This window comes from Frankia nepalensis, assembly GCF_016786325.1.
GTDB classification, from domain to species: Bacteria; Actinomycetota; Actinomycetes; order Frankiales; family Frankiaceae; genus Pseudofrankia; species Pseudofrankia nepalensis.
This window is the reverse complement of record NZ_JADWYU010000082.1, coordinates 12,428-70,098: the sequence shown is the minus strand read 5'-3', so window position 1 is coordinate 70,098 and position 57,671 is coordinate 12,428. Positions and strand designations below refer to the sequence as shown.

44 protein-coding genes are annotated in these 57,671 nt (G+C 73.6%); 28 read left to right on the top strand and 16 right to left on the bottom strand.

What is annotated here, in order from left to right:
* Window positions 1-103 precede the first annotated feature (103 nt).
* Complete coding sequence (locus tag I6A81_RS03665) at window positions 104-361, top strand: hypothetical protein (RefSeq protein WP_238430992.1); 258 nt, start codon at window positions 104-106, stop codon at window positions 359-361.
* A gap of 850 nt (window positions 362-1,211) precedes the next feature.
* Here I6A81_RS03665 and I6A81_RS03660 read toward each other — a convergent pair.
* The 3 genes from I6A81_RS03660 to pdxH all read right to left on the bottom strand — a co-directional run bounded on the left by I6A81_RS03660 (window position 1,212) and on the right by pdxH (window position 3,853).
* Window positions 1,212-1,982: a L,D-transpeptidase gene (locus tag I6A81_RS03660; protein ID WP_203007513.1), complete on the bottom strand. Its 771-nt coding sequence runs from the start codon at window positions 1,980-1,982 to the stop codon at window positions 1,212-1,214.
* Between the two features lies 1 nt (window position 1,983).
* The gene (locus tag I6A81_RS03655) at window positions 1,984-2,757 is read right to left on the bottom strand and encodes a hypothetical protein (RefSeq protein ID WP_203007514.1); all 774 of its coding nucleotides are present in this window, start codon (window positions 2,755-2,757) and stop codon (window positions 1,984-1,986) included.
* A 367-nt stretch (window positions 2,758-3,124) separates the two neighbouring features.
* Entirely contained in the window at window positions 3,125-3,853 is a 729-nt protein-coding gene (gene pdxH, locus I6A81_RS03650; RefSeq protein ID WP_203007516.1) for a pyridoxamine 5'-phosphate oxidase, read from the bottom strand.
* A gap of 494 nt (window positions 3,854-4,347) precedes the next feature.
* Between pdxH and I6A81_RS03645 the strand changes: the two genes are divergently transcribed.
* Entirely contained in the window at window positions 4,348-5,445 is a 1,098-nt protein-coding gene (locus I6A81_RS03645) for a citrate synthase 2 (RefSeq protein WP_203010095.1), read from the top strand.
* Window positions 5,429-6,562 (top strand): phosphoserine transaminase, encoded by a 1,134-nt coding sequence (serC, locus tag I6A81_RS03640; protein ID WP_203010094.1) that lies wholly within the window; start codon window positions 5,429-5,431, stop codon window positions 6,560-6,562. The genes I6A81_RS03645 and serC overlap by 17 nt, the downstream gene beginning before the upstream one ends.
* A 58-nt stretch (window positions 6,563-6,620) precedes the next feature.
* On the opposite strand, the gene I6A81_RS03635 is transcribed toward serC, so the two are convergent.
* Both I6A81_RS03635 and I6A81_RS03630 read right to left on the bottom strand, forming a co-directional pair.
* On the bottom strand, window positions 6,621-7,268 hold the full coding sequence (locus I6A81_RS03635; protein WP_203006146.1) for a response regulator: 648 nt from the start codon (window positions 7,266-7,268) through the stop codon (window positions 6,621-6,623).
* 107 nt (window positions 7,269-7,375) lie between these two features.
* Complete coding sequence (locus tag I6A81_RS03630) at window positions 7,376-8,266, bottom strand: MOSC domain-containing protein (protein WP_203006147.1); 891 nt, start codon at window positions 8,264-8,266, stop codon at window positions 7,376-7,378.
* A gap of 369 nt (window positions 8,267-8,635) precedes the next feature.
* Between I6A81_RS03630 and I6A81_RS03625 the strand changes: the two genes are divergently transcribed.
* The 4 genes from I6A81_RS03625 to I6A81_RS03610 all read left to right on the top strand — a co-directional run bounded on the left by I6A81_RS03625 (window position 8,636) and on the right by I6A81_RS03610 (window position 13,189).
* The gene (locus I6A81_RS03625; RefSeq protein ID WP_203006148.1) at window positions 8,636-9,412 is read left to right on the top strand and encodes a hypothetical protein; all 777 of its coding nucleotides are present in this window, start codon (window positions 8,636-8,638) and stop codon (window positions 9,410-9,412) included.
* A 222-nt stretch (window positions 9,413-9,634) separates the two neighbouring features.
* Window positions 9,635-10,390 (top strand): YcnI family copper-binding membrane protein, encoded by a 756-nt coding sequence (locus tag I6A81_RS03620; protein ID WP_407661243.1) that lies wholly within the window; start codon window positions 9,635-9,637, stop codon window positions 10,388-10,390.
* 124 nt (window positions 10,391-10,514) lie between these two features.
* Entirely contained in the window at window positions 10,515-12,632 is a 2,118-nt protein-coding gene (locus I6A81_RS03615) for a copper resistance CopC/CopD family protein (RefSeq protein ID WP_203006150.1), read from the top strand.
* Between the two features lie 200 nt (window positions 12,633-12,832).
* Window positions 12,833-13,189 carry a hypothetical protein gene (locus I6A81_RS03610; RefSeq protein ID WP_203006151.1) on the top strand — a complete coding sequence of 119 codons (357 nt, stop codon included), beginning with the start codon at window positions 12,833-12,835 and terminating at the stop codon, window positions 13,187-13,189.
* 91 nt (window positions 13,190-13,280) lie between these two features.
* On the opposite strand, the gene I6A81_RS03605 is transcribed toward I6A81_RS03610, so the two are convergent.
* Window positions 13,281-13,634: a type II toxin-antitoxin system VapB family antitoxin gene (locus I6A81_RS03605; RefSeq protein WP_203006152.1), complete on the bottom strand. Its 354-nt coding sequence runs from the start codon at window positions 13,632-13,634 to the stop codon at window positions 13,281-13,283.
* A gap of 460 nt (window positions 13,635-14,094) precedes the next feature.
* Between I6A81_RS03605 and I6A81_RS03600 the strand changes: the two genes are divergently transcribed.
* The 5 genes from I6A81_RS03600 to I6A81_RS03580 all read left to right on the top strand — a co-directional run bounded on the left by I6A81_RS03600 (window position 14,095) and on the right by I6A81_RS03580 (window position 19,606).
* The gene (locus I6A81_RS03600; RefSeq protein WP_203006153.1) at window positions 14,095-15,075 is read left to right on the top strand and encodes a DUF2470 domain-containing protein; all 981 of its coding nucleotides are present in this window, start codon (window positions 14,095-14,097) and stop codon (window positions 15,073-15,075) included.
* Window positions 15,076-15,239: 164 nt separating this feature from the next.
* Window positions 15,240-16,256 carry a metal ABC transporter substrate-binding protein gene (locus I6A81_RS03595; protein ID WP_407661242.1) on the top strand — a complete coding sequence of 339 codons (1,017 nt, stop codon included), beginning with the start codon at window positions 15,240-15,242 and terminating at the stop codon, window positions 16,254-16,256.
* Window positions 16,257-16,915: 659 nt separating this feature from the next.
* On the top strand, window positions 16,916-17,656 hold the full coding sequence (locus I6A81_RS46075) for a metal ABC transporter ATP-binding protein (protein WP_203006158.1): 741 nt from the start codon (window positions 16,916-16,918) through the stop codon (window positions 17,654-17,656).
* 88 nt (window positions 17,657-17,744) lie between these two features.
* Window positions 17,745-18,731: a metal ABC transporter permease gene (locus tag I6A81_RS03585; RefSeq protein WP_203006159.1), complete on the top strand. Its 987-nt coding sequence runs from the start codon at window positions 17,745-17,747 to the stop codon at window positions 18,729-18,731.
* A complete protein-coding gene (locus I6A81_RS03580) occupies window positions 18,728-19,606 on the top strand; it encodes a metal ABC transporter permease (RefSeq protein ID WP_203006155.1) in 879 nt (292 codons plus the stop codon). Before I6A81_RS03585 ends, I6A81_RS03580 begins: the two co-directional genes overlap by 4 nt.
* 201 nt (window positions 19,607-19,807) lie before the next feature.
* Here the strand turns inward: I6A81_RS03580 and I6A81_RS03575 are convergent, their stop codons facing one another.
* Entirely contained in the window at window positions 19,808-20,284 is a 477-nt protein-coding gene (locus I6A81_RS03575; RefSeq protein ID WP_307874446.1) for a Fur family transcriptional regulator, read from the bottom strand.
* A gap of 325 nt (window positions 20,285-20,609) precedes the next feature.
* On the opposite strand from I6A81_RS03575, the gene I6A81_RS03570 reads away from it, so the two are divergent.
* From I6A81_RS03570 to I6A81_RS03560, 3 genes are all read left to right on the top strand, one after another.
* Window positions 20,610-21,551, top strand: coding sequence for a hypothetical protein (locus tag I6A81_RS03570; RefSeq protein ID WP_203006156.1), 942 nt, complete (start codon window positions 20,610-20,612; stop codon window positions 21,549-21,551).
* Window positions 21,552-21,735: 184 nt separating this feature from the next.
* Window positions 21,736-22,950 (top strand): pyridoxal phosphate-dependent aminotransferase, encoded by a 1,215-nt coding sequence (locus tag I6A81_RS03565; protein ID WP_203006157.1) that lies wholly within the window; start codon window positions 21,736-21,738, stop codon window positions 22,948-22,950.
* A gap of 87 nt (window positions 22,951-23,037) precedes the next feature.
* Window positions 23,038-25,005: a hypothetical protein gene (locus I6A81_RS03560; protein ID WP_307874445.1), complete on the top strand. Its 1,968-nt coding sequence runs from the start codon at window positions 23,038-23,040 to the stop codon at window positions 25,003-25,005.
* Window positions 25,006-25,246: 241 nt separating this feature from the next.
* Here the strand turns inward: I6A81_RS03560 and I6A81_RS03555 are convergent, their stop codons facing one another.
* Window positions 25,247-26,431 (bottom strand): CapA family protein, encoded by a 1,185-nt coding sequence (locus I6A81_RS03555; RefSeq protein WP_307874444.1) that lies wholly within the window; start codon window positions 26,429-26,431, stop codon window positions 25,247-25,249.
* Between the two features lie 225 nt (window positions 26,432-26,656).
* The gene (locus tag I6A81_RS03550) at window positions 26,657-27,706 is read right to left on the bottom strand and encodes an LLM class F420-dependent oxidoreductase (RefSeq protein WP_238431019.1); all 1,050 of its coding nucleotides are present in this window, start codon (window positions 27,704-27,706) and stop codon (window positions 26,657-26,659) included.
* Between the two features lie 195 nt (window positions 27,707-27,901).
* Here I6A81_RS03550 and pdhA point away from each other — a divergent pair, with 195 nt between their 5' ends.
* The 4 genes from pdhA to I6A81_RS03530 all read left to right on the top strand — a co-directional run bounded on the left by pdhA (window position 27,902) and on the right by I6A81_RS03530 (window position 32,488).
* The gene (gene pdhA / locus I6A81_RS03545) at window positions 27,902-29,236 is read left to right on the top strand and encodes a pyruvate dehydrogenase (acetyl-transferring) E1 component subunit alpha (RefSeq protein WP_407661241.1); all 1,335 of its coding nucleotides are present in this window, start codon (window positions 27,902-27,904) and stop codon (window positions 29,234-29,236) included.
* Window positions 29,237-29,274: 38 nt separating this feature from the next.
* The gene (locus I6A81_RS03540) at window positions 29,275-30,252 is read left to right on the top strand and encodes an alpha-ketoacid dehydrogenase subunit beta (protein ID WP_238431021.1); all 978 of its coding nucleotides are present in this window, start codon (window positions 29,275-29,277) and stop codon (window positions 30,250-30,252) included.
* A gap of 95 nt (window positions 30,253-30,347) precedes the next feature.
* Window positions 30,348-31,982, top strand: coding sequence for a dihydrolipoamide acetyltransferase family protein (locus I6A81_RS03535; protein ID WP_203010093.1), 1,635 nt, complete (start codon window positions 30,348-30,350; stop codon window positions 31,980-31,982).
* 257 nt (window positions 31,983-32,239) lie between these two features.
* Window positions 32,240-32,488, top strand: coding sequence for a hypothetical protein (locus I6A81_RS03530; protein WP_203004960.1), 249 nt, complete (start codon window positions 32,240-32,242; stop codon window positions 32,486-32,488).
* An 81-nt stretch (window positions 32,489-32,569) separates the two neighbouring features.
* Here the strand turns inward: I6A81_RS03530 and I6A81_RS03525 are convergent, their stop codons facing one another.
* Together I6A81_RS03525 and I6A81_RS03520 are read right to left on the bottom strand one after the other, a co-directional pair.
* Window positions 32,570-32,872, bottom strand: a complete 303-nt coding sequence (locus tag I6A81_RS03525) for a hypothetical protein (RefSeq protein ID WP_203004959.1) — start codon at window positions 32,870-32,872, stop codon at window positions 32,570-32,572.
* A gap of 276 nt (window positions 32,873-33,148) precedes the next feature.
* Window positions 33,149-35,029, bottom strand: a complete 1,881-nt coding sequence (locus tag I6A81_RS03520; protein ID WP_203004958.1) for an acyl-CoA dehydrogenase — start codon at window positions 35,027-35,029, stop codon at window positions 33,149-33,151.
* Window positions 35,030-35,582: 553 nt separating this feature from the next.
* Here I6A81_RS03520 and I6A81_RS03515 point away from each other — a divergent pair.
* The 4 genes from I6A81_RS03515 (at window position 35,583) to I6A81_RS03500 (ending at window position 41,647) form a co-directional block, all read left to right on the top strand.
* On the top strand, window positions 35,583-36,167 hold the full coding sequence (locus tag I6A81_RS03515; RefSeq protein WP_307874442.1) for a RodZ family helix-turn-helix domain-containing protein: 585 nt from the start codon (window positions 35,583-35,585) through the stop codon (window positions 36,165-36,167).
* Window positions 36,168-36,360: 193 nt separating this feature from the next.
* Entirely contained in the window at window positions 36,361-37,392 is a 1,032-nt protein-coding gene (locus tag I6A81_RS03510; protein ID WP_307874441.1) for an ATP-binding cassette domain-containing protein, read from the top strand.
* Complete coding sequence (locus tag I6A81_RS03505) at window positions 37,389-38,255, top strand: ABC transporter permease (RefSeq protein WP_238429720.1); 867 nt, start codon at window positions 37,389-37,391, stop codon at window positions 38,253-38,255. The genes I6A81_RS03510 and I6A81_RS03505 overlap by 4 nt, the downstream gene beginning before the upstream one ends.
* 158 nt (window positions 38,256-38,413) lie before the next feature.
* Complete coding sequence (locus tag I6A81_RS03500) at window positions 38,414-41,647, top strand: adenylate/guanylate cyclase domain-containing protein (protein WP_203004957.1); 3,234 nt, start codon at window positions 38,414-38,416, stop codon at window positions 41,645-41,647.
* Window positions 41,648-41,738: 91 nt separating this feature from the next.
* Here I6A81_RS03500 and I6A81_RS03495 read toward each other — a convergent pair whose 3' ends face one another.
* Window positions 41,739-42,704: a polysaccharide lyase gene (locus tag I6A81_RS03495; protein ID WP_203004956.1), complete on the bottom strand. Its 966-nt coding sequence runs from the start codon at window positions 42,702-42,704 to the stop codon at window positions 41,739-41,741.
* Window positions 42,705-42,721: 17 nt separating this feature from the next.
* The gene (locus I6A81_RS03490; protein ID WP_285222696.1) at window positions 42,722-44,074 is read right to left on the bottom strand and encodes a UDP-glucose dehydrogenase family protein; all 1,353 of its coding nucleotides are present in this window, start codon (window positions 44,072-44,074) and stop codon (window positions 42,722-42,724) included.
* Between the two features lie 546 nt (window positions 44,075-44,620).
* On the opposite strand from I6A81_RS03490, the gene I6A81_RS03485 reads away from it, so the two are divergent.
* The 3 genes from I6A81_RS03485 to I6A81_RS03475 are packed head-to-tail and all read left to right on the top strand — an operon-like array spanning window position 44,621 to window position 49,195.
* A complete protein-coding gene (locus I6A81_RS03485) occupies window positions 44,621-45,883 on the top strand; it encodes a glycosyltransferase family 2 protein (protein WP_203004955.1) in 1,263 nt (420 codons plus the stop codon).
* Entirely contained in the window at window positions 45,880-47,961 is a 2,082-nt protein-coding gene (locus tag I6A81_RS03480) for a right-handed parallel beta-helix repeat-containing protein (RefSeq protein WP_203004954.1), read from the top strand. Before I6A81_RS03485 ends, I6A81_RS03480 begins: the two co-directional genes overlap by 4 nt.
* 34 nt (window positions 47,962-47,995) lie before the next feature.
* Window positions 47,996-49,195: a right-handed parallel beta-helix repeat-containing protein gene (locus I6A81_RS03475; protein WP_307874440.1), complete on the top strand. Its 1,200-nt coding sequence runs from the start codon at window positions 47,996-47,998 to the stop codon at window positions 49,193-49,195.
* 73 nt (window positions 49,196-49,268) lie between these two features.
* Here the strand turns inward: I6A81_RS03475 and I6A81_RS42960 are convergent, their stop codons facing one another.
* Window positions 49,269-51,125, bottom strand: coding sequence for a hypothetical protein (locus I6A81_RS42960; RefSeq protein ID WP_238429723.1), 1,857 nt, complete (start codon window positions 51,123-51,125; stop codon window positions 49,269-49,271).
* 449 nt (window positions 51,126-51,574) lie between these two features.
* Here I6A81_RS42960 and I6A81_RS03465 point away from each other — a divergent pair, with 449 nt between their 5' ends.
* Window positions 51,575-51,958, top strand: a complete 384-nt coding sequence (locus I6A81_RS03465) for a hypothetical protein (RefSeq protein WP_203004953.1) — start codon at window positions 51,575-51,577, stop codon at window positions 51,956-51,958.
* Between the two features lie 342 nt (window positions 51,959-52,300).
* Here I6A81_RS03465 and I6A81_RS03460 read toward each other — a convergent pair whose 3' ends face one another.
* Window positions 52,301-52,723 carry an STAS domain-containing protein gene (locus tag I6A81_RS03460; RefSeq protein WP_203004961.1) on the bottom strand — a complete coding sequence of 141 codons (423 nt, stop codon included), beginning with the start codon at window positions 52,721-52,723 and terminating at the stop codon, window positions 52,301-52,303.
* Window positions 52,724-52,839: 116 nt separating this feature from the next.
* Window positions 52,840-54,570 carry a glucose-6-phosphate isomerase gene (pgi, locus tag I6A81_RS03455; protein ID WP_238429719.1) on the bottom strand — a complete coding sequence of 577 codons (1,731 nt, stop codon included), beginning with the start codon at window positions 54,568-54,570 and terminating at the stop codon, window positions 52,840-52,842.
* A gap of 509 nt (window positions 54,571-55,079) precedes the next feature.
* On the opposite strand from pgi, the gene I6A81_RS03450 reads away from it, so the two are divergent.
* Window positions 55,080-57,638 (top strand): serine/threonine-protein kinase, encoded by a 2,559-nt coding sequence (locus tag I6A81_RS03450; RefSeq protein WP_307874439.1) that lies wholly within the window; start codon window positions 55,080-55,082, stop codon window positions 57,636-57,638.
* Window positions 57,639-57,671: the final 33 nt, after the last annotated feature.

The following is a 57,671-nucleotide window of genomic DNA, read 5'->3' as shown; positions in this document are numbered from 1 at the left end:
AGGCGCTGACAGACGTCGCGCCGCCCAGGCGAGGCAGGAGACGCGACCGGAGCGAGCGATCAGCATTCCGGAGGGACAACTCTCGGTGGACGAGGTATCGGACATGGATCGTTCCCGCCTGCTCCTTGGGTGGCTGGCGGCACGGCGCGCGGTGGATCACTGCCTGTCGGACCTGCTGGCGGCCGGCCCGGCCGGTGAGCGGCGGGTTCGTGCCCAGCTGGCGCTCGTCGACGACCTGGAGAGCCGTGCGCAGGCCGCCTTCGACCGCTACCGTTCGGCCGTCGAGAAGACGGCCGGCGCCAGCTCCAAGGCGGAAGCTCACCGCCCCCACCTCAACGTCGTCCGCGGCGACCGCGCCTGAAGACGACCAGGCCCGAGGACGACCAGGTTCAAGGACGACCAGAGCCAAGGACGAAGCACGGCGAAAGCGCCAGCAGGGACGGCGAGCGCCGTCCGCGAGGCCGCGCGCATCCCGGAACGCCGATCCGCGCGCGACCAGCGGTCTCCGGGCCACCCGGCCCGATCCGGCCCGATCCGCGGACGCGCGGCAAACCGCGGATGTGCACGAGTCCCGGGGTAAGACGGGCAGGCGTGGCCGAAGGGCGCGCGGATCCGATGACCAACCAAGATCTTGGGGCGGCTGACGGTTCCTGACCGGCGGAAGCGCGCGCGTCAGTGGTCGAGTACCCAACCGCGATCCGCCGGCAGACCCTGGACCGGGGTCGGGCCGCCGGCCAGGCCGCCCGAGGGCCGAGACGGCTCGGCCGCGGTCGCGCCTCCGTACGCCCCCCTCCGAGCGTAGGGTCGGCGCGACCGCGGCCTTGGCGGGACCGTGATCGACGAGTGGAGCCCTCCTACTCCACACGCCCACGGTCCCCACGGCGGAGGCGTCCCCACGACCTCCACCTGGCTCGGTCGTCCACATGCCACCGGTCTGGCCGGACAACGGCCTGACCAGCGACGTTATCGCCCCCTACCCAGCTTGGCTGGGATTACGCCCCCAGTCTGCGGGGCATCGGCGAGCGCTTGTCGTGAACGGACCTTCCAAGGGTGGGCTATCAGTCAGCCGATGGCCACCGCATTAATGGCGTACGGACCTGTCGGATGCCTGACACCGAAGGCCGACCGAGGCCCGCTCGACCGCCCACGCGGTGTGGACTCCCGGGAGAGGGTCCCAGGAGTCCACACGAACGTAACCCAATCCATGGAACTCAGGCGATGATGTCCACCGGAGTGCCAGTCGGGACGGTCCCCGCGAGCCGGGTGACGGCGTCGTTGCTGAGCCGGATACATCCGGAGGAGACGTCCTGGCCGAGCAGCTGCGGCTGGTTGGTGCCGTGGATCCCGATCACCGGCTCACGGCCGTTGAACGAGTCCAGCGTGGTGGAGAAACCGTTGAGCCCGAAGGCGTACGCGCCATACGGCCCGTTCGGGTTCGGCGGCTTGAGCAGCTCCGCCAGGTAGAAACGGCCACCGGGGGTCGGCGTGTCCGTCGTGCCGATCGCCACCTTCTCCACGGCGATCGGGGCGCCCGACTTGTAGACGGTCAGCGTGTGCTCGCCCCGGGAGACCACGATCCGGAACGGCGTGACGCTCGCCGTCACCTGCTCCGCCTTGATCCAGCCGGTGGAGCCGTTCGGCTGGACCGGCAGCAGGACCTGCCACCAGCCCGGCATCTTGGCGGTGACCAGGAAGACCAGCGGCGCGCCGCTCGCGTTCGGGTTCGCCAGCTGCAGCTTCGGCGCCGCGGCCGCTCCCCCGGGCGCGCTGGGCGCCGGGTAGACCGAGACCGAGTTGCCGCTGGCGGTGACGATCGTGCTGTCCGCGCCGACGCCGGCCACGGCGGAGAGCTGGTTCTGGACCGCCTCGGGGATCTGGGTCGACGTGGCGGTTGGTTCGTCGTCGCCACCGCAGCCGGCCGCGGTGACGGCGGCCAGGGCCACCATCACCGCGACGCGGGCGATCTTGCCGGTTGGTCGCATGTCAGCCCGTGTAGTACGGCGTGCCGGGGACGGCGACCGCCGGGGTGGCGCCCGGCAGCGAGGCCGGGATGGCCGGGACGGCCGGGGCACCCGGGCAGGTCGAGTAGCCGACCGCCGGGATCGCGACCAGCAGCGTGCTGGTCGCGGCGTCCCACGGCGAGGCGATGACGGCGATCGAGTGGCTGTTGATCGTCTGGGTCTCACCTGGGCCGATCAGCGCGATGCCACCGCCCAGGTTGATGTCGAACCAGCCGTAGCCGAGCGCCTTGGTGCCGGTGTTGGTCACCTTCCAGTCCGGGCCGTTGGGGCCGCAGGTGGCGGTGATCAGCAGCGGGTTGGGCACGAAGTCCTCGATGCCGTCGATCTCGGCCTCGCAGGGGACCTTGATCGGCGAGAACGAGTTGAAGGTCTCGCAGCCTTCCTCGAAGTTCAGGTCGATCTCACCGATACCCGGGATGACGATCACGCCGGGGGCGGTGGTCGGGCTCGGGCTCGCGGAGGTCGTCGCCTCGCCGGTGGGCGTGGCGTCGGGCGTCGCCGTGCCCGTCGCGGTTGGCGTGGCGGTGGGCGTCGGGGTGGCCGTGCCGGTCGCCAGCGGATTCGGGACGTCGATGACCAACCCCTGCGTCGGCGTCGCCGTCGGCGTGACCGTCGAGGTCGGGCTGGGCTCGGGGCTGGGGCTGGGCGAGCCGGCCGCCCAGGCCGGTCCCGCGATGGCGATCATTGCCGCGCCGAGAACACCGGCCGTGGCGGCCCGCATTCTGGATTTACGCATGAAACCGTTCTCCCTTGCGGAACACACCCACGCGGTCGTCGCCCGCGCCGGCTCGCCGACCGGATCTGACGGGGCACTCCCCTCGGGGCGCGCCGTCGCCGGTCAGGAACGGTACCAACAAGGCATACCGGATACCCGACCCGGGTCGGGCGCTAGCGCCACTGTTGGGCGTCGGTTTCCCATAGGGCCATTTGTCTCATCAGTTCGGGGTTCCTGCCGGATCGGCGATCCGGGAGCCCGCCATCCGGCGGGCCCGCGGGGGATCGCGTCCAGCCGGACGCGCCTTTTCAGTGGGTGACAATCCCTGGACCCTGGCCGGGGGAGGCCGGCGCGTATCGCGCCCGCTCGGACGCGATCCGCGCCGGGCTCAGGGCGCCAGCCGCTCGACGGCCCAGCCGACGCCCTCGGCCCCGGCCCCGGCGTCGGCGCGGCGGCGGAAGCGGAGCCGATCGTGCAGGCGGTCGCGGCGGCCCTGCCAGAACTCGACCGTCTCGGGCACGACCAGCAGCCCGCCCCAGAACGGCGGGACCGGAATCCGCGTCTGGGCCGGCCAGCGCTCGGCGAGCGCCGCCGCGCGACCGTCCAGTTCCGCCCGGGAAGCCACCACCGTGGACTGGCGACTCGCCCAGGCGCCGAGTTGGCTGCCACGTGGCCGAGAACGGAAGTATTCGGCGGAACGCGCGGAAGGGACGCGCTCCACGGACCCGACGACGATCACCTGTCGCTCCAGCGGATACCACGGGAAGACCAGGCTGCCGTACGGATTGACCGCGCATTCCTGGCCCTTGCGCGACGTGTAGTTGGTGAACAGCAGGAATCCCGACTCGTCAAAACCCTTCAACAGCACGGTGCGGGCGCTCGGGCGGCCGGCCGCGTCGGCGGTGGCGAAGATCATCGCGTTGGGTTCGAGCACGCCCGAGCCGGGATCGGCGGCCTCGGCGAACCAGCGCGCGAACTGTTCCACCCAGGTGGACGCGAGATCACGTTCGTCGAGCCGGCCGCCGCCGTAGCCGCGGCGGAGCCGGCCGAGATCCGCGCTGGGGGCCGCCGTGTTGTCGATCGCCGCCGCGCCGTCGATCGCCGCCGCGTCGATCATCGCGACGTCGAAGCCGCTCCCGCCCGGGGGCGCGACGTGGTCAGGCCCCGGGGTGGTGGGTAGGGGATCGGCGACGGCCATGCGCACGATCCTGGCACCACCGGGGCCGCCCCGGCCGGCACCGGCCGGGGCCGCGCCCATGCGTGGCCGGCGCCGGCGGCGACCACCACGGGGGTCCGCATGACCTGGCGACATTCCTCACATCGCCCGGCGTGGCGGTGCCGGGAGGGCGCCCGGGCGGACGATCGTAAGGTTTCCCTCCGGTTACAGACCGGCCAGGCGGCATGAAATGTGAAGTACGACACCTCCCCGTCACTGGGGGTTTCCCAGCGGGGCCACGCGGCGCGATCGTCCGTGACGAGGAGTTGGGAAGAGGAGTTGGATGGATGCCCGGCGGGCCGCTTCTGGCGTCGCCGGGCCGCCGGCGGCAGGATGCTCGCCGGCGGGGCACGCTGGAATCAGTCGCGAACTTTCAGAGCGGAGATCCGGACTCGATGGCCGAGAAGACAAGCGATTTCAAGCCCGGGCTTGAAGGCGTCATCGCCTTCGAGACCGAGATCGCCGAGCCGGACAAGGAAGGCAGCGCGCTGCGCTACCGCGGCGTCGACATCGAGGACCTGGTCGGCAAGGTCGACTACGGCCACGTCTGGGGCCTGCTGGTCGACGGCGCGTTCGAGCCCGGCCTGCCGCCGGCCGAGCCGTTCCCGGTGCCGGTGCACTCGGGCGACATAAGAGTCGACGTGCAGAGCGCGCTGGCGATGCTCGCGCCGTACTGGGGCTTCGGCCAGCTGATCGACATCTCCGACGAGCAGGCTCGCGCCGACCTCGCCCGCTCCTCCGTGATGGCGCTGTCCTTCGTCGCCCAGTCCGCGCGTGGCCTCGGCCAGCCGGCGGTGCCGCAGACGGAGGTCGACCGGGCGCGCACCATAACGGAACGGTTCATGATCCGCTGGCGTGGCGAGCCGGACCCCAAGCACGTGCAGGCCGTCGACGCCTACTGGGTCTCCGCCGCCGAGCACGGCATGAACGCGTCCACGTTCACCGCGCGGACCGTCGCCTCGACCGGCGCCGACTCGGCCGCGGCCCTGTCCGCCGCCGTCGGCGCGCTGTCCGGCCCGCTGCACGGCGGCGCGCCGTCGCGGGTGCTCGCCATGCTCGACGACGTCGAGCGCACCGGCGACCCGGTCGGCTACGTCCGCCGGGCGCTGGACAACCACGAGCGGCTGATGGGCTTCGGCCACCGGGTGTACCGGGCCGAGGACCCCCGCGCCCGCGTGCTGCGGCGCACCGCCCGCGACCTGGGGTCGCACCGCTACGAGGTGGCCGAGGCGCTGGAGGCGGCGGCCATCGAGGAGCTGACCAACCGCTACCCGGACCGGCCACTACGCACCAACGTCGAGTTCTGGTCGGCCGTGGTGCTGGACTTCGCCGAGGTGCCGGCGCATATGTTCACGTCCATGTTCACCTGTGCCCGGACCGCGGGCTGGAGCGCGCACATTCTTGAGCAGAAGCGCACCGGCCGGCTGATTCGGCCGTCCGCGCGCTACATCGGTCCGGCGCCGCGGCCACTGGGGGATGTCGCTAGTGCCTGAGACGCAACCGATCGTCCTGCCCGACGAGCTGCGCCCGGCCGACGGCCGGTTCGGCTGCGGGCCATCGAAGATCCGTCCGGAGGCGGTGGCGGCGCTCGCCGCCACCGGGACGAGCCTGCTCGGCACCTCCCACCGGCAGAAGCCGGTGAAGAACCTGGTCGGCCGGGTGCGCGCCGGCCTCGGCCAGCTGTTCTCGTTGCCGGACGGCTACGAGGTCGTGCTCGGCATCGGCGGGGCGACCGCGTTCTGGGACGCGGCCGCGTTCAACCTCGTCCAGGAGCGCGCACAGCACCTCGTCTTCGGCGAGTTCGGCGGCAAGTTCGCCGACACGACCAAGGGCGCGCCGTTCCTGGCCGAGCCGTCGGTCATCAAGTCGGCTCCGGGCACCCACCCGGACTGGTCCCCGCTGCCGGGCGTCGACGTCTACGCGACCCCGCACAACGAGACGTCCACCGGCGTGGCCCGCCACGTCCGCCGCCCGGTCGGCGCGGACGCCGGCGCGCTGCACCTGGTCGACGCCACCTCCGGCGCGGGCGGCCTGCCGGTCGACGTGTCCGAGGCCGACGTCTACTACTTCGCCCCGCAGAAGTGCTTCGCGTCCGACGGCGGGCTGTGGGTGGCGCTGATGTCCCCGGCCGCTCAGGCAAGGCTCGGGGAGGTCAGGAGCACCGACCGCTGGATCCCCCCGTTCCTGGACCTGACCACGGCGCTGGACAACAGCACCAAGGACCAGACGTACAACACCCCCGCGGTGTCGACGCTGTTCCTGTTCGCCGAGCAGCTCGACTGGATGCTGGCGCAGGGCGGCCTCGACTGGTGCGTGGCGCGCACCGCCGAGTCGTCGTCGATCCTCTACAACTGGGCGGAGAAGACCCCCTACGCGGTGCCGTTCGTGACGGACCCGGCGCACCGCTCCCAGGTGGTCGTCACGATCGACTTCGACGGGGTCGACGCGGCGGCGGTGGCCAAGACGTTGCGGGCCAACGGCGTGGTGGACGTCGAGCCGTACCGCAAGCTCGGCCGCAACCAGCTCCGGATCGCCTGCTTCCCGGCGGTCGACCCGGCGGACGTCGAGGCGCTGACCGGCGCGATCGAGTACGTGGTCGAGCACCTGTAGGCCAGCCGGCCAGGGCCGGCCGGCCGCCGAGGCGCCGGCCGGCCCGTGGCACAGCGGCTCAGGCCTCGCGCAGGTAGGCCAGGACGGCCAGGACGCGGCGGTGGTCGCTGCCGGAGGCCTCCAGGCCCAGCTTCGCGAACACGTTCGAGATGTGCTTCTCGACGGCCCCGGCGCTGACCACCAGCTCGGCGGCGATCGCGGCGTTGGAGCGGCCCTCGGCCATCAGCCGGAGCACCTCGCGCTCACGCGGGGTCAGCAGGGCCATCGGGTCGTCGCGCCGGCTGCGAATGAGCAGCTGCGCGACCACCTCCGGGTCCATCACCGTGCCGCCGGCGGCCACCCGCCGGACCGCGTCGACGAACTCCCGGACGTCGGCCACCCGGTCCTTGAGCAGATAGCCGACCGCTCCCGCGCCGTCGGCGAGCAGCTCGGCGGCGTACTGCTTCTCGACATGCTGGCTGAGCACCAGCACCGGGGAGCCGGGCACCTGGGCACGCGCGGCGATCGCGGCCCGCAGCCCCTCGTCGCGGTGCGACGGCGGCATCCGCACGTCGACGACCGAGACGTCCGGGCGGTGGCTGCCGATCGCGTCCACCAGGGACAGGCCATCGCCGACCGCGGCGACGACCTCGCAGCCGGCGTCGGTCAGCAGGCGGGACAGTCCCTCCCGCAGCAGCACCGAGTCCTCGGCGATCACGACCCGCACGGGTCCTCCAGTCCTGGTGGTCGGTGGTGGCTCCCGGCCGTCGGTGATCCGCCCCGCTCCTGGCCCACCGGTCCCGCCCTGGCCGCCGACGATTCAGCGGCCGGTCGTCAGGCGGCCGCCGGCGGGGCCACGGCGTCGCCGAGCCTCAGGACGCCGGGAGTGCCGATCTGGATGTAGCAGCCACATTCGGTGTGACCGTAGTTGGCGGAAAGCTCCTTGAGAACCTTGATATCGCGTTCGGCGGTGTCCGGGTTGACGGTGGTGGCGGCGCACCGGACGGTACCCGCCAGCACCCGGGCCCGGACCGGGCCCAGGACGATCTCCTTGCCGACCCACTCCCGCTCGGCCCAGGCGGGAATGCCGTCGAGGTAGACGTTCGCCCTGAACCGCAAGGGGTGGACCGGCTGGCCGACCCGCTCGGCGAGATCGCGCACGGAGCTGAGGTTGACGACGGAGACCGCCTGCATGAGCGCCGGCCCGGACGGCCCGGCGTCGGTGAACCGGTGCCCGCCGCGCGCCGTGACCAGCCGGGGCAGCCCGGACCTCCCGGCGGGGCGCTCAGATCGTCTTCCGGGCCTGCCCGAGCGGCCTTCCGGACCGGCGAGGCCAGCTGGAGGATTCGCGCCGTCCGTGCCGGCGGTCGCGGCGGCGAGCGCGCCGAAGTACTCCTCGACGGCGCGCCGCCCCGCCGCCGTACCGAGGTCGGCCGACCAGCGACGGCTGCCGTCGTCGACGCTGAGCAGGCCGGTCCCGGGGTCGTAGCCGGTGCGGACCCGGGCGAGCGCCTCGTCACGCTGCAGCATCAGGAACCGCTGCTTGCGGAGCGCGGTCGGGCGCTCCTCGTCGAACTCGGTGTCGGGCAGCGCGAGCGCGAACACCCGATCGCCGGGGACACCCTCGTCGGCGCGCAGCTCGACCTCGTCGAGCGGTTCGGCGGACAGCCCTTTCACCGGGTACCGGTAGAGCGCGGCCACCCGAGGCCCTCCCGGCACATCCATGCGCACAGCTCCTCGTCCGCGTCCGTCCAGCCAGATCCGTCCAGCTAGAGGTGTCGCTCGTCGACGCTACCGGCCGTCCGCGGCTCGATCCGCGAACCTGACCCGTATTCGTCAGGTTCCACGTGATCACGGCTCCGCCGGCGGATTCGAACCTCCGGTCCCGCGTTGCCGCGCCGCGAGGCCTGGCGCCCATCCGACTACGCGTCACAATGTGCCAATCACTCTTGATCTGGCAGAGTCATGGTCGTGACGACCGGCCGGGCGCGCCCGCTCCGGCGGCCCAGCCTGGCTGGAGCCGCCGAGGTGGCTCGGGGCTCCCGCCGGAACGGCGGCTGGAGCCTTGCCGGATCCACGAAGCTTGCCGGGTCCGTGAAACTTGCCGGATCCGCGAAGGCGAAGCCCGAGGTCCCCGGCGGGGTCGCGGTGGCCCCGCACGGCGACCCGGCGGCCGGGTCCACGCGGCTGGTCAGGGCCACGGTCGCCGGGGGCTGCGCGGCCAGCCTCGCCGTGGCGGCTCACGTGGCCGCCGGCGGGACACCGCCACCGGTCGCGCTCGTCGTCGTCGCCACCGCGCTGCTCATCCGGGTGGCCCACGGGCTGGCGGCACGGCGGCGAGCCCTGCCGACGGTGCTCGGAGCGCTCGCCTGCTCCCAGCTCGCGGCGCACGTCGCCTTCACCCTGGCCGGCCACCACGGCGGCCCCGGGCACCACCACACACTCGCCCCGGCCGAGCTGTTCGTCGAGGGCGGCGCGGGGTCCTGGTCACGCGCCGCGCTGATGACGGCCGCCCACGTGGTCGCGGCGGCCACCACGGGCCTCCTGCTCCACCGCGCCGACCAGGCGCTGTGGGCCGCCGCGGCGCTGCGGGCCGCGCTGCCCGCCGCGGCCGCGCGGATACTCGGCCCGCTCCGCCAGGCCACCGCCCGGCTGCGCCGGCTGCTCGCCCTGGCGGCCACCGGCGGCGCGGCCCCCGCCGCCCAGGCCGGCGCGATCTCACCGGCCAGCGTGCCACCGGCGCGACGGCGCGGCCTCCCGGTCGGGCGCGCCGCCCGGCGGCGCGGCCCGCCGAACAGCGCCCGCGCGTGGCCGCGCGTACCGACGGCTCCCCACCCACCCGTCCGGGCTGGTCTCGGCACGGTCTGCTAGGCCTCGACGGGCCGGCGGGCGGTCTGGCGGGGAGTGGGCGCGGGTGGACCCTGAGCCACCTCGGCGCCGAACACCCCTGACCTCCTGGGGCGCCTCGCGCACCCGTGCACCGTCACCCAGCCAGGCCGCCGGGCCCGGCGCGCCGCCGGCGCGCCGCCGCGGCCCGGGTGACGGACGGGCGCGAGCAGCCCTCCACTCGCTCACCCGTACGGAAGGACCACCATGTCTCGAACCAGGCCCCGAACCATGTCCCGGGTCGCCCGGGCGGCCGCCGTCCTCGTCGGCGCCACCGTCGCCGTCGTGGTCGCGACGGCCCTGCCGGCCTCGGCCCACGTCACCGTCTCGGCCCCGGACGCGCAGGCCGGCGGCTACACGACGCTGACCTTCAAGGTCCCGACCGAGCGCGACGACGCGTCGACCACCAAGGTCGACGTCGCGTTCCCGCTCGACACGCCGATCGCCTCGGTCAGCGTGCAGCCGAAGGCCGGCTGGACCTACGAGATCCGCGAGGGCGCGCCGAGCAAGCCGCTGACCGCGCACGGCGCCCAGGTCACCGAGGTCGTCAGCGAGATCATCTGGACGGCCGACGGCCCCGGCGGCATCAAGCCCGGCGAGTTCGACACCTTCGTCGTCTCCGCCGGGCCGCTGCCCGAGAACGTCGCGTCGATCAGCTTCAAGACATTGCAGACCTACTCGAACGGCGAGGTGGTCCGCTGGATCGAGACCAGCGAGCCCGGGCAGCCCGAGCCGGAGAACCCAGCGCCGACCCTGGCGCTCTCCCCGGCGGCGGACGAGACCGGCGCGAAGGCCCAGGCCACCGCGGCGGCCACCTCGGCCGTGACGGCGGCGGGATCGTCGGACGCCGACGGCACCGCCCGGGGCCTGGGCGTCGCCGGCCTGGTGGTCGGCGTGCTCGGGCTCGCGACCGGCGCCCTGGCTCTGGTCGCGTCGCGTCGGCGGGCCCCCTCGGGCGGCTGACGCGGCACATGTCCGAGCCCGGCCGGCGGTGGCCTCGCCACCGGCCGGGACCAGGCGCCGCGCGGACCGGAGAACCAGGGCCCCGCGCGGCGCTGACAGAAGCTGACAGGAAGAGACTGCGGCAATGAGCGGCAAGACCGACACGGCGGCGCGACGGCCGCGGCCGGCCCGGGCGTCGGCGGGCCGGGCCCGGCGGCGACGGGCGGCCGCGCTGCTGGCCCTCACGGTGGCGGCGGTCGTGGCGCTCCTCGGCGGCGCCTCGTCGCCGGCGTGGGCGCACGCGGTGCTGGAGCGGGCCACGCCCGCGGGCGGCACCGCCGTCGACACGGCGCCGGCGAGCGTCACGCTCGGCTTCAGCGAGTCCGTCCAGGCGGGCGCGGGATCGATCAAGGTGGTCGACGCGCGCGGCACCCGGGTCGACACCGGCCGGGCACGCGGCGGGGAGCGCTCGTCGGAGGTCACCGTCGACCTCAAACCGGGGCTGCCGAACGGGACGTACCTGGTCAGCTGGCGGGTGGTCTCGGCGGACAGCCACCCGATCGCGGGCGGGTACGCGTTCGGGATCGGCGAGGCCCCGGCCGCCGGCGCCACGGCGGCGGCCAGCGCCGCGGGCGGTGGCTCGTCGGCCACCGGGTTCGTCTTCGGCGTCGCCCGGCTGGTCGCGTTCGCGGGCATCGCGCTGCTGCTCGGCGCCGGGTTCTTCCTGGCCACGCTCTGGCCGGGCGGGCTGCGCCGGCGGGCGCCGCGCCGGCTGCTGGTGGCCGGGTGGGTGACGGCCGTCGTCGGCGCCGTCGCCTGCCTGCTCCTGCAGGGCCCCTACACGGCCGGCCTCGGGCTGTCGGGACTGTTCCGCTGGGATCCGCTCAGTGCCACCCTCACCGACCGGTACGGCAAGCTCACGCTGATCCGGCTGCTCGCCCTGCTGCTGGCGGTGCCACTGCTGCGCGCCCTGCTGACGGCCGGGACGACGCACCGGGCCGGGGCGGCGGACGCCGGCCCGGCCGGGGTACCCGGGCCACCGCCGGCTTCCCGGGCCGCCGGCCAGTCAGATCCACCACGCCGATCCGGAATCTCGATCTGGACGCGGGTGGAGCTGGCCGGGCTCGCCGTCGCGGTCGCCGCGACCACCGCGTTGACGGGCCACGCCGGCGCGGGCTCCTGGTCCTGGCTGGCCGCGTCCAGCGTCACCGCGCATCTGCTCGCGATGTCGGTCTGGCTGGGTGGCCTCGCCGTGCTCGCCGCCGGGGTGCTCGAGCGGACCGCGCCGGCGACGGCCGCCGCGCCGGCCCAGGGCGACCAGACCGGATGGGCCGCGGCCGTCGCGCGCGGCGCGGGCGAGCGCGCCGGCCGGGGCGACGAGGCGCGCGACGGCGAGGAGGACGAGGAGGCGGAGCTCGCCGCGGCCCGCGCTTACCTGGACGAGCAGGTCGTCGACGTCCGGCCGGTGCCGGCCGAGAAGGCGGCCGAGCTCGCCGCGGTGCTCCCCCGCTGGTCGCGCGCGGCGATGGCCGCCGTCGCCATGATCGTCCTCACCGGCACCTACCAGACCTGGCGGGAGGTCGGCCCCGTCGGCGCCCTGCTCGACACCGAGTACGGCCGGCTGCTGCTCTACAAGCTGTGGTTCGTCCTGGCGATGCTCGGGCTCGGGATGCTCGCCCAGCGGTGGGTGTCGCGGCACTACCGCCCGGTCGCGCTGGCGATGACCCAGGAGGCGGACGCCGCGCGCCGCGGCGGCCCGGCGGGGGCGGGCGGGGGCCTGGGCGACGGCCCGGACGGCTCCGGTACCCGGCCGGAGGCGACCGTCGGCGCGGTCGCCGGGCTGCGGCGCGGGGTGCTGGCCGAGGCGGTGGTCGGGCTGGTGGTGCTGGCGGTCACCGCCGCGCTGGTCGACCGCGTGCCCGGCCGCGTCTCGTACGCGCCGCCGTTCCACACGACGACCACCGCGGGGCCGCTGACGGTCGAGCTCCGGGTGACGCCCACCCGCGTTGGCCTGGAGACCGTCGAGGTCGTGGTCCGCGACCCCCAGAACCAGCCGCAGCGGCTGGTCGAGGCGTCGGTGCGGATGTCGTTGCCGTCCGCGCAGGTGGGCCCGCTGGACGTTCCGATGACCGCGGCCGGCACCGGCCAGCTGGTGACCCAGGAGGCGCAGGTACCGCTGCCCGGCGACTGGCAGATGACGGTGACCGTGCGGATCAACGACTTCGACCAGTACTCGACGACGGTCACCTACCGGGTCCGCTGACGCCCGCCGCCGGCGTGACCGCGGCGCCGGTCCGGCCGCCCGTCGGCGGTGCCGGACCGGCGTGTCGGCGCCGTCGTGGCCCGCGCGTCGGCGCCGCCGCGCCCTCGGGGCCGGCGAACCGGCCCGGCGCCGGAACTACCGGCCGATACTGGGCGAGGCGTGACAGATCTGGCGAGAGTCTGCCGTAGGCTGCCGGTCTTGTGAGCCCTGTCCTCGCGCAGTCCCGAGCTGGGAACTTCGTCCGTTCCCTCCTCATCATCGGGCTGATCGTGACGGTGTTCCGCGAGCTCTATCTGCTGTGGTTCTTCCACACTCCGGCGTGGACGTCTCGGCCTCCCGAGATCCGCTACTGCGGGGAGTACTACCAGCGGCGGGACGAGCCCCCGGACGTCTCCACCGCGGAGATGAACCGGCTGGCCGGCGGCCGGGTGAAGCAGGTCATGCGCTCACCCGTGCTGCGCCCGATCGCCGCCTACAAGCCGGCGAAGTCCTGCCCGCGCTACGTCTTCGCCAAGGTCGGCGAAGACCGGTTCGTCGTGTACACCTTCCCCACCTGACCGCGCACTCCGCGGACAACCGCCCCGCCGGGCGCCGGCCGCGGACCGCCGGTGCCGGGCGACGCCACGGCGGGCCGGCGCGCGGCCGGCGTCAGCGCGCCGGGCGCGGGGCGGTGCTCTCGTCGGCCGGCCAGCCGGAGGCGGGGTGCTCGGCGGGCAGGGGGTAGACGCGCGCATGGATGGAGGTGCGCTGCTGGAGGGCGGCGCGCACCGCGCGGTGCAGCCCGTCCTCGAGGTAGAGCGTCCCGTCCCACTCGACGACGTGCGGGAACAGGTCGCCGTAGAAGGTGGAGTCCTCGTCGAGGAGCAGGTCCAGCGCGAGCACCCGCTTCGTGGTCACCAGCTGGTCGAGCCGGACCTGGCGCGGCGGGATCTTCGCCCAGTCGCGCTGGCCGAGCCCGTGGTCGGGATACGGGCGCCCGTCCCCGACCAACTTGAAGATCACCTGTACCTCCTCGCCGTGCCGTCGGCCAGGGCTCACGCCATGGGCCGACCCCCGATGCCGAGCCACCCGGACGGCACCGGGCCGTGTGGCCGCGAGCGCGCCGCGGCCACCGGACTGCCGAAAACCTACGCCGCGGGCGGCGCGCGGGCGGCGCATCCTCGCGCCGCCTCGGCCGTGCGACCACCTCAGCCTAGAATCCTGCGTCCCCACGCCGGAGCACTACCAGTGTCCGGCCCGTAGTTGCCCGGGCCTTGAGACACGCGGACCGCGTTGGCGTCGGGTAGTTGTCAGACCCACGCCACCACCTCCGGGGAGGGTTGCCAAGACCCTCGCCGCGCGTGCCGGCCACGCATCGCGAGGCCACCGCCGCCCAACCGAAAACCGGCCGACACGGCCGAACCGCTTGACCCGCCGCCCTCCCCCGACTTAAGTAAGCCTTACTTGTGATGGGAGGAACCCGATGTTCGCGGAGGAACCGGACGACGCGATGCTCGCGGTCCGCGCGCGCACCGTCCTGGCCGGCGCGCGGCACGCGCTGCTCACCCTGCCGGGAGCGCGGGTGCAGGGCTGGACCGGCCTGATCGACGACGGGGGCGAGCCCGTCCTGCTGGTCGGCGCCGGCAGCCCACCGACCCACGCCGCCGCCATGGTCGGGACACGCGGCTGCCGCCTGGACGTGCCGGGTACCGCCGGTGAGCGCCTGGTGCTGACCGGAAGGCTGCGAACGGTCCCGGGCAGCGCCCTGCAGGTCGCGCGGCGCCTCGCCGGACCGGGCCTCACGGTCGAGGTGCCCGAGTGCGCCGACGCCGAGCTGGCCGCCGTCGCGCTGTCCGTCGAGGGCGTGCTGCTGTGCCTGCCGTCCACGGCCGAGCCCGGCCCGCGCCGGGGCCGCTCGCGCCGCGTCCGGCGGCTGGGCACCGCGGCGGCGGCCGGACCCGAGCCAGCCGACGGCGAGCTCGGCCGCGCCGGCGAGCCGCGGTGGCCGTCCGCGGCGGGCGGGCGCCGGGTCGACCTCGCCGCCTACGCGCTCGCCGAGCCGGACCTGATCGCCGCGTACGCGCCGGACCTGATCGAGCACCTCAACGTCGCGCACGCGGGCCAGCTGCGCCAGCTGGCCAGGCACGGCGTCCCCGTCGAGCCGTCATCGACCGAGCCGGCCCAGGCGCGGGTGAGCGGGTCGGCCCAGCCGGCGGGCCCGGACCTGGACCCCCTCGCGAGCCGCGCGAACACGGACGAGCGGGCGGCCACCCGGCTCGGCGACCCCACCGACCCGACGCTGGTCGTCGGCGTCGCCGTCGGCGAGCTCGACCGGCTGGGCCTGACGCTGTGGCAGGTCGGGACGGACGGGGCGGACGAGCTGCGCGTCACGTTCACCAACCCGCTCACCGAGCCGCGCTCGCTCGGCCTGGAGCTTCGCCGGCTGCTGCACGGCACGGCTTAGCGCGGCTCCGCCGCCGCGACACGCGGCGATACGCGCCCCGGCGGCCCTCGACGGCCAGGGACGCGGGTGACGGTCTGGCGCCTCCCGGGCGCCAGCCGCCGCATGCCCGTTTGACAGCGGTATCCGAAACGGTTTTCATTACCGCTATGCGCTACCCTGCCCGTGTGTGCCAGCCATCTGACCCGCCTCGCGCCCAGCCCCACGCCCGGCGGTCGACGGCGACCACGGCCGCCACGGCGTTCGCCGCGCTCGGCGTGGCCGGCTCGCTGCTGCTCGCCGGCTGCGGCGGCTCCGGCGGCGACGGTTCCGCCTCGGGACCCGGCGGCCAGCTGCGCGTCGTCGCGACGACGACGCAGGCCGGCGACTTCAGCCGCGTCATCGGCGGCGACCTCGTCGAGGTCACCCAGCTGGTCAAGCCGAACGTCGACCCGCACGACTTCGAGCCGTCGCCCGCGGACCTGGACGCGATCGCCGAGGCGGACGTGCTCGTCACCAACGGGGTCGGGCTGGAGTCGTGGCTGGACGACGCGGTCGAGGCCGCCGGTTTCGACGGTACCCGCGTGGTCATGGCCGACGGCGTCACCCTGCGCGAGGGCGGCCACGAGCACGGCGACGAGGACGAGGAGCACGCGGACGAGCACGAGCACGACCCGCACGTCTGGCACGACCCGCGCAACGCCAAGATCATGGTCGCCGGCATCGAGCGCGCCTTCGCGGCGGCCGACCCCGAGAACACGGGGAACTACCTGGCGAACCTGACGGCGTACACGGTCGAACTCGACGAGCTCGACCGGTATACCGAAGCCCAGATCGCGACCATCCCCGAGGACCAGCGCCTGCTGGTCACCAACCACGACTCGTTCGGCTACTACACGGCCCGCTACGGGATCACCTATGTTGGCGCGGTCATCCCGAGCTTCGACACCTCGGCCGAGCTGTCCGGGCAGGCCATCCAGGAGATCGTCGCGAAGATCCGCGCGACCGGGGCCAAGGCCGTCTTCTCGGAGTCGTCTCTTTCGCCCAAGACGGCCGACACGATCGGGCGCGAGGCCGACGTCACGGTCATCGCCGGCGAGGACTCGCTGTACGCCGACTCGCTCGGCCCGCCGGGGTCGGCGGGCGGCACCTACCTGACGGCCGAGCGGCACAACACCGACGTGATCGTGGCGGCGCTGCGGTGACCCCCGGCTGCTCCTTCCCCCTACCCGGGGTGCCGCGGATCCCTGACGCGTCCCGGGCGGCGGCGACGGCGGGGCGTGGCCCTCGGGTGGACCGGCCGCCGTCGGCGAGTCGCGGACCGCATACTGTGGCCGCCATGAGTTCCGAGGCGCCCGCTGCCCGCGGGCCCCGTCGGATCGACGACGGAGTTCCCGCCGGATCCGGGGTCCCTGCCGGATCGACGGAGCTTGCGGAGTCGATCTGGGAGGTCCGGGAGCCCAGGCACTCCGCGGGATCCGGGGTTCCCGCCCGGTCGGCCTCGCCGACGGGGCAGGCCCGGCAGCCGGTCCTGGAGGTCGACGAGCCGGAAGCTCCGCTGGCGGGTCCGCCGGGAGGCCACGGCCCAGTCGTCGTGACACCGCGGTTCGGGCTGGCCACGCTCGCCGAGCCCGCGGCGCCCGGCGCCCCACCGGCCGCCCCGCCTGACGTCCTGCCGGACACCCTGCCGGGTGCCTTGCCGGGCAAGGACGCCCGGCGCGAGCCGGCGGGGGCCGTGGAGCTGGCCGAGCCCGTCGCCGCCGACGCGCCGTCTCCGCGCGGACCGGCCGGATCGGCGCGGCGGATCCGGGAGGAACCCCGGGGCCAAGGGGAAGCCGGGGCCCAGGGGGAGCCCCGGGACGCGCTGGTGCTCGCGGACGCGAGCATCGCCTACGGGCGCATCCCCGCCCTGGAACGGGTGAGCGGCCGGGTACTGGCCGGCCGGACGGTCGCGCTGATCGGCCCGAACGGCGCCGGCAAGTCGACGCTGATCAAGGCCGTGCTCGGGCTCGTCCCCGTGGTCTCGGGCTCGATCACCGTCCTGGGCCAGGCGCCGGCGCGGGCCCGCCGGGAGGTCGGCTACGTCCCGCAGGCCGACACCCTCGACCCTGACTTCCCGGTCTCGGTCGCCCAGGTGGTGCTGATGGGCCGGTACCGGCAGGTCGGCTGGGTGCGCCGGCCGGGCGCGGCCGACCGTGCCGCCGCCGCCGAGGCGCTGGAGACGGTGGGGCTCGCCCACCGCGCCCGGGACCGGTTCGGCACGCTGTCCGGCGGCCAGCGCCAGCGGGTGCTGCTGGCCAGGGCGATCGCGGCGAGGCCCCGGCTGCTGCTGCTCGACGAGCCGTTCAACGGGGTGGACGCGGTCTCCCAGGACGCGCTGCTCGCCGCGCTCGCGAAGCTCACGGCCGCCGGCACCGCGGTAGTGATCTCGACCCACGACCTGGCGCTCGCCCACCTCGCCTGCGACGAGGTCTGCCTGCTCAACCGGCACCAGTTCGCCTTCGGCCCGCCGGCGGCGACGCTCACCCCCGAGCTGCTGCGCGCCGCCTACGGCGGCGCCGCCGTGGAGCTGGGCAGCCACGGCGTCATCGTCGCCAGGTCATGACGCCCGTCCCACCCCCCGTCACCGCCGTCACCGCCGTCACCGCCGTCACCGCGAGCGTGCCCGGGTCCCGGCCGTGACCGACCTGCTGATGGCCCCGTTCGAGCGCCCCTACCTGACCCGCGCGCTGGTAGAGCTGCTGCTGCTCGGCGGGCTCGCGGCCGTCGTCGGGGTGTTCGTGCTGCTGCGCCGGCTCGCGTTCCTCGCCGACGCGCTCACCCACACCGTGTTCCCCGGCGTCGTCGTCGGCTTCCTGATCGGCGGCACGCAGGGGATCTTCCCCGGCGCGCTGGTGGTCGCCGCGGTCGCCGCCGGCCTGTTCACCCTGCTCGCGGCGACCCGCCGGGTGGCGGAGGACGCGGCGCTGGCGATCCTGCTCACGGGCTTCTTCGCGCTCGGCGTCGTGCTGGTGTCGCGCCGCTCGTCCTACACGGCCGATCTCACGGCGTTCCTGTTCGGCCGGGTGTTGACGGTGCGCGTCGCCGACATCGTGGCCACCGCCGCCGTCGCGGTCGTGGTCCTCGCCGTCCTGGCCGCGCTGCGCAAGGAGCTGTTGCTGGTCGCGTTCGACCCTCAGGGGGCCCGCGCGGCCGGTTACCGGGTGGCGGTGCTCGACCTGGTGCTCAACCTGGCGATCGCGCTGGTCGTGGTCGCCGCCGTGCGCGCTGTGGGCACGGTGCTGGTGATCGCGCTGATCGTGGTCCCGGCGGCGACCGCCCGGCTGCTGTCCGACCGGTTCGCCGTGGTGACCGTGCTCGCCGCCGCGCTGGGGATGGCGGGCGGCTGGATCGGCCTGCTGGTCAGCTACAAGGTCTCGGTGGACCACGGGGTCCGGCTCGCCACCGGCGCGACCGTGGTGCTGGTCCTCGTCGCCGGCTACCTGCTGGCGCTCGCGGCCGACACAGCCCGCCGCCACGCGAAACTGGCGAAGCCCCGCGCGACGGCGGGCCCGCCAACCGATGCGGTGGGCGCGCCAGCAGACACCGCGGTCCAGGAGGCGGGTCCGCGCGTGGGCGGCGACGAGCCGGCGAGCCCGTACCCGGGCGAGCCCCGGCCCGACGGAGCCGTGACCCGATGAGGCTCTGGGAGACCCTGGGCGACGGCTACACCCAGCGCGCGCTGGCCGAGGCCGCGATCGTGGGCGTGTTGTGCGGGGCGGTCGGCGTGCACGTGGTACTGCGCCGGCTGAGTTTCCTCGCCACCGCGCTCACGCATGCCACGTTCCCCGGCGTCGTGATAGCCGCGCTGCTGGGCGTGCACCTCGTCCTCGGCGCCGGCGTCTTCGGCCTGCTTCTCGTCGGCGTGGTCGCGGCCGTGGCCGGGGCGCGCGGCGGCCCGGCCGGCGGGCTTCCGTCGGCCGCCACCGGCCGCGGCGGGCGCGACCTGTCCAGCGTCACCGGCGTCGTGCTTTCCGGCGGGTTCGCGCTCGGCGTCGCGCTCATGTCCGCCCAGGACGGCTTCACCAGGGACCTGACCGCGTTCCTGGTCGGCTCGATCCTCACCGTCGGCACGCCCGACCTGGTGGTCAGCGCCGTCACGGCCGTCGTCGTCCTCACGCTGCTCGCGGCGCTGCGCAAGGAACTGCTGCTCGGCGCCTTCGACCCGGCGGCGCTCGCCGCCGCCGGGTACCCGGCCCGTCGGCTAGACCTCGTGGTCCTCGCGGCCCTCGAGCTGACGGTGGTGACGACGGTGCCGGCCGTCGGCACGATCATGGCGATCGCCCTGGTCGTCGGCCCGGCGGCGACGGCGCGGCTGTGGTGCGACCGCACGGGCCCGATGACGGCCCTGTCGATGGGCCTGGGTGTGCTGGCCGGCGTCGCCGGCCTGGCGGTCAGCGCCCAGTGGGACGTCGCCGCCGGCGGCGCCATCGTCCTCACCGTCGCCGCGATGTTCGTCCTCTCCCTCGCCCTGACCGGCCGCGCCCACCCCCGCCCTCGCCCGGCAACCACCTGACCGCCCCTCGCCGGAGCCTCGCGCCGCGGGGCGCGACCCTGATCAAGGGCTACTTCACCGGTCGGGACCAACCACACCCAGTCCGAGCCTCGCGCCGCAGGGCGCAGCCCCGGATCTGGAGGAACCTGACCAGACAAGATCAACCATAGAGCCTGAAAAGCAACCAACAACGCGACGGAAGCGGCAAACGGAACGCAACCGTCAGGAGCACGAGGAGCAGTGGCCGTAGATCTCGAGGGTGTGGGCGACGTCGGTGAAGCCCTCGGCGGCGGCGACCTGCTCGGTCCACCGCTCGATCTCGGGGCCGGCCACCTCGACGGTGTGCCCGCAGGCGCGGCAGACCAGGTGGTGGTGGTGCGTGCCGGTCGCGCAGCGGCGGTAGACGGTCTCCCCGTCGTCGAGGCGCAGCACGTCGACCTCGCCGCGGTCGGCGAGCACCTGCAGGTGGCGGTAGACGGTGGTGAGGCCGACCGGCTGGCCGTCGGCGCGCAGCCGCGCGTGCAGGTCCTGGGCGCTGGTGAACGCGTTGGTGGCGGCCAGCGCGGCGGAGACGGCGTCACCCTGCCGGGTCGACCGCGTGGTGCCCCGGGCTGGTAGTGAGCGCCCGGCCGGCGCCGGCGCGCGGCCGTCCGGTTCGTCGTTCACGCGGCTTCGGTTCACGGTCGACACAGCATCCACTTTCTCACCTCCGGCGCCACGACGGGCTGGCCGCGGGCGACGGGCCGACATCCCCGTCGCGACTTGCAACGAATACGGCAATGGTTTTCATTTCCACCAAGCGCGTCGGCGATGCTCGGCCCACGGCCAAATCCGGGCAACTGGCGGTATTCGGCGCCCCGGCGGCGTCGACAGCGCGACCACCTCCCGAAGGCTCACGTAAGCGGCGATATCGTCCAGACCTACAGGTGCTACTCGTTCCGGTCACCGTCACCCGGATCGAGCTGTTCGGGACGCGGACACGACGGACGCGGCCCGTCACCGAGAGGTCGAAGGAGGACGACGGATGCCACGTCCTCGCCCCTTCGCGGGTACCGACACGCGAACCGACCGGAACCCGCGGTCCGAGGGCGCCACGGCGCCGCCGGACGCCTCCGCGCGAGACCCACGGCCCGGGAAGGTCACACCAGGAAACCCCCGGCCGGGAGGCGCGTCGCGCGTCGAGGAGGAGTCGAGCGAGCTCTGGAAGAAGTTCGCCATCGCCGGCGCCCTCCTGATCGGGATCGCCGGGGTGCTGACCACCTGCTCCGGCGGCAAGGCGTCCGATCCGAACAACCCGCTCGGCAGCGCGTATGTCGCGTCGACCGTCGGCGACGACGCGATCAGCGAGTGGTACGACGGGACGCGCACGATCCGCGGGCGCATCGCGACCGACGTCGCCGAGATCCGCGCCCACCTGGACGCGCAGGACGGCGCCGCGCTGCAGCCCACCTGCACGACGCTGGCCGACGACCTGACCGAGGCGCGGGCGCTCACCCCCGGCCCGGACAGCGCGGCGCAGAACCTGTTCGACACGGGCCTGAACGGCTACGGCGACGGAGTCACGGCCTGCGGGAACCTGTTCGACGGCACCCAGGTCGCCGTCAGCGAGCTCCAGCAGCGGATGCGTGCCGGGCTCACCCGCGGCGACGAGCAGTGGGCCGCGCTCGCCACCCTCGTCGGGCTGCCGGTCGCGACCGCCGGGCCCCTTCCGGCGTCGTCCACCGCCGCGCCGACCACCACGCAGACCACCGTGCCGCCGACCACTACCACCCCGCCGAGGCCCGCGCCGACGACCGCGAGGCCGAGGGCGACCACCCGGCCCCCGGTCGCGCCGACCACCGCGGCCACCACGCCGCCCGTCGCCACGCCCACGGCCCCGCCGGCCACCACCAGCGCCGCCCCCTCGCCATCGCCCTCGCGCAGCGTCGGCACCCCGCCGACGTTCCCCACCTTCGGCGGTGCCTGACCGGCACGCCTGGCCAGCACGCAGGGTAGCGACCTCGAACGGGAGATTGTTTACTCCGGGTGAGCCGAGATGTCCCAGACGCGCAGGTACGGCCGGGCTCGGTCATCGCTCGGCTGGGGTGACGGCGGCCGGCGCGGCCACTGCCCGTGAATAACCCGTGGACGACATGCCTACCCTGGATGGCATGGAGTTCACCCAGTCCGACAAGCTCGCCGGCGTCTGCTACGACGTCCGAGGCCCCGTCCTCGACGAGGCGAACCGGATGGAGGCCACCGGCCAGCGGATTCTGAAGCTGAACATCGGCAATCCCGCCCCGTTCGGCTTCTCGACCCCGCCGGAGATCCTCGCGTCCGTCGTCACCAGCCTGGCGAGCGCACAGGGCTACAGCGACTCCAAGGGACTGCCCGCGGCGCGCGCCGCGGTCGCCCAGTACCACCGGCACAAGGGCGTCGCCGGCGTCGGGCCGGACGACGTGTACCTCGGCAACGGCGTCTCCGAGCTGATCATGATGGCGCTGCAGGCGCTGCTCAACGACGGAGACGAGGTGCTGCTGCCCGCGCCGGACTACCCGCTGTGGACGGCCGTGGTCAGCCTCTGCGGCGGAAAGCCGGTGCATTACCTGTGCGACGAGTCCGCCGGCTGGCTCCCCGACGTCGAGCACGTCGCCGCCCGGATCACGCCGCGCACCCGGGCGATCGTCCTGATCAACCCGAACAACCCCACGGGCGCCGTCTACGACCGGGCCACCGTCGAGGCGCTGGTGGAGCTGGCCCGCCAGCACAACCTGATGGTCTTCTCCGACGAGATCTACGACCGGATCCTCTACGACGGCGCCGAGCACGTGGCGACCGCCGCGCTCGCTCCGGATCTCGTCTGCGTGACGTTCAACGGCCTGTCGAAGGCCTACCAGCTGGCCGGTTTCCGCGCCGGCTGGATGGTCGTCTCCGGCCCGCGCGGGCACGCGACCAGCTACATCGAGGGCCTGAACATCCTGGCGAACATGCGCCTGTGCGCCAACGTCCCCGGCCAGTACGCGGTGGTCGCGGCGCTCGACCACAACGGCGGCGCGGCCGATCTGGTGCTGCCCGGCGGCCGGCTACGTGAGCAGCGCGACACCGTGGTGAAGCTGCTGAACGACATCCCCGGTGTGTCCTGCGTGCCGCCGAAGGGCGCGCTGTACGCGTTCCCGCGCCTGGACCCCGAGGTGCACGCGATCCGCGACGACGAGCAGCTCGTCTTCGACCTGCTGCGAGCGGAGCAGATCCTGCTCGTGCAGGGCACCGGATTCAACTGGCCGAGGCCCGATCACGTCCGGATCGTCACGTTGCCCAACGTCGACGACCTCACCCACGCCATCGGCCGGATCGACCACTTCCTCGCCTCCTACTCGCAGGGCTAGCCGAAGGCGTCGTCCACACCTTGGAAGGGGATTTCCACAGTCGTACGCAGCCTGTGGACAAGACCTGTGGATAACTCGCCTTCAACTGTGGACACCGGCCCCGCGGCGTCGAACGAACCGCTACGCGCCGTGACGGCCGTGGACACCCCGGATGACGAACCATCCGGGGTCGAGGTCACGGATCGCGACACCGCCGGGCCGCTCGCCGGCCAGGCCCGGCACCGGCCGCGCCCCCGGAAGGTCGTGGACCTCGCGGTGCCGGCGGCGCTCGCCGCCACCGTCGTCGCCGCCCTGGTCGCGCTGCGCGCGGTGCTCGACCGACCGCTCTGGTACGACGAGATCTGGCGGCCCCACTTCCTCGCCGAGCCGGCGGCGACGTTCTGGTCGGAGCTCGCGCACGCGAACACCCCGTCTGCCCTCGGCTGGGCCGCGCTGACGAGGCTGGTCGGCGAGGTCGCCGGCTGGCACGCCTGGGCGCTGCGCCTGCCCGAACTGGTGGCCCTGGTGGCGCTCCCGGCCGTGGCCTACGCCTTCGTGCGCCGGTTCACCGGCCCGGCGGCGGCCGGGCTGGCGGCCGCGTCGCTCGGGCTGTCCGGAGTGGTCGTCGACCTCGGAACCCAGCTCAAGCCCTACGCCGTCGAGGCGCTCGCCGCCCTCGCCGTCGTCTGGCTGTGGGGCGCCGCGCGGCGCCCCACAGTGGCCAGGACGACGGCCGGTGCCGTCTCGCTGTTCGCCGTGCCCGCCGCCTTCCTGATCATTCCGCTGGCGGCCGGCGACGTCGTCGCCGCCGGCCGCGGGTGGCGGCCCCGGGCCCGCGCGGCGCTGACCGCCGCGCCCGCGCTGGCGATCTGCGGGCTGCACACCGCCCTGTTCATCGGCCACCAGTCGAGCCAGCGGGCGAGCCGGTTCTGGGACACCCAGTTCCTCGCCGGCCGCGGGCCGCTGGACGCGGTCGGGTTCGTCGCCGGTGAGCTGGTCAGGATCCTGGGCGGCGCGCCGACGGGCGTGGACCGCTACGACCCGAACCTGGTCCACCCCGCGACCGACGCCACCTTCGCCGCCGCGTGGCTGCTCGCCCCCGCCGCCGCCCTCGCCTTCGCCTTCGGCGTGGTCGCGCTCCACCGGTTCGACAAGATCGGTCAGCCGATGCGCGACCCCGGTGACGCGCGCCGGCTGACCCATCCCGACGGCGGCCGCGCGGGGAGCCCGGCCTCCCAGGCGATGGCTCCGGCGCACGCCTGGGGGGCCGGGCGGCAGCTGCTCGTCGCCGTGCTGGGCGCCCTCCTGATCGCTCTCGCCGCCAGCGTGGGCCGCTACTGGCCCTTCGGCGCCAACCGCACCAACACCTTTCTCGTCCCCCTGCTCGTCGCGGTCGTCGCGGTCGGCGCCGACCGGATGGCCCGCCTCCTCGGGGCACCCCCGGCCGCGGCCGGGGACGGGACCGGCGCTGGTCGCCCGCCGGGCGGCCGGTGGCGGGCGACCGCCCTGGCCTGGAGGGCCGTCCCCGCCGGACGGGTCGTCCTCGCGGGCGCGCTGGTCGTGCTCGCCGCGGCGCCGGTGGCGTCCGCGAGCGCGTTGTGGCCGCTGTGGCGGGAGCGGCACGAGATCCGGCCGGTGGCGTTGATGGTCGACGCGACGACGCTCGCCCGCGGGCTTTACCAGCCCGGTGACGTCGTCGTGGTCGGCGGCCGGCTGGCCCGCTCCGGCTGGCTCTACGCGACGGGCGTCAGCGACGACGGCCCCTACCTGCCGCCGCCCGCGGCCGCCGCGCCCCCGGCCGGCCCCCGCCTGCCCGAGGACTCGACGCTCTTCCTCACGGCGGTCGGCGAGGGCGAGGCCCGGGCCGCCCTGGCGGCGCGCACCGGGCCAGCACCCGAGCGCCTCCTGCTGTTCGTGCTCGTCTACGACCGCGGCGGCGCCGACGCCGAACTCGCCGACCTGCGCGCCGCCGGCTGGTGCCCGACCGAGACCTTCGAGTTCCCGGGCACGGGCACGCTGCGCGTCCTCGGCGGCTGCGCCGGCGGCCCGTCAGCGGCGCCATCGGCGGGCGGCTGACCGGCCGACCGCGCTCGGACGCGCCAGTGCCGCTCCGGGTGGGGTCCGCGGCCCCGCCGGCATGATCGCCGGATGCCCGCGGAAACGGCTCGCCGGACGGCTGGTCTCGTCGCCATTTCCGCGGGCGACTACTGATCAACCGTGTCGCGCGTCGCCGACCCGGTGACGACCCGGGCCCGGGGTGAGCCGGGCGCCAGGCCGGCCGGCACGAGCTGACCGGGCCGGCACGAAACCGCTCCGCTCAGCCGCCGGTGGTGGGGCTCGCCACCGCCTGGCCGGCGGGTCCCGTGGCGCCGGCCGTACCGGTGGCACCAGGGATGGCGCCCCAGGTGGGCGGATTGGGGTTGAGGCCGGCGCATTGTTGGAGGGAGCCCTTGGTCGCGAGGATGGCCTCCGCGTCGGCCCCGGTCGCCGGGCGAGGCAGGCCGCCGGAGATGCGGGCCGGGACCCACTGGGCCTGGGTCACCGCGCGGCCCTGGACCGTCAGCCGCAGGACGCCGCTTTGCGTGTTGGTTCCCATACCCGACGAGTAGAAGACGAAGTTGCCCAGCCCGTAGTCAACGAACGCCCCGGTCGGATGCCAGCCGCCGCCCTGGAGCAGGTGCGCGTGCGAGCCGACGACGATGTCGGCGCCCGCGTCGACCAGGGCGGGCACGATCCCGCTCTGGTCGGTGCCGGGGCAGGCGCGCCGCTCGACACCCCAGTGCAGGAACACCACGACGGTGTCCGAGTCGGCGCGCGCGGCCCGGACGGCGCTCAGCAGCTTCGTCATGTCCTTCGCCGACGCGAGCCCCGGCTTGCCCGGGCCGGCGGTCCACGCGGCCGCGAGCTCGTCGTCGAGCACCCGGGTCGCGGCGATCATGGTGATCCGCTGGCCCTTGATCTCGGCCCGGTACGGGCGGAAGGCGGAGGTGTCGTCCTCGCCGACCCCGATGACGGGGAAGCCCGCCGCCTGCGCGTCACGCAGCGAGTCCGCCAGCCCCGTCACGCCGTAGTCCATGCCGTGGTTGTTCGCCATGCTCACCACGTCGACGCCGGCGTCACGCAGTGAGGTGAACGCGCTCGGCGGAGCGCGGAAGGTGAACTCCTTCGGCGCCGGGTCGCCGCCGGTGGTGATCGCGGTCTCCAGGTTGAGCATCGTGAGATCCGCGGCCGACAGCGTCTGACCGATGGGGCCGAGCGAGGTCAGCCCGGCCGCCGACGATCCGGCGAAGTGCGTGTCGCCGGCGAACGCGAGCGTGACCGGCTCACCGGTGGGCGCCCGCTCGGCCCCGCCGGGCGGCACGGTCGGCTTGGCGGGCGTGGCGGGCGCCGTCGCCGGGGGGGCGGCACCGAGCCCGGCCTCGACGACTCCGGGCGGCGCGCCGTCGTCGCCGCCGAACATCCCGCAGCCGGCCAGAACAGCGCCGACGGCGGCCAGCGCCACCGCGACGGGCTTCCTGGGCCGGCGGCCAGCCGACCGCGCCGCGGGCACGCGACCCCGCGCGTCACCCGCCCCGCCGGGCCCTCCATGCCCGCGCGACCGTACCCGCACCATCGCTCACCCCGCCCTGCTCAGACCCGTGACAGGGGACACCGTAAGCAGACACCAGGAGACCACTTGCCACCGGGCGGCGCGTGTTGGCGAGCCTTGGCCGGACCGCCGGTCGCCCTACAGCGCGAGCAGCGCGGGGGCGATCTCCCGCCACTGGCGGCGCGGCAGGCCGCGGCGGTCGTAGTCCAGGACCTGGACGGCGACCTGGTCCGCGCCGGCGTCGAGGTGCTCGGCCACCCGGCGCGCGAGCACCTCGGGGCCGCCGTGCGGGACGATCATGTCGACGAGCCGGTCGGAGCCGGCGTTCGCGAAGTCATCGTCGCCGTACCCGTGACGGCGCAGGTTGTTGGTGTAGTTCGGCAGGCGCAGGTAGGAGCCGGTATGCCGGCGGGCGAGCTCGCGGGCCCGCTCGGCGTCGGTGTCCAGGACGAACGCCTGCTCGGGGACGAGCAGCTTGCCGGAGCCGAGCACCTTGCGGGCGGCCGCGGTGTGCTCGGGCGGGACGAAGTACGTGTGCGCGCCGTCGGCGCGGTCGCGCGCCAGCTCCAGCATCTTCGGGCCGAGCGCGGCGAGCACCCGCGGCGGCGCGTCACCGGGCGGCACGGCCCGGTACTGCTCGGCCGCCATCCGGTCCATCTCGGCGAGGTAGGCCGCCATCTGGCCGAGCGGCTTCGTGTAGGGCACGCCCCGGATCTGCATGAGCTCCGCGTGCGAGACGCCGAGGCCGAGCAGGAACCGGCCCGGGTGTGCCTCGGCGAGGGTCAGCTGACCGGCCGTCATGGTGAGCGGGTTGCGGGCCAGGATCTGCGCGATGCCGGTCGCGACGGTGATCCGGGAGGTGGCGGCAAGCATCAGCCCCGCCGTCACCAGCACTTCCCGGCCCTTCACCTCCCCGGTCCACACCGTCGGGTAGCCGAGCTCCTCCAGCTCGGCGACGGCCTCGCGCACGACGCCCGCGGGCGAGAAGTCGAACTGTCCGCTCCAGATCCCCACCCGGCCGAGCGCGGAGCCGTCGACCAGCGGCCGGGCCGCCTGGCCGGCCTGTTCCGGCGCGGTGAAGGAGGACTGCGAGGAGGCCCGCGAGGACGGACCCTGGGATGCGCTCACGCCGTCACCGTACCGAGCCCCGGTCGCGGCCACCGCACGGCGACCCGGCGGCGACCACATCGAGTGTGGCCGCCCTCGGCGAGCCTGTGGACGTCCGCTTCGACCATCGCCGGGCACCGAGACCGTCCCGAGGACGACCAGGTCGCAGGTGCCAGGGATCGCCGACGATCTGCCGCCCGGCCATAGATCGGGCGTAACCGTACAGATCAACTTGTGCCCAGCAGATGGTCGGGTGGAGGCCTATCGTTGGCGACTGTGACGGAGCTGATGCAGCTGCTCACTCCGAGCGGGCGACGGGTGACTGCAGCGACGGAGCGGGAGTCCGCGATGGAGGCGCACGTCGCCGACGTGGACATGGCCGACCTGCTGGCGATGTACACCGACATGGTCATCGTCCGCCGGCTCGACGAGGAGGCCACCGCCCTGCAGCGCCAGGGAGAGCTGGGGCTGTGGGCGCCGTTGCGCGGCCAGGAGGCCGCCCAGGTCGGCTCGGCCCGGGCACTCGCGCCGGACGACATGGCCTTCCCGTCCTACCGCGAGCACGGGGTCGCCTACTGCCGCGGCGTCGACCCGGTCGCCGTGCTGAGCCTGTTCCGCGGGGTCACCCACGGCGGCTGGGATCCCACCGAGCACGGCTTCGCGCTCTACGCGATCGTGGTCGGCTCGCAGACGCTGCACGCCACCGGCTACGCCATGGGTGTCAGCCGCGACGGCGGCGGGTGCGCGACGATCGCCTACTTCGGCGACGGCGCCTCCAGCCAGGGTGACGTGAGCGAGGCGTTCGGCTGGGCGGCGGTGTTCGGCGCTCCGGTCGTCTTCTTCTGCCAGAACAACCAGTACGCGATCTCGGAACCGACCATCCGGCAGTCGCGGGTGCCGCTCTGCCAGCGCGCCGCCGGTTACGGGTTCCCCGGGGTGCGGGTCGACGGCAACGACGTGCTCGCCACCCTGGCGGCGACCCGGTGGGCGCTGGCGCGCGCGCGGGCCGGGGAGGGACCGACGCTGCTGGAGGCCGTCACCTACCGGATGGGCGCGCACACCACCGCCGACGACCCGACCCGCTACCGGGATTCCGACGAGGTCGCCAGCTGGGCCGAGCGCGACCCGCTGGCCCGGCTACGCGCCTACCTGGCCGCCCAGGGCACGCTCGACGGCGCCGCCGAGGCCGGGATCGCCGCCCGGGCCGACGAGTTCGCCGCCGACCTGCGCCGCCGCTGCCTCGCGCTGCCCGACCCGGCACCGCTGTCGATGTTCGACCACGTCCACGTGGACGAGAGCGGGCACGTCGCCGCCGAGCGCGCGGACCTCGCCGAGCTGCTCGCCGCCGAGGACGACCCGCCGCCCACCGCGCCGGAGCCGTCGCCGGCCGTCCTCCCGGCGTCCTCCCCGAGGGCCGTGTCATCCCCATCGGCCGCGGCGCCGCCGTCAGCCGCGTCATCGCCGCCGCCCGCGGCACCGTCATCACCGGCGCCCTCGCCCGGGTCGTCCGCGCCGGGCTCGCCGCTGGCCGTCGGGCTGGTTCCGGCCGGCCGTCCCGTCGCGGCGCCGCCGCCGCAGAGCCCAGGACCGGAGGCATCGTGCCCACGCTGACGTTGGCCAGCGCGCTCAACAGTGGCCTGCGCGCGGTGATGGAGGCCGACCCGAAGGTCGTCGTCATGGGCGAGGACGTCGGCCGGCTCGGCGGGGTGTTCCGAGTGACCGACGGCCTGCGCGAGCGGTTCGGCGAGGAACGAGTGATCGACACCCCGCTGGCCGAGTCGGCGATCATCGGAACCGCGATCGGGATGGCGATGCGCGGCTTCCGCCCGGTCTGCGAGATCCAGTTCGACGGCTTCGTCTATCCGGCGTTCGACCAGATCGTCAGCAACCTCGCCAAGCTGCACTACCGGTCGGCGGGCCGGGTGCGGATGCCGGTGACCATCAGGATTCCGGTCGGCGGCGGCATCGGCGCGGTGGAGCACCACAGCGAGTCCCCCGAGGCGTACTTCTGCCACACCGCCGGGCTGAAGGTGGTGACCTGCTCGAACCCGACGGACGCCCAGGTGATGATCCAGCAGGCGGTGGCCACCGACGACCCGGTGATCTTCCTGGAGCCGAAGCGGCGCTACTGGGAGAAGGAGGAGGTCGACCCCGTCGACCTCTCGGCGCTCGCCGGCGACACGGCCACCGGCGCGATCCCGGCCGCGCGGACGCCGGGGCCCCTGTTCGCCAGCCGGATCGCGCGGGCCGGGAAGGACGCCACGCTGGTCGGCTACGGACCGATGGTCCGGACCTGCCTGGACGCGGCGCTGGTCGCCGAGGCGGAGGACGGCCGCCTGCTCGAGGTCATCGACCTGCGCTCGCTCTCCCCGCTGGACCTGGATCCCGTGATCGAGTCGGTGCGCCGGACCGGGCGCCTGGTGGTCGTGCACGAGGCGCCGTCGAACGTCTCGATCTCGGCGGAGGTCGCGGCCCGAGTGACCGAGCAGGCCTTCTACTCGTTGGAAGCCCCGGTCCTTCGAGTCACGGGCTTCGACACCCCCTACCCGCCGTCCCGGTTGGAGGAGCACTACCTCCCCGACGTCGACCGCATCCTCGACGCCGTGGACCGCGCCTTTGGCTACTAGGGCACTGACCACCAGGGCACGCCTCGTTGCCAGGCACACCATCACCAGACACACCGTTACTAGGCACACCTCGTTGTCGAGCTGAGGAGGCTGCGGTGGCGCGGCGAGAGTTCCGGCTCCCCGACCTGGGCGAGGGCCTCGCGGAAGCGGAGATCGTCCGCTGGCTCGTCGCGGTGGGGGACGTGGTCGCGGTCAACCAGCCGCTGGTCGAGGTGGAGACGGCGAAGGCGCTGGTGGAGCTGCCCAGCCCGTTCGCCGGCCGGCTGGTCGAGACGCACGGCGCGGACGGTGACACGGTCCTGGTCGGCACGGTGCTCGTCACCATCGAGGAGAACGAGGACGCCAGGACCGCTGGCGCGGGCCCTGGCGCGCCCGGGGCGACGGCCATGCCGCCGCCCGTCCCACAGGCGCCGCTCGCCTCGGCCGGCGCCGCGCCGGGAGGACCGGCGGCGGATGGGCCGGGAGCACCGGCCGGGCGCGGCGGTGACCGGGAGCCGATGCTGGTCGGCTACGGCCCGCGCGCCACGCCGGGGGGACCGGCCGGCGCGGGCCGCGCCCGCCGCCGGCGCCGGCCAGGTGGCATGCCCGCGCCCCTGGGCGGCTCGCTCGCCGGCCGGGCCACCAGCAACGGCGCCCACCGGGCCGGGCCCGCCGTCGCGCCGCCCCCGGCCCAGGCCGGGTGGCCGGCCGGCCATCCGCCGGCCGCGCCGGTGCCAGCACGCGCGACGTTGGCCAAGCCGCCGGTCCGCCGGCTCGCGCGCGACCTCGGGGTCGACCTCCACACGCTGACCGGCACCGGCCCGGCCGGCTCGATCAGTCGCGCCGACGTCGAGGCGGCCGCCGGAATCCTGGTACCCGGCGCTCCTGGCGCCGCGCCGGCGACCGAGCCCGGCCCGCCGCCGCCGGCCGCCGCTCCGGCCGCCGCTCCGAACGGCGCCCCGGCTGGCACTCCGGTCGCGGCGGCCGCCGCCACGGCGCAGGCGGGACAGATCCCGACGGAGGCCGTCTTCGACGAGCGCGCCCAGGCGTGGCGGCTCCGGGTGTCCGGGGTGCGCCGGGCGACCGCCAGGGCGATGGTGAGCAGCGCGTTCACCGCGCCGCACGTCACCGAGTTCCTCGCCGCCGACCTGACCGAGACGATGACGGCGCGCGACCGGCTGGCCGCGTTGCCGGAGTACGCGGGGGTCAAGGTCACGCCGTTGCTGTTCGTCGCGCGGGCGCTGCTGGTGGCCATCCGCCGGCGTCCGATGATCAATGCGGCCTGGGTCGAGAACGGCGCGGGCGACCCGGAGATCGTCGTCCCGGCCGCCGTGAACCTCGGTGTCGCGGTGGCCTCGCCGCGCGGGCTGCTGGTGCCGAACATCCCGGACGCGGGCCGGCTGGACATGGCGGGGCTGGCCCGCGCGCTGCATGACCTCACGGCGCGGGCCAGGGCCGGTCAGGCGGCCCCCGCCGACCTGACCGGCGGCACGATCACCATCACCAACGTCGGCGTGTTCGGGGTGGACATCGGCACGCCGATCCTGAACCCGGGCGAGGCGGCGATCCTCGCGGTCGGCGCGATCCGCCCGGCGCCCTGGGTCCACGAGGGGCAGCTGGCGGTCCGCACGGTCGGCCAGCTGGCGCTGTCCTTCGACCACCGGCTGGTCGACGGCGAGCTGGGCTCCGCCGTCCTCGCCGACGTCGCCGCCATGCTCACCGACCCGACCCGTCTGCTGGCCTGGAGCTGACGCCCCTCCGGGAGCTGACGCGTGGCCTGGAGCTGACGCGCGCGGTCGAGCCCCGCCGGCTCAGGGCCGGCGGGGCTCGACGGGTCATGGCGCCTACCCGGAGCCACAACGGATGGGACAGTGATGGCCAAGAGTCGCGGGTAGCACCAAAGGCGGCAGATGGGGCGAACAACAGCGGTGGGATGCAGCCTGGTAGCGTTGCGCCGGCATCCAGTTATTGGCACGGCTCCGGCTTACCGGACAAAGGGGTGAACCGCATGACGCGCGTGGAGGCTCTCATGGCCGCCGACGAGTTCGTCGCCAAGGTGCTCACCTCCGCGTCGTCCGCTGGTTCCACGGGCGGACGCTTCACCGGGGCACTGAACCTGGCGGAACGAGTGGATCTCACGCTCCGGGTCGCGCGCTTCCTGCTGGAAGGCCAGCCGTCGTCCGAGAGCGACGACATCCTCAAGCGCGACATGCGCAATGAGCTCGACCAGGCCTTCCCGCCGCTGCGCACGTCCTGACCAGGGCCTGAGCCAGCCCGGCGGGCGTGACCGCCGTGGCGTCGTCCCGACCGCGGACACCGCGATCGGTGTCCGGCGCGATCAGCGCCCGGGCTCGGCGCGCATGACCGGGGTGGACGGCGACACCGTGAGCGGCGAGGTCGGCTCGATCAGGAGCTCGTCGTCGTCGAGCGGGATCGGCGGGGCCATCCCCTGCTCGACGGACTCCTCGAGCAGGCGCCTGCGCCAGCGGTCCCGGTAGAGAGCCGTCGCGAAACCAGCGGCGCTGACGAGCATGACGATGACGCCGACCGTCGTGAGGTCGAGCCCGGGCGGGTCCCCGCGCACCGCGAACGCGAGCACCGCGCCGAAGCCGAAGAACCCCAGACTCATCATGATTCCCATGCCCGGGCATGTACCCAGGGGGTGGCAGGTCGGAAACCGCTGACGTGTCGGACAAGCCGGCCGCCATCGGACCGGCTCTCAGAAGATCTTCGTAGGCCCGGCGGCGGCGGCGAGGCTCCGAGTCGCCGACCGGATTCGCGGCCCGCGCCGGCGCGGATCCCGTCCGACGACACGCGGGACGGGGCCCACGGGGCATCGCCCACGGGGCATCGAGGCGGCCGCGGGAGGTGGCGGTCCGGGACCTGCCCCGGACGCCCGTCGACATCAGGCTGGGGCCTAGAAGGCGTCCTCGGGAACGTCCATGAGGTCGAGCGTGGTGGCCTCGAGCATCACGCGGCGGGCGCGCAGCTCGGGGAGGACGTTGGCGGCGAACCACTTCGCCGCCGCGATCTTCCCCTGGTAGAAGGACACGTCCCTGGCGGCCGGCTGGCCCGCGAGCGCGGCCAGGGCGACCTCGGCGCCCCGCAGCAGCAGCCAGCCGATGACCAGGTCACCGAGGCTCATCAGCAGCCGCGTGCTGTTCAGGCCGACCTTGTAGACGTCGCGCCGCTCGTCGGCCGCGCCGGTCAGGAAGCCGACCATGCCGCCGACCATCGACTGGACGTCCTCGAGCGCGGTGGCGAGCTGGTCGCGCTCCCGAGCGAGCGCGCCGTTGCCCGCGTCGCCCTTCGCGAACGTCTGGATGTCGATGAGCAGCGCGGTGAGCGCCTGGCCCTTGTCCCGCACGATCTTGCGGAAGAACAGGTCCTGCCCCTGGATCGAGGTCGTGCCCTCGTACAGAGTGTCGATCTTGGCGTCCCGGATGTACTGCTCGACCGGGTAGTCCTGCAGGTAGCCGGAGCCGCCGAAGATCTGCAGCGAGCTGGCCAGCAGCTCGTACGACCGCTCCGAGCCAACGCCCTTGACGATTGGCAGCAGCAGGTCGTTCATCCGCGCGGCGCGCTCGGCGTCCGCTCCCGCGTCGCCGGAGAGCCCCGTCCCCCGCGGGTGCGTCCCGGGGATGCCACCCTCGGCCTCGGCGATGGCCACGGTGTCCTGGAACGAGGCGGTGTAGAGCACCAGCGCCCGCATGCCCTCGGCGTAGGCCTTCTGCGCCATCAGCATCCGGCGGACATCCGGGTGGTTGATGATCGTCACCCGCGGCGCGGTCTTGTCGGCGGCGTGCGGCAGGTCGGCGCCCTGCACGCGGGTGCGCGCGAAGTCCAGGGCGTTCAGGTAGCCGGTGGACAGGGTGGCGATCGCCTTGGTGCCGACCATCATCCGCGCGTGCTCGATGACCTGGAACATCTGGGCGATCCCGTCGTGCACGTCGCCGACGAGCCAGCCCACCGCCGGTGCCCGCTCGCCGAAGCGCAGCTCGCAGGTGGCGGAGGCCTTCAGGCCCATCTTGTGCTCGAGGCCCGTGACGTAGACGCCGTTGCGGGAGCCGGGGGCGCCGGTGTTCGGGTCGGGCATGTACTTGGGCACGACGAACATCGACAACCCCTTGGTGCCCGGCCCGTGGCCCTCCGGCCGAGCCAGCACCATGTGGAAGATGTTCTCCGGCACGTCCCAGTCACCGCTGGTGATGAATCGCTTGACGCCCTCGATGTGCCAGGTGCCGTCCGGCTGAGGGATCGCCTTCGTCCGGCCGGCGCCGACGTCGGAGCCCGCGTCCGGTTCGGTGAGCACCATCGTGGCGCCCCACTGCCGCTCGATGGCCCAGCCGGCGAGCTTCTTCTGCCAGTCGGTGCCCAGCCGGTCGAGGATGCCGGCGAACGTCGGGCCAGCCATGTACATGAACACGGCCGGGTTGGAGCCGAGGATCAGCTCCGAGGCCGCCCAGGCGAGGGTTGGCGGGGCGCCAAGCCCTCCCAGGTGCGCCGGCACGAACAGCCGCCACCACTCGCCGTCCTGCAGCGAGGCGAAGGACTTCTTGAACGACTCCGGCAGCCGGACGGAGCCGGTCGCCGGGTCGAACTCGGGCGGGTTGCGATCGGCGTCCGCGAACGACTCGCCAAGCGGGCCGGTCGCCAGTCGCTCCAGCTCGGCGAGTACCTCATGCGCCGTGTCGCGGTCCATGTCCGCGAATGGGCCGGTACCGAGGATCCGGTCGACCCCGAGCGTCTCAAACAGATTGAACTCGATATCCCGAAGGTTGCTCCGGTAGTGACCCATGGCCGCCCCCATGTGTGATCGAGGGGCCTCCGGCCGCGCGGGCTGCGCCCGATGTCCGCGTCCGTCGACCGTCTTCCCAAGGCCTGGCCGGCTCCGAGCCATGACGCTCGGTGTTGTTGACGCTCCGTGCTGCCACTCGCCGTTGTTACTCGCCAGTACCTGTACCCATGCTACTCGCGGGTAACCGTGGCGCAAAGCCCCCTTCGAGGTTGCGACCGGACACGTCGCCCCCCGAGCCGAGCCGCACCCACCCCATCCCGCTCCGCGCATTGGATATGAACGTAAAGAAACGGAGTAAATTCAGAGAGTGACCAACAGCCTTCAGAAATCCTTAAAATCGCACCGATGGAGCTACTTGTGACAGAGAGAGGCCCACCTAGAGATCAATGGCATATCTAAGCTGGGTGCTGGGTACCCGACGGAGACGGCCAGATGGAGCCGCACAGGAGCCACAGAGCGCGATAGCTTTGGAGCGCACCGTCACCGGGCGGTCCAGCCGCTCTCCGCGAACTGGGCGTGCGCCCCGCGAACCGCCGGGTGGGAGGAGGTCGCCGTGGCCGGGTGGGCGCGGGTTCGCCGGGCGGTCCTGGTGAGTGTGCTGCCGGTGCTCCTCGCCAGCGCCCTCGCCGCGTGCGGGAGCGAGGAGGAACCGGTCGACTCGGCCACCGGCCGCGGCGCGGCCACCGCGACCGCCGACCCGCCGACGCCCCGATCGACACCCGAGACCGCGCCGACGGAGGGCGCCACCAGCGGTGGCACTGGTGGTGGCACCGCTGGCGGGACCGGCGACCCGGGCCAGAGCACGAGTCCCACGGCGGGCGAGGGGGCGGCCGCGCCGGTGCTGTCCGCGTCGCCGGTGTTCGTCGGAGAGCCGTGCCAACCGGCGCGGGACTCGGCGCCCGCGCCCGCGGTCAACGGCCTGATGCTCTACTGCGTCCCGGGCGCCGCCGGCGCTCCTGGCGCCGCCGGCGCCGGAAGCTGGATGCAGAGCCCGCCGCAGGCGCGGCCGGGCGGCCCGGCGCCCGGCGCCGAGTGCGACAGCTCGGACATCGGCGTGGTACAGCCCGGCCCGTCGGGCCGCCCGGTCGCGTGTCTGCGCGAGCCCAACGGCGACTTCCGCTGGGCGGACATCTCCTGACCGCACCCGGCCCACGCGCTGACTATCGTGGGTAACGACCCGTTGTCGCGTCGCCCGTCGTCGCGGCCACGGGGAATCCGCGGAAAGCCCCCGACCTCGTCGACGGCGGGCGTCATCCACGAACGGGAGGCTTGCCGTCAGCCCGATCGTCGCCGTCGAACACCTGACGAAGCGGTACCGGCGGGTGCACGCCGTGACCGACGTCAGCTTCTCGGTCCAGCGCGGGTCCGTGACCGGCTTCCTCGGGCCGAACGGCTCCGGCAAGACCACCACCCTGCGCGTCCTGCTCGGCCTCGTCGCCCCGACCAGCGGGCGCGCGCTGATCGACGGCCGCGGCTACCGTGAGCTGCCCGATCCGGCGCGCCTCGTCGGCGCCGTGCTGGAGCCGGTCGCCTACCCGGCGCGCGCCGCGGTCGACCACCTGCGCGCGCTCGCGCTGCCCATGCGGGTCGGGCCGCGCCGAGTGGACGAGGTGCTCGACGCCGTCGGCCTGGCGGACGTGGCCGAGCGGCCCGTGGGCGCCTTCTCCCTGGGCATGCGCCAGCGGCTCGCGCTCGCCGGAGCGCTGCTCGGTGACCCCGAGCTGCTCGTGCTCGACGAGCCGGCGAACGGCCTGGACCCGGAGGGCATCCGCTGGCTGCGTGACTTCCTGCGCTCCTGGGCCGACGAGGGACGCACGGCTCTGCTGTCCAGCCACGTGCTGGCCGAGGTCACCCAGGTCGTCGACCAGGTCGTCATCATCGACCGCGGCCGCGTGGCGCTGAACGCGCCGATGACCGAGATAGCCGCCGGTCGCGTGACCACGGCGGAGCTTCGCGCGACCGCCGGCCCGCTGACCGATGTCGCCCAGGGCTCGGTGACGGTCCGTACCCCCCATGCCGATCTGCTGGCCGAGCTGCTCACCGCCGAGCACGCCTCCCGGACCGCCGGCCTGCCGGATCGGCTCGCGGACCTCCCCGGTCGGTCTGGCGGCCCGGTCCGCCGGGTGGGGCCGGACGAGCTGCGGCTGCCGCCCGGCTGGGCCGAGCTGGTAGGACAGGTGGCGGCGCGCCACCAGATCCCGCTGGTGGAGCTGCACACCAGGGAGCCGGACCTGGAGGGCGTCTTCTTCGCGCTGACCGGCCGCCCGGCCAGCGGCGCCGAGCCGGAACCGTACGCCGGGCCGGAGCCGCATGGCGACACGTCCGTCCCGGCGCAGCCGCGTCACCGGGCGGCTGACCGATGACGACCAGCGGGCCCGGCGGCCGGTTCACGCCGCGGGCCGGGGCGACGGCCGCCGATCAGGCGGGAGCCTCGGCGCGCCGCGGGGAGGCCCGGAGCACGGTGCGCGTGCGGCGCCGGACCCGCGGCCGCCCGCCTGTTCCCGCCCCGCCTCCCAGGCCCGCCGGCCTCGGCACGCTGGTCCGGACCGAGTTCTTCAAGATCTCCACCAACCGCGGCCAGCGGGGCGCCGTCGCGCTCTTCCTGCTCCTGCAGATCCCGATGCTGGGGTTCTGGGGCGCGGGCGCGCTGCCCGAGGCCACCTGGAACGGGCTGCGTGCCCGGTCCGGGCTGCTGCTCGGCTACCTGCTGATGGCGCTCGGCGTCCAGGTCGCGGCGGGCGAGTTCCGCTGGCGCACCGCGACGCTGACCTGGCTCGTGACTCCGGCCCGGCACCGGGTGCTCGGCGCGCAGCTGCTCGCCACCGTCGCGCTCGGCGTCGCGCTGTCCGCTCTCACGTTCACCGCCTGGGTCGTGGCGGGCGCCGTCCGCCACGACGCGGCGGCCATGCGCCTCGACCGGCCCGGCGATCTCGCCGTGGCGTTCGCGGTCGTCGCCGTCACCGTCTGCGCCGCGGGCGTCGTCGGGGTGGCCGCCGGCTCGATCGCCCGCGGCTCCAGCGCCGCCCTGTTCACTCTGCTCGGCGTGGGGCTTGGAGAGCTCGTCGGGGACGACACCCGGTTTCGCGGCCCGGTCACCAGCGCGCTCGGGGTGCTCGGCTGGCCAACCTCGGAGCTTGACCTTCTGTCCTTCTGGGCGGCCGTCGCCTCGGCGCTGGTCGCGACGGCCGCCGCGTTCGTGGCCCTGCGCCGGGACCTGCCCGGATGAGCGGGCGGTCGCGCGACTCCGGGGGTCCCCCGACCCGGGATCCCCGGTCGGGGGATGTCGCCCGCTCGGCGGAGTCGGTGTGGCACGAGTCACGGCGCGGAGGCGGGATACCGAGATCCCCTGCCACCGGACCGCCTGATCGGCCTAACATCCGGCACATGGTGCGGTGCCCGGTATGTAAGGAGCAGAACCCGGACCAGGCCCGGTTCTGCTCCAACTGCGGGAACCCCCTGCCCACCGGCCGCACCGGGACCCGCAAGACGGTCACGATCATGTTCATCGACATCGCCGGCTGGACCAACATCGGCGAGAGCATCGACTCCGAGCCGCTGCAGCAGGTCAAGTGGCGGTTCTTCTCGACCGTCAGCGGCGTCATCAAGAGGCACGGCGGCAGCGTCGAGAAGTTCATCGGTGATGCCGTGTTCGGGGTCTTCGGGATCCCGGTCGTCCACGAGGATGACGCCCTGCGCGCCGTGCGAGCCGCGTTCGACATCCGGGTCGCGATGGGGCGGCTCAACGACGAGCTGCGGCGTGAGTGGGGGCTGACCCTGCGGATCCGGACCGGCATCAACACCGGCGAGGTCGCCGTGGCCGGCGGCACCGTCACCGGAGACGCGGTCAACGTCGCCTCGCGGCTCGAGGAGGCCGCCGCGCCGGACGAGATCCTGATCGGCGACAGCACCTACCGGATGATCCGGCACAGCGTCACCGTCGACACCATCCCCCCGCTGGTGGTGCAGGGCAAGCGCGATCCGCTGCGGGCACACCGGTTGATCGGGCTGGTGGACCCCTCCGCCGGCCCTGGCAGCCGGACGCCGTCGCTTTCGCTCGCCGCGCCGGTCATCGGCCGCAACCGGGAGCGCCGCCGCATCCAGGACGCCTTCGAGGCGGTCGTTGAGGAACGCATCTGCCACCTGTTCACCGTGCTCGGCCCGGCCGGCATCGGGAAGTCACGGATGGTCAAGGAGTTCTGCGACGGCGTCGCCAACCGGGCGACGGTGCTGTCCGGGCGCTGCCTGTCCTACGGCGAGGGCATCGCCTACTGGCCGCTGATGGAGATGGTGCGCCAGGCGACCGGCATGTCGGCCGACTCGCCCGCCCTGGAAGGGCGGCGCCGGCTGCGCGAACTGCTCGACGAACTCGGGGTGGCGGGGGCGACCGAGGTGGTGGCCGCGCTCGCTCCGCTGGTCGGCCTCGGCGGCGCCGAGGTGGGCACCCAGGAGAGTTTCTGGGCGGTGCGCACCCTCTTCCAGGCGCTCGCCGAGCGCCGCCCGCTGGTGCTGTGCTTCGACGACGTGCACTGGGCCGAGCCGACGCTGCTCGACCTGATCGAGCACATCACCGACTGGTCGCGCGACGCGCCGATCCTGCTGCTGTGCCTGACCCGCCCCGATCTGCTCGAGGAGCGGCGGCAGTGGGGCGGGGGCAAGCTCAACGCGACCTCGATGCTGCTGCAGCCGCTCACCGACGAACGCTGCCAGCGGCTGATCCGCAGTTTGATGGGCTCGGACGACGTCCCCCCAGCGCTGATCGACCGGATCACCTCGTCGGCGGCCGGCAACCCGCTGTTCGTCGAGCAGATGGTCGCCGCGTTGGTCGACGACGGCCTGCTGCGCCGGGACGGCAACGGCTGGACGGCCACCGGCAACCTGCGCGACGTCAAGGTCCCCCCGTCGATCTCCGCGCTGCTCGCCGCCCGGCTCGACCGGCTCGACGCCGCCGAGCGCCGGGTGCTGGAGCGGGCCGCGGTGGTCGGCGGCCGGTTCTACCTGGACGCCGTCGTCGACCTGTCCGACCCGGAGGAGCGCCCACACGTCGCCTCGCACTGCCTGGCCCTGGTGCGCAAGGAACTGGTCCACCCGGACCGCTCCGACCTGCCCGGCGTCGAGGCGTTCCGGTTCCTGCATGTGCTGCTGCGCGACTGCGCCTACCAGGCGACGTCCAAGCGGCAGCGCGCGGACCTGCACGAGCGGTTCGCCCGCTGGCTGCAGGCCCGGATGCTCGGCGGGCCGGGCGAGCACGACGAACTGGTCGGATACCACCTGGAGCAGGCCTACCGCTACCGCGTCGAGCTCGGCCAGCGCGACGCGACCACCGTGGAGCTCGGCCGGCAGGCCGCGAGCTGCCTGATCGAGGCGGCCGACCGCGTCCGCCAGGGCGACGAGATGGGCGCGGCCCAGCTGCTCAAGCGGGCGATCGTGCTGCTGCCCGAGCTCGACCCCCTGCGGCTGCGGGCCGAGATCGACCTGGGCTGGGCGCTGTACTCGTTCGGCCGGCTCTCCGACGCCGACCGGATCCTGCGCCAGGTCACGGAGCGGGCCCGGCGCGGGGGCGAGGAGGGGCTGCGGGCGCACGCCCGGCTCGCGCACCTGCGGGTGCAGTTCGCCACCGAGCCCGAGGGGCTGGTCGCCGTCACCCTCGAGGAGGCCGGGCAGGCGCTGGCCGCCTTTGTCCACGAGGGCGACGAGGTCGGCGCGGCGCTCGCGGCCCGCAGCCGGGCCTCGGCCTACATCGCCGCCGGCCAGTTCACGGCGGCGGAGAAGGCGATGCGCCTCGCCGTCCAGCACGCCGAGGACTCCGGGGTGCCACGGGCCTCGCAGTCGCTGCGCCGCGAGCTGGTCAGTCTGCTGAGCTGGACCCCGCGCCCGGTGGAGGAGTCGATCTCACTGGCGCTGGCCGCGCTCGCCGAGGCGGGTGACGACCGCGGCCAGCGCCGCGCGCTGCTCGCCCAGCTGGCCGTGCTGACCGCGATGGGCGGCGACCTGGAGGCGGCCAGAACTCACCTCAAGGACGCCGAGGAGATCGTCTGGGACCTGAGCGGCCCGCGCTTCGACCCGCTGCACAGCGGGTTCGTGGTCGCCAGGGTGGCGGTGCTCGGCGACGACCTGGCGACCGCCGAGCGGGAGCTGCTCAAAAGCTGCCGGCACCTGTCCAAGATGGGCGAGAAGGTCTTCCTGGCCACCAGGGCGGCGGCGTTGGCCGAGGTGATGCTGGCGCTCGGCCGGCTCGACGACGCCGGCAAGTACGTGACCCGCTGCCGCGACGCGGCGGCGGGCGACCAACTGCCGGCGCAGGCCGGCTGGTGCGGGGTGCACGCCCGCCTGCTGGCGATCCGCGGCCGCGACAACGAGGCGCTGCGGTTCGCCGAGACCGCGGTGGAGCTAGCCGGCAAGACCGACGACCTCGACGGCCAGGCGGCCGCGCTGCTCGCCCGCGCCGAGGTGCTGCACCGGCGCGGCCGCAAGGACGACGCGGCCGAGAGCCTCGCGGCGGCGCTGGAGCGTTACCACCGCAAGGGCAACGTCACCGCGGCGGCGCTGGCCACCCGCGCGTTCGACCGCCTGGACGACGATGGCCCGGACACCACGATCATCATGCCGCCGGAGATCTGAGCCGCCGCGGATCTGAGCGCGCCCGCCGGTGCAACGTCCCGCTCTCGGCCGCGCGGGCCCGCCCCCGGAGGGGTGACCGGCGCGGCCGCGCTCAGCCGGCGGTCGACTCGGGTTTCGGGAGCGGGTTGAGGCGAGTCGTGTCGTAGACGAACCCCGCCAGGTCGATCGTCTGCGGTGACGGCGGCTTGAACGAGGCCCCGCCATCGCCGAACGTCGCGTTCACCAGAAATCCACCGACCCGTAGGTCATTGGAGATCCGGGGGTTGAACTGCTGGTCCTTGTACACCAGCTGGCCGTCGATCCAGATCAGCATCAGCCCGTTGGCGTATCCCTCGAAGTTCAGCTTCACCCCCTGTTCAACGCAGATCCACCTGCCTCGCGGCCAGCGCCAGATCCCCTTGCCCACGGTGTTGACCGGATGGTCGGGACGGGCCGTGTTCGCGTACACGAGCCCCATGTCGCCGTCCCGCCAGGCAAACCGCGTGGCAAAGCCAGCACGGAGCGTCTCCGTGCGCTGCCGGTTCTTGACGATCGTCCCGAAGAAGCCTGGCAGACGCCCACCGTTGCCGAAGTCGAAGTTCTCCGGGAACCGAAGGTAATAGCGGAAGTACAGCTCGTACGGCGAGCGAAGGGTGTGATCGACGAACATCTGCACGCCGCCGTACGTCGGTCCGTCCTGGTAGATCCGCGCTTCCTGCGGGTTCGTCACGTCGACCGGGATGGATACCCGGAGGAAGGTGGGGAAGCGGGGATCGTCGGACGGCAGCACCTCGGCCTGGTCGAGGCCGTAGCTCGCCCGGGTCGTAGGTACCAGCTTCTCGCCGAAGAACTCCTTGGCCACCGCCGGGTCGGCGAGCGTGCGGCGTTTCGCGGCGGTCGTCGCCGCGGGCGCCGGCGTCGCCGTGTCCGGTGGCAGCATCTCGCTCGCCGGGTCGAACGGCTTCGCGTCCGACCCGCAGCCGGTCAGCAGGCCGCCGCCGAGGCTGGCCCCCGCCAGCCCCAGCACACCGAGCGCCGACGAGCGCAGCAGCGCCCGCCGGCTCGTCTCACCACTCATGCCTGGTGCTCCAGGCCTCACACGTTCGGGCGGCCGAGCGCGTGGTAAGTCCAACCCGCCTGTCGCCACCGCACTGGGTCAAGGGTGTTGCGGCCGTCGATGATGACCGGGTTGCGCGTCACGGACGCGACCAGCTCCGGATCCACCTCGCGGAACTCCGCCCATTCGGTCAGGTGCAGCACCACGTCGGCGTCCCGCGCCGCCTCGACGGCGTTGAGGTCGTACCTCAGCTCGGGATAGCGGCGCTCCGCGTTCGGGATCGCGGCCGGGTCGCACACCGTCACGATGGCGCCCGCGGCGTGCAACGCACGGGCGACGTCAAGCGCCGGTGAGTCGCGGATGTCGTCGCTGTTCGGCTTGAAGGCGGCGCCGAACACGGCCACCCGCTTGCCTCGCACGTCGCCGCCGACCAACTCGGTCGCCAGCTCCACCACCCGCGCCCGACGGCGAAGGTTGATCGCGTCGACCTCGGCGAGGAAGGCGACGGAGTGTCCCGCGTCCAGCTCCCGGGCCCTGGCCTGGAAGGCCCGGATGTCCTTGGGCAGGCAGCCGCCGCCGAAGCCGACCCCGGCGCCGAGGAACCGGCCGCCGATCCGGGTGTCGTAGGAGAGCGCCTTCGCCAGGGTCGTGACGTCCGCGCCGGCCACCTCGCACACCTCGGCCATGGCGTTGATGAACGAGATCTTGGTGGCGAGGAAGGAGTTCGCCGCGACCTTCACCAGCTCGGCGGTGGCGTAGTCGGCGACGACCAGCGGGGTACCGGCCTCGAGCGCCTGGCTGTACACCGTGCGCAGGACGGCCTCCGCGACCCCGCCGTCGGCCGCCGGCAGCCCGAAGACCAGCCGGTCGGGCCGCAGGGTGTCCTCGACCGCGAAGCCCTCCCGCAGGAACTCCGGGTTCCAGGCGAGGCCGGCGTGCGGGGCCTCGGCGGCGAGCCGGGCGGCGAGCCGGGCGGCCGTGCCCGCGGGCACCGTGGACTTGCCGATGACCAGGGCACCCGGCTTGAGGCCGGCCGCCAGCAGCTGGTCCATCGCGCTGTCGAGGTAGCTGAGGTCGGCTGCCGGCGAGTCGGCGCGCTGCGGCGTGCCCACGCACAGGAAGTGCGCGTCGGCGTCGGCGGCGTCGGCGAACGACGTGCTGAAGGACAGCCGGCCGGACTCGAGGTTCTTGCGCAGCAGCTCCTCGAGGCCCGGCTCGAAGAAGGGCACGACACCGGCGCCGAGGCTGGCCACCTTGGCCTCGTCGACGTCCAGGCCCACCACGGTGAAGCCCAGCTCGCTCATGCACACCGCGTGGGTGGCCCCGAGGTAGCCGGTGCCTACCACGCTGATCTTGTTGACCGTCCCGGCAGCCGCCGACGGCTCCACCAAATCGGACACACTGTCAGAAACCACTACCGCGTCCCCCCACTCGCGCGAAACCAGTCCCCCGACTGGTCCAGTGACGTCACTCTCTCCCCGGATGGCAGGCCCGGGGCAGGTCTAGCAATAGTGGCAAACGCGTCCGGCGGGCGAGACACCGGCCTTTCCCAGGCGTACGGTTCGCGTCAACGATGTTTCCAGAAGGTGACGAAGTGCTAGTACCGAGCCACGCGGTCCGCCGGTACCCGCATAGCACCAAGGAATGGCACCATTATCGCCAACGCCAACAGTGATTGATCGTGTACACAGCGACGTGTCCATCAGTGGCGCATCGGCATCGACAGTGATGAGACATACACGCAGAGTGGATTGACCCGCCGATGGCGCACACTGTGGCCACTGCTAGCCTGACTGTTGCCTGCGGGTGATCACGGTCGATCGCCCGCCATAGAGCCAGAACGATCTGGATCGAGATTAGAAGGCCTCGGGGCGGAGGTCATCCGGTCCGTGCGGCTCTTTCGACTCATGAGTCGCACTGGGGGGGTCCAAGCGACAATGCAATGGCTCAGCGCCGCGGTCGACTTCATCTCGAGCCACCGAAGTCTTATACCGATCGGCATCGCGGGCGTCGTCTCGTGGGTGGTATGGCTCACACGCCGGCTTCTTTCCACCAGATACCGGCCGGTACGAAACAACTTCCGCACAACAACCTCGGTGATCGTGCCCTCCTTTCGCGAGGACCCCGACGTCCTGGAGCGCTGCCTGAAGACCTGGCTGGCCCAGGAGCCGACAGAGATCATCATCGTCCCCGACGTGGAAGACACCGAGCTGATCGAGCGGCTCGCCCGGCGCGCCGACCCGACTGTGACCGTCATCCCATTCGTGCACGAGGGCAAGCGCTCCGCGCTCGGCGTCGGGATCTCGGCGGCACGCTACGACGTCATCGTGCTGTGTGACTCCGACACGGCGTGGGAGCCCGGCCTGCTGGCGGCGGTCCAGATGCCGTTCGTCGACCCGGAGGTCGGCGGCGTCGGCACCCGCCAGAACGTCTACGAGCCGCGCACCAGCGTCTGGCGGCGAGTCGCCAACTGGCTGGTGGACATCCGCTACCTCGACTACGTGCCGGCCCAGGGCCGGGCCGGCGCGGTCGCCTGCCTGTCCGGGCGGACCGCGGCGTACCGCCGCTCCGCGGTGCTGCCCGTCCTGCACAACCTGGAGCACGAGTTCTTCCTCGGCCGCCGCTGCATCGCCGGCGACGACGGCCGGCTCACCTGGCTGGTGCTGGCCTCCGGCTACAAGACGGTGCACCAGGACACGGCCCGCGCGATGTCGATGTTCCCGGACAGCCTGCGGGCCTTCATCAAGCAGCGCGTCCGCTGGAGCCGGAACTCCTACCGCACCTACCTCACCGCGATCTACAAGGGCTGGCTGTGGCGCCAGCCACTGATCACCCAGGTCGGCGTGCTGCAGATCGTGCTCACCCCGGTGACCATGGGCATCGCGATGACCTACTTCGCGCTGTGGATGATGCGTCCCGAGGCCAACGCGCCGATCATCGCGATCGTCTGGCTGCTCCTCGGTCGCGCCATCCGAGGCATGTCGCATCTCAAGGAGCATCCGCGGGACATCTTCGTCCTTCCGCTCACCGTCCTCATGATCATCGTCGTCGCGCTACCGATCAAGGCCTGGGCGCTCGTGTCGATGAACAAGCAGGGCTGGCTGACCAGGCGCGCCGACCTCATCGGCGGCGAGGGCCAGAGCGACGCCTCCACGAGGACCAGCGGCCCGTCCGCCCCGGCGCCGGCGGGTGCCCGATGACCCGGCCGTCCCAGGCGCGACGCTCACCCCGACGGGTGGCGGCGCGGGCTGGCCTGCTCCTGGCGACCATGGTGGCGGCGCTCGCCGCGACCACGATCGCGACCACCGTCACCCCGGCCCACGCCGACCCCGTCCCGCCACTGCCGCCTGCCAGCTCGGCCGACGCGAAGAAGCAGTCGACGCTGGTGGACGCGGAGGACATCCGGCTGCGCACCATGTACGAGCGCTTCGGGGTGCTCACCGAACCGACGATCGTCGAGACGGCCGGCAGCCTGCCGACCCTGCTGCTGCCCGCCCGGGCGCAGCCGTACACCGCCACGGACGTGGTCGCCGCCGGCGGCGGCCGCCGCGAGGTGGACGGCGGCGTGCTGTTCACGGCGCACGTGCTCGTCGGTCCCCAGGCCCGGCTCGTGATCAACGGGCAGGTCGGCGAGCTCCGGCTGGCCAGTGGGGCGAGCGGCTACGCGACGGTCACCGCCTGGCGCGGTGCCATGGAGTTCTTCGGCGACTCGCCGGAGAAGAAGCTGTCCATCGTCGGCTGGGACGTCCAGAACCTCCGGCCCGACACGGCGACCGCCGACGGACGGTCCTACATCCGGACGATGGGTGGCGAGCTCATCGTCCGCAACGTCAAGGCGACCAACCTCGGGTTCTGGACCGGACGCACCGGCGGGATCGCCTGGACCGGAAGCAAGGGCGAGCCCAGCACCGGCGGCGCCGCCGACTCCGTGTTCTCCCAGAACGTCTTCGGTGCCTACGTCTCCGGCAGCGAGGGCATCCAGATGATCGGTGTCCGGCTGGAGGACAACGAGCGCTCTGGCCTGTCCGTCAACCGGGACGCCACCACCACGCTCGTCTCCGGCATCACGTCCACCCGCAACCATGGCGACGGCATCACCATCGACCGTGCCTCGGGCTCGCGGGTCATGCGGAGCACGGTCACCGACAACTCCGGTGACGGCATCACGGTGGACGGCCGCGGGCTCGGTCTGGTCGCGACCGCGACGGGCGTCCAGGTACACCAGATCAAGGACACCCTGCTCGAGGGCAACACGGTCAGCGGCAACGGCCGCTACGGCATCCGCGTGGTCGGCGGCGAGAACAGCGTCCTGCGGGCCAACAAGGTCACGGGTAGCACCGTCGGCATCATCATCAAGAGCGGCGCGAACGGCACCCAGATCGAGGGCAACACGGCTATCGCGGCGACGGAGGCCGGCATCCAGATCGGCCCGGACGCCCGGCGCACCGCGCTGGTACAGAACACCCTGACCGACGACAGGCGCGGCATTGTGATCCAGGGCGCCACGACCAACGTCGTCAGCCGCAACACGGTGACCGGTGCCTCCGACTTCGCGATCACCGTGCGCGGCCAGGCGGACGACACCAAGATCCAGCACAACAAGCTCTCTGGCGAGGGCTGGCGAGCGATCGACATCCGCAAGGCCCTCGGCGTGAAGACCCGCGAGATCCACAGCAACAACACCGACGGCTGGGTCAGCCTCGAGGCCAACCACTGGTACTCGCTGATCGAGGAGCACCCGGCGCTGCTGGTCTGGGGCGTCCTGGTGCTGTTGCCACTCCTGGGCTGGCGCAGCCGCCGAAAGGCGAAGAAGGCGCCCAGGCAGCACCCCTACCCGGAGGCGGAGCTGCTGCTCCAGCGGCTGACCGGCGGGACCATGCGGCCGCCGGCCCAGCTGGCACTGATCGCCGCCTCGGCGAACGGCGCCGGGGCCAGCCCATCGAGGTCCGCCGGAAACGGCGCCGGCAAGAAGCTCACCGCTGCCGGCACCGGGCCGTCCCACGGGTCGTCGGTCTTCGCGGAGGCAGCACCGCGGCGACAGCCCTCGACGCGGACCAAGCCGACCGTGCCACGGCAGGATGCCGAGCCGACCGAGCTGATCCGGCGAGGCGGCCCCGCCGGGCGGGTCCAGGACCACGAGACCACGGCCTGGCTGACACCGCCCAGGACGTCCGGCTCGTCGGACTTCTTCTCGCCGCGCGAGGCTCCGTCCGCCCCGCGTCCGCGGCGCGGCGGGCACGACGGCCACCAGGAAAACAGCCAGCCCCCTACCTCGTAGGGGGCACGGCCCTGGCGGTCGTGGAGCCGTCTCGGTGAAAGACAAGGAGATCAAGGAGATCCATGTGAACGGCGTGTCCACGTCGTCATGGCGCACGCCGCCCAGTCCACCGTCCACCGGGGCCCGCGCCGGCCGCGGGCGGATGGCCGCCCTGTTCGCCGCCATCGCGCTCACCGCCGGCGCCTGTGGCGGAGGTGACGACGAACCGATCGAGTTCGCCTCGATCCCGCCGGCCTCCCTGAACCCGGATGCCCTGGGGGGGTCGGGCGGCGGCGACACGAGCACCGGAGCCGCCGGCTCCGGCCCGGTCGCCCCGGCCGGGGGCCAGGTCACGTGCCCGGAGGGTGGCGGCATCACCGTGCGCAACGCCGGCGACCTGACCGCCGCCCTGGCGGCGGCGGAACCGGGAGACATCATCCGGATGGCTCCGGGTCGCTACACCGGCGATTTCAAGATCACAAAGTCGGGAACGGAGCCGAGCCCGATCTGGGTATGCGGCACTCCGGAGGCCGTCATCGACGGCGAGGACGACGCCAAGTACCTCCTGCACCTGGAGAAGGTGTCCTGGGTGCGAGTGGTCGGCTTCAGCGTGCGTAACGGCCAAAAGGGCGTCATGGCCGACTCCGTCAACCACTCGGTCATCGCCTCGCTGCACGTCAGCGCCACCGGGGACGAGGCGATCCACCTGCGCACCGGCAGCAGCGACAACCTGGTCGTCGGGAACGTCATCCGCGACACCGGCAACCGGTCCGAGAAGTTCGGCGAGGGCATCTACATCGGCAGCGCCACCAGCAACTGGTGCGAGTACACCAACTGCGAGCCCGACCGCAGCGACCGCAACTCGGTGATCGGCAACGACATCGCCGGTACGACCTCGGAGAACATCGACATCAAGGAAGGAACCGAGGGCGGGATCGTCAGCGGCAACAAGCTCAGCGGCGACGCGATGGTCGCCACCGACTCCTGGATCGACGTCAAGGGCAACGGCTGGCTGGTGGAGAAGAACGTCGGCACCCAGGACGGCGGCACCGTCACGGACGGCATCCAGACTCACGTGGTCGAGGACGGCTGGGGCCGCAAGAACATCATCCGCGCCAACACCCTGACCGTGAACGGTGAGGGCTTCGGTGTCTACATCCACAAGGCCGACGAGACCGGCAATGTCGTCGGATGCGACAACCAGGTGACCGGCGCCGCCAAGGGCCTGTCCAACGTCACCTGCTCCGGAAGCTGATCGCCGGTCCGGCGCCGCGCCGGGTCTCCTGGGTCCCCAGGGTCTCGGCGCCGCGCCGGCCGCCAGGCCGGGCTCAGAAACCCCTGTTCTGCTCCTGGAGCCAGTAGAGCTCCTGGGCCCAGACGCGCAGCCGCTCGACGCCGGCCAGCTCGCAGGCGAGGGCGTGCGCCACCCGGGGACGGCGCAGCAGGTCCAGCTCCGTGTCTCGATATGGCCAGCCCAAACCCTCGTCCTCGCGGGCACGCCGGAAGGCGGCCCTGGCGAGCGCGATCTCCGCCAGCGCGTAGTCGACCTGTTCGCGGACGATCGTGTACCGGGCGGCGACATCCTCCCTACTGGCCCGACGCGGGCTTCGGTAAGGGGCCAACGGCATCGGACCGGTAGCCCCGGCGGACACGTTGATGTCCGTTCCGGTCGCCGGCGCTCCCGTGGCGATGGCCGCCGCCATCGCCGCCAGCTCGGCCAGCAGCGCCGGCAGCGACCGCGGCTCCGCCGGCGTCCCGCCGGGCGCGGGCAGGAGCGGCCCGGCCGGCGGCGATGACCCCGGCCGCGGCGATGACTCGGGTGACGGCGAGGCCCCGGGCGACGGCGAGGCCCACTGCGCGTCCACGACCATCGGCCCGACCGTCACGGCCGAGCCACCGGGCACGGCGGGGAGCCCGGGGCTGTCGACGAGCCAGGGGGCATCCACCGGGCCGGACGCGCCGACGAACGCGGTGGCGTCCACGGGCGCCGCGGCGTGGGCGGGCCCGGTGGGGTCGATCCCTGTCGGTGCCTCCCGCGTCGCCGGGACCCCGGCCGAGGCCTGCCTTTGGTCCACCGAGACGCCATCCACCGACACGCCGCCCACCGACGCACCGGCCGCCGACCCACCGCCAACCGACACGTCACCCGTGAAGACGCCGCCGCCCGCCGGCACGGCGTCGACCATCACGTCCCAGGCCGACGCCGGCTTGGGCACGGGTGGCGGCCCGGCGGGCGGCGGGGGTGGGAAGGGAGCCGGGTACGGCGGGGGTGAGGAGGGGGCCGGGTACGGCGGCGCGGCGGGGTGCCTCTGGCCGAGCGTGCGCGCGGCGGCTTCGACGCCGATCGAGCCGTCGTCGAGCGCGGTCAGGCCGACGCCGGTGTTCCCGGCCGGCACCGGGACCGACGCGGGCGCGAACGCGCCGGCCGGCAGCGAAACCGCCGGCGGCGACACGGCGGGCAGCGTCGGGTACGGCCCGGCGGCGGCCGTCGTCAAGGCGTCGCCGGCGGCCCCGCCAGGCAGGAACGCGGCCGGCGCGGGTGCCGCCGGGACCGCGCCGACGATGTACGGCTCCGTCGGCGCGTACGGCGCCAGCGGCGGCGAGTAGGCGGGAGGCGGTGGGTAGGGCGGCGGCGAGTAGGACGGCGGAGGAGGCGCCGAGTACACGGCCGCCTCCACCCGCGCCGACGACGCCACGGCCGGCGGCGCGGGCCACGGCGGCTCGGGCGCCAGCGGCGGCGCGGCCGGCGGGAGCGGGCGGGCGGGACCGTCTGGGTGACCCGCCGGCCCCCCGGGTTCCGGCGCGGGCGGACGCGGGAGTGGGTACGGCGACGGGACGGGCGGGAACGACGGGCCGAAGCCTCCCCCCGGACCCGGGGTCGCTCCCCGATCGACGTCGCCGACCGGGGAGGTCCAGGAGCCACCCTGCGAGGGCCCCACCGAGCTCCGCCACTCGGCCACCGGCGCGCCCCCGTCGGGGTAGGCGACGCCGGGGTAGGCGGCCTCCGGGTAGGCCGCGTCGGGGTAGGCGGCGTCGGGATAGGCGGCGTCGGGATAGGCGGCGTCGTCCGCCGCCCAACGCTCCGACGGCCCGGCGGGGTCGTTCACGGGAGGCGAGTAACGGTGGTCGCGCCCGTACTCATACGGGGTTTGGCCCTCGTACGAGCCGAACGACGACGCAGACATGGTGAGGGCAGGGTACGACGCCGCCGTCCGGCAGCCCGCCACCCGGACCACCCGGATGACGTATCCGCTGACGATTCGCGTGTCCCGGACGGGTTGGGCGGTTCCGGATAGGCCGCGCGGTCGCGCTGCCGAGCCGCCACGACGGTGAGAGCGTGGACGCGGCGCCGCACACCACCGGCAAGGCGCCCCTGGCACAACGATCTCCTTGGACGCCGGGATCTCTGACGATTCCGGCTCGGACCTGGTTCGGACCACCGAACTCGGGGGAGTCAGTCCAACGGAACCAGCGGGACGGCGCCCCCCGGCATGGGTGAGAACGACAGCGTCAGGTGACATAGTGAACACGGTGGGTAGCTGAACCAATAGGGTGCCTCGACGCGGTCCGGGCCCGCCGCGACGATCGCGCGCCTTCCTTCCGGTATCAGCCTTCGGCATCAGGGGGTGTTCAGGTGGAAATAACCGCGCCGGCCGCCGCGGCGGTGATCGGGTTCCCGTTGCTGATGATGATGGTCATGCTGGCAATGGGCGTCGTCGAGCGATGGATGACCGGCCCGGGCCGGTCGACGCTGCGCCTCACGCGCGGCGTATCCGGCGCCGGTGGAGACGGCGGCGCCCAGACACCCTCGACGCCGGCCGCGCCGGCGACCGCGAGCGGCGGCCGGGAACTCCTCGGCGCCGCCGATGGGCGCCCCACCCTCCGCCTCGTCACCGCCACCCACGCCACCGCGGCCCACGTCACCGGGCCGACCGGATTCGCCACCGGGCCGACCGGATTCGCCGCCTCGGCACCCCGGGCGGCCGAGGCCGGCGCGGCCGCCGCGGATCACCTCTGAAGCGTCGGCGGGTCGAGACGGCGCCGCGCCGAGGGCGCGGCCATGGCGATGGACGGCGCGGGCCGAAGGTTCGGACCAGGCCGCTCACTGTGGATCATGTTCGGCGGGCCCTGGACCGCCGATCCGCGCGCACAATCAGCGATCTTCTACCTGCCCCGCCCCACCCTCCCCGGTAGATCACCAGATCTGTGCGATGTTCAGGGACGAAACGGGCAGAAATCGCTGGATGGCGCACACATCTAACGATCAAGGAAGCTGCCATGCCTCCCACGGGCTGGTGATCGTCGGATGTGTGCGCGGATCGGCGTTCCAGCGGCCCGGTCAAGATGCGCGGGAAGGGCCTCAGGCCGATCTGCCCGGCGCGACCCCCGCCACGCCCGCCACGCCCGCCACGGACACCGGGGGCGAGCCGGTGGACGCCACGGACGAGCCGGTGGCCGGGACGATCCGGAGCCGGTCTGTCAGGCCGGTCGCGGCGACCAGCTCCAGGAACGCCGGCGTCGGCGCGCGGATCTCCAGGGTGCCGTGCACCCGGCGCAGCAGCAGGTCGGCGCGCAGCAGCGCGGCAAGCGCCGGGATGTCTATCTGGCGCAAGCCGCCCACGTCGACCGTCACCGTCCCGCCACCGCGGCCGAGCAGTTCTCCGATCTGGTCGCGCAGGCAGCGCCGGCCGGCGTCGTCCAGCTCGCCGACCAGTTCGAGGAGCACGTCCTCTCCCGCGTCGCGGTGCACCGACATTCGCAGAGCCCCGCCGTCGACCCGCATCACGCCCCCGATCCTTTGGCGGCCGGCGCCCTCCCCGGGCCGCAGAATGGTTACGGAGAGTAACATGCGCTGGCAGCTCGGGGAACGCGGCGCCGACCGCGGGGCCTATCCGGGGCTCACGCCAGACTCGCCCCCGCCGGGGCGATGGCTCCGGAGCCGGTCCCGAAGCCGGCGCGGAAGCGACGAATGAGGGCGTTCGTCGAGGCGTCGTGCCCGAGCTCCGGCTCGTCCGCGGCGGCGAGCTCGGGGATGATCCGGCCGGCGAGCACCTTGCCCAGCTCGACGCCCCACTGATCGAAGCTGTTGATCCCCCAGATCGTGCCCTGCGTGAAGACCTTGTGCTCATAGAGCGCGATCAGCTGACCAAGGATGAACGGGCTCAGCTCCGGGGCGAGCAGGGTGTTCGTCGGCCGGTCGCCCGTGAAGACCTTGTGCGGCACCAACTCGGGCGCGACCCCTTCGGCCGCGACCTCCTCGGCGGTCTTCCCGAACGCCAGCGCCTCGGTCTGGGCGAAGAAGTTCGCCATCAGCAGCACATGCTGGTCGGCGGCCCCCGTACCGCCGACTGCGGCGTGCGGCGGCGCGACGAAGCCGATGAAGTCGGCGGGGATGACCGTCGTCCCCTGGTGCAGCAACTGGTAGTACGCGTGCTGGCCGTTGGTGCCCGGGGTGCCCCACACGATCGGCCCGGTGGCGGTCGTCACCGGCCGGCCGGCGCGGTCCACCGACTTGCCGTTGCTCTCCATGTCCAGCTGCTGCAGGTAGGCCGGGAAGCGGCTCAGGTAGTGGCTGTACGGCAGCACGGCGTGCGTCTGCAGGCCGAAGAAGTCCCGGTACCACAGGCCGATCAGCCCGAGCAGGACCGGGAGGTTGCGGTCCAGCGGCGCGGTGCGGAAATGTGCGTCCATCGCGTGGAAGCCGGCGAGCAGATTCCGGAAGTTGTCAGGCCCGATGGCGACCGCCAGCGAGAGCCCGATCGCCGAGTCCATCGAGTACCGGCCGCCGACCCAGTCCCAGAACTCGAACATGTTCGCCGTGTCGATCCCGAACTCGGCGACCTTCTGGGCGTTCGTCGAGACGGCCACGAAGTGATGCGGGACGGCCTGTTCGCCGAGGGCGGCGACCAGCCAGTGACGGGCCGCCTTCGCGTTGGCGATCGTCTCCAGCGTCGTGAACGTCTTCGAGGAGACGATGAACAGCGTCCGGGCCGGGTCCAGGTCGTGGGTCGCCTCCCAGATGTCCGAGCCGTCCACGTTGGACACGAACCGGGAGTCGATCGACCGGTCGGCGAACGTCCGCAGCGCCTCGGCGGCCATCGCGGGGCCAAGGTCGGAACCGCCGATGCCGATGTTCACGACGGTTCGGATGTGCTGGCCGGTCGCGCCGGTCCACACGCCGGAGCGGACCCGGTCGGCGAAGGCGTACATCTTCGCCAGCACCCTGTGCACCTCGGGCACGACGTCCACGGGCACGCCGTCCCCGCCGTCGACCAGGACGGGCTCGCCCTCGGGGGCCCGCAGCGCGACGTGCAGCACGGCCCGGCGCTCGGTGGTGTTGATCTTCTCGCCGTTGAACATCGCCTCGATCCGCGCGGCCAGGCCGGCGCGCTCGGCGAGCGCGATCAGCAGCCGGACGGTCTCGGCGGTCAGCAGGTTCTTCGAGTAGTCCAGGTACAGCCCGTCGGCCTCGGCGGACAGGGCCTCGGCCCGGCCGGGGTCAGCGGCGAACAGCGCGCGCAGGCTGGTGCCGGCCAGGTGCTTCTGATGCCCGCGCAGCGCCGCCCATTCGGGAGTCTCCGTGATCACTACCGGCTCGTCGTCGAGGTGGGACGACTCGGAGTTCGGCATCGAACCCGGCATCGTGGGACCGCCCTTCCGCTCCAGATCCGCTCGTCGAGATCTGCTACCGCCAGTCTGTATGGGACGCCCCCGCCGGCTCCCCAGCCACCCCGAACGGACCTACCGGACCCTGGCCGCATGGGCCCTCTGTTGCCACGATGGCGGACCTCGAGCGGCGCTCAGCACTCCCAGCAACACACCAACCCCAGGACCGGATCGACCCCAGTCATCCACACCGACCCCGCAACCACACATGTCGGGCGCGAAGCGTCCGACGGCGAGCCGCGAGCGGCGCGCTCAGCGCGCCTTCGAGCGGCCGCCCCATGTCGCACATCCGACGACCACGATCTACCCCTCGCCAGGCACGATCCAGGGGGTGCCAGGCCGTAGTATCGCCGGGTACACGACGAAGGGCGCGTTTGCGGCCCGGGCGCGGCCTTCTCGTCTTGTTTTTTTCCTCGTACAGCACCGCGGCCGGCGGCGAACGGGACCAGACCTTGCTAATCGATCGTTCTCTGGTGGAGGCGGCTCTCCCCGGCTACCAGGTCGAAGGCGACCTCGGTAAGGGCGGGTACGGGCTCGTGCTCGCCGGCCAGCACCGGCTCATCGGCCGTAAGGTCGCCATCAAGATTCTCCTCGATACCTCCGACGATCCCGAGCTGCGGGCCAGGTTCCTCTCCGAGGCCCGGGTGCTCGCCGAGCTCGACCACCCGCACATCGTCCGCGTGCACGACTACGTCGAGCACGAGGGCACCTGCCTGCTGGTGATGGAGCTGCTGTCCGGCGGGACGCTCAAGCAGCGCATCCAGGGTGGCAAGATCAACCAGGAGACCATCTGCTCGGTCGGGATCGCGGCCGCGGCGGCGCTGTCGACCGCGCATGCCGCCGGCGTGCTGCACCGGGACGTGAAGCCCGACAACATCATGTTCGACGGCTCCGGGCTGCTGAAGGTCACCGACTTCGGCATCGCCAAGATCTTCGACGGCGCCGAGACGACCGCGAGCGCCATCCTCGGCACGCCTCGCTACATGGCGCCCGAGCAGATCCTCGGCAGCCGGCTGTTCCCGTCCACGGACCTCTACGCGCTGGGCGGCGTGCTCTACGAGATGTTCGCCGAGCGGCCGCTGTTCGGCCGGCCGATGGGTGTGCAGCCGCTCACGCACCACCACCTCAACGTCATGCCGGAGCGGTTGACCAACGTCCCCGCTCCGGTCTCCGCCGTCATCATGCGGGCGCTCACGAAGGACCCGACGGCCCGCTACGGCGACGCCACCGAGTTCGCCCTCGAGCTTGCCCGCGCGGCCGTGCAGGCCTTCGGGCCGAACTGGCTCACCCGGTCCGACGTCAAGATCCGGGTGGACGACGAGATTCGGGAGGCCGCGCACGGCACCTCCTCGACCCCGAACCCGCCGTTCGGAGTGCCGCCCGCCCAGCCGCTTCGCCCGCCAGGCCCCGGCACCCCGCCGCCGGGCGGGCCCGGCTACCCGGGCGGCTTCACACCCGCGCAGCCGCTGTCCGGGCAGCCGTACGGGCCGCGTCCAGGCATGCCGGGCGGCCCGGGCTTCCAGCCGATGCCCGGTCCCCCCGCGCCGGGCCAGCCGGTGGCGGGGCGCTCGATGCCCAGCCAGCCGGTGGCTCCTCCCGTCCGGCCCTTCGCCGGCGGCCCGACGGGCAGCCCGACCGGCTGGTCGGGGTCCGCGCCCGGAAGCACGCTCGGCCCGACGCCGCCATCCGCGCCGCTGGCGACGCCCGGCTACCGGCAGCCACCCCCGGGCGGTTGGACGGGCGGCGGGCCGACCCAGCAGCCCCAACCGCCGCGACAGCCACCACGACAGGCACCACGTCAGCCACCGCCCCAGCCCCGCCACCAGGCGGACAAGAACGGGCTGTTCGGGCTGTCGGCGCGCACGACCTGGATCGCGGGAGCGCTGGTATTCGTCCTCATCGTCGGCCTGATCGCCGCGATCGCGCTCGCGGCGAGCAGTGGCGGCGGTGGCGGTGGCGGCGACCAGGATGACGCGGCCTCGCTGTACCCCGACCGCACGGCGGCCCTGCCGGCGAGCGCCGTCGGCTTCGCCGGGCAAGGCCTGCGAATCCCGAACATGGCGCCCTACAAGGTGGCCATCGCCGACGACGGCTCGCTGTACGTGAGCAGCTACGGCCGCGACGTCATTCACAAGATCACAAAGGATGGCGCCGTCACCACCGTCGCAGGCATCCCGTCGAGCTCCGACAACGACGGCGGGTTCTCCGGCGACGGCGGCCCCGCGACCGAGGCCAGGCTGAACGGCCCCGGCCGGGTCGCCGTGGACGCGGCCGGCAACATCTACGTCCCGGACGTGAACAACTTCCGGGTCCGGAAGATCGACCCGACCGGAAAGATCACCACGGTCGTCGGCAACGGCGAGGCCGGCTTCTCCGGCGACAACGGCCCGGCCGCCCAGGCGCAGATCAACGGGGTCGAGTCCCTCACGGCCGCCGCCGACGGCACCCTCTACCTGGCCGACTACGCGAACGAGCGGATCCGCAAGGTGACCCCGGACGGCACCATCACGACGATCGCCGGCACCGGCAACGCGGGGTACACCAGCACGCCGACCCCGGCGACGTCGGCCGACCTCGACGGCCCCAGCACCGTCGCGCTCGCCGCGGACGGCACCCTCTACGTCGCGAACCTGGGCTCCGACACCGTCCAGCGGATCACGCCGGACGGCGTTCTGCACCCCTTCGCCGGCAACGGCAAGCGGGGGCGCGCCGGCGACGGGGGCCCGGCCACCGACGCGGCGTTGTCGATCCCGGTCGCCGCGCTCGGCCAGGACGGCTCGGTCTACATCATCAACTACGGCAGCAACACGATCCGCAAGGTGGCCCCGGACGGGATCATCACGACGATCGCCGGCACCGGCTCCGAGGGCAACAGCGGCGACGGCGGCCCGGCCGCCCAGGCGCAGTTCAACGCCCCGGAGGGCTTCACCATCGACGCCAGCGGGGCGATCTACGTCGCCGACACCGGCAACGATTCACTGCGCCGAATCGACCCGAACGGAACAATCACTACGATTGCTCGGCAGAGCTGACAAACCCCGCGCCGCGCGGCCGGCTTCCCCGGC

Coding starts and splice junctions, on each gene's coding strand:
- I6A81_RS03570 (WP_203006156.1), top strand. CDS start 20,610: ATGCCACGTCCTCGCCCCTTCGCGGGTACCGACACGCGAACCGACCGG.
- I6A81_RS03665 (WP_238430992.1), top strand. CDS start 104: ATGGATCGTTCCCGCCTGCTCCTTGGGTGGCTGGCGGCACGGCGCGCG.
- I6A81_RS03565 (WP_203006157.1), top strand. CDS start 21,736: ATGGAGTTCACCCAGTCCGACAAGCTCGCCGGCGTCTGCTACGACGTC.
- I6A81_RS03615 (WP_203006150.1), top strand. CDS start 10,515: ATGAGCGGCAAGACCGACACGGCGGCGCGACGGCCGCGGCCGGCCCGG.
- I6A81_RS03540 (WP_238431021.1), top strand. CDS start 29,275: ATGGAGGCCGACCCGAAGGTCGTCGTCATGGGCGAGGACGTCGGCCGG.
- I6A81_RS03520 (WP_203004958.1), bottom strand. CDS start 35,029: ATGGGTCACTACCGGAGCAACCTTCGGGATATCGAGTTCAATCTGTTT.
- I6A81_RS03480 (WP_203004954.1), top strand. CDS start 45,880: ATGACCCGGCCGTCCCAGGCGCGACGCTCACCCCGACGGGTGGCGGCG.
- serC (WP_203010094.1), top strand. CDS start 5,429: ATGTCGCTAGTGCCTGAGACGCAACCGATCGTCCTGCCCGACGAGCTG.
- I6A81_RS03505 (WP_238429720.1), top strand. CDS start 37,389: ATGACGACCAGCGGGCCCGGCGGCCGGTTCACGCCGCGGGCCGGGGCG.
- I6A81_RS03645 (WP_203010095.1), top strand. CDS start 4,348: ATGGCCGAGAAGACAAGCGATTTCAAGCCCGGGCTTGAAGGCGTCATC.
- I6A81_RS03485 (WP_203004955.1), top strand. CDS start 44,621: ATGCAATGGCTCAGCGCCGCGGTCGACTTCATCTCGAGCCACCGAAGT.
- I6A81_RS03530 (WP_203004960.1), top strand. CDS start 32,240: ATGACGCGCGTGGAGGCTCTCATGGCCGCCGACGAGTTCGTCGCCAAG.
- I6A81_RS03655 (WP_203007514.1), bottom strand. CDS start 2,757: ATGCGTAAATCCAGAATGCGGGCCGCCACGGCCGGTGTTCTCGGCGCG.
- I6A81_RS03620 (WP_407661243.1), top strand. CDS start 9,635: ATGTCTCGAACCAGGCCCCGAACCATGTCCCGGGTCGCCCGGGCGGCC.
- I6A81_RS03660 (WP_203007513.1), bottom strand. CDS start 1,982: ATGCGACCAACCGGCAAGATCGCCCGCGTCGCGGTGATGGTGGCCCTG.
- I6A81_RS03630 (WP_203006147.1), bottom strand. CDS start 8,266: ATGGATGTGCCGGGAGGGCCTCGGGTGGCCGCGCTCTACCGGTACCCG.
- I6A81_RS03460 (WP_203004961.1), bottom strand. CDS start 52,723: ATGCGGGTCGACGGCGGGGCTCTGCGAATGTCGGTGCACCGCGACGCG.
- I6A81_RS03525 (WP_203004959.1), bottom strand. CDS start 32,872: ATGGGAATCATGATGAGTCTGGGGTTCTTCGGCTTCGGCGCGGTGCTC.
- I6A81_RS03600 (WP_203006153.1), top strand. CDS start 14,095: ATGTTCGCGGAGGAACCGGACGACGCGATGCTCGCGGTCCGCGCGCGC.
- I6A81_RS03580 (WP_203006155.1), top strand. CDS start 18,728: ATGAGGCTCTGGGAGACCCTGGGCGACGGCTACACCCAGCGCGCGCTG.
- I6A81_RS42960 (WP_238429723.1), bottom strand. CDS start 51,125: ATGTCTGCGTCGTCGTTCGGCTCGTACGAGGGCCAAACCCCGTATGAG.
- pdxH (WP_203007516.1), bottom strand. CDS start 3,853: ATGATCGACGCGGCGGCGATCGACGGCGCGGCGGCGATCGACAACACG.
- pgi (WP_238429719.1), bottom strand. CDS start 54,570: ATGCCGAACTCCGAGTCGTCCCACCTCGACGACGAGCCGGTAGTGATC.
- I6A81_RS03550 (WP_238431019.1), bottom strand. CDS start 27,706: ATGTGGTCGCCGCCGGGTCGCCGTGCGGTGGCCGCGACCGGGGCTCGG.
- I6A81_RS03495 (WP_203004956.1), bottom strand. CDS start 42,704: ATGAGTGGTGAGACGAGCCGGCGGGCGCTGCTGCGCTCGTCGGCGCTC.
- I6A81_RS03585 (WP_203006159.1), top strand. CDS start 17,745: ATGGCCCCGTTCGAGCGCCCCTACCTGACCCGCGCGCTGGTAGAGCTG.
- I6A81_RS03500 (WP_203004957.1), top strand. CDS start 38,414: ATGGTGCGGTGCCCGGTATGTAAGGAGCAGAACCCGGACCAGGCCCGG.